The sequence below is a fragment of the Virgibacillus sp. L01 genome, assembly GCF_052246775.1.
Classification (GTDB): Bacteria; Bacillota; Bacilli; order Bacillales; family Amphibacillaceae; genus Lentibacillus.
Genome location: NZ_JBQQCP010000012.1, coordinates 1 through 55,571, shown reverse-complemented (window position 1 = coordinate 55,571; position 55,571 = coordinate 1). Strand labels below are relative to the sequence as shown.

The 55,571-nt window shown below is 34.2% G+C and carries 74 protein-coding genes and 5 pseudogenes (1 of these 79 running past the window's edge); 10 read left to right on the top strand and 69 right to left on the bottom strand.

Features of this window, described 5'->3' with window-relative positions; translation table 11 throughout:
* Positions 1-268, bottom strand: the 5' portion of a protein-coding gene (locus ACTWQM_RS17940; protein ID WP_443259531.1) for an ArsR/SmtB family transcription factor. 8 nt of this gene lie to the left of the window's left edge; the window shows 268 of its 276 coding nt (coding positions 1-268); the start codon lies at positions 266-268; its stop codon lies beyond the left edge, outside the window.
* A 137-nt stretch (positions 269-405) separates the two neighbouring features.
* Between ACTWQM_RS17940 and ACTWQM_RS17935 the strand changes: the two genes are divergently transcribed.
* Both ACTWQM_RS17935 and ACTWQM_RS17930 read left to right on the top strand, forming a co-directional pair.
* Positions 406-846, top strand: a complete 441-nt coding sequence (locus ACTWQM_RS17935) for a cell wall hydrolase (protein WP_443259530.1) — start codon at positions 406-408, stop codon at positions 844-846.
* A gap of 242 nt (positions 847-1,088) precedes the next feature.
* Positions 1,089-1,247 carry a hypothetical protein gene (locus ACTWQM_RS17930; RefSeq protein ID WP_443259529.1) on the top strand — a complete coding sequence of 53 codons (159 nt, stop codon included), beginning with the start codon at positions 1,089-1,091 and terminating at the stop codon, positions 1,245-1,247.
* A 53-nt stretch (positions 1,248-1,300) separates the two neighbouring features.
* Here ACTWQM_RS17930 and ACTWQM_RS17925 read toward each other — a convergent pair whose 3' ends face one another.
* The 19 genes from ACTWQM_RS17925 to ACTWQM_RS17835 form a co-directional block, all read right to left on the bottom strand.
* Positions 1,301-1,717, bottom strand: coding sequence for a hypothetical protein (locus tag ACTWQM_RS17925; RefSeq protein WP_443259528.1), 417 nt, complete (start codon positions 1,715-1,717; stop codon positions 1,301-1,303).
* 207 nt (positions 1,718-1,924) lie between these two features.
* Entirely contained in the window at positions 1,925-2,128 is a 204-nt protein-coding gene (locus tag ACTWQM_RS17920; RefSeq protein WP_443259527.1) for a hypothetical protein, read from the bottom strand.
* A gap of 486 nt (positions 2,129-2,614) precedes the next feature.
* Entirely contained in the window at positions 2,615-3,010 is a 396-nt protein-coding gene (locus tag ACTWQM_RS17915) for a hypothetical protein (RefSeq protein WP_443259526.1), read from the bottom strand.
* 585 nt (positions 3,011-3,595) lie between these two features.
* Entirely contained in the window at positions 3,596-4,144 is a 549-nt protein-coding gene (locus tag ACTWQM_RS17910) for a hypothetical protein (protein WP_443259525.1), read from the bottom strand.
* A gap of 120 nt (positions 4,145-4,264) precedes the next feature.
* Complete coding sequence (locus ACTWQM_RS17905) at positions 4,265-4,498, bottom strand: DUF3953 domain-containing protein (protein WP_443259524.1); 234 nt, start codon at positions 4,496-4,498, stop codon at positions 4,265-4,267.
* 103 nt (positions 4,499-4,601) lie between these two features.
* A complete protein-coding gene (locus tag ACTWQM_RS17900; protein ID WP_443259523.1) occupies positions 4,602-4,763 on the bottom strand; it encodes a hypothetical protein in 162 nt (53 codons plus the stop codon).
* Positions 4,764-4,938: 175 nt separating this feature from the next.
* Entirely contained in the window at positions 4,939-5,715 is a 777-nt protein-coding gene (locus ACTWQM_RS17895) for an SDR family oxidoreductase (RefSeq protein ID WP_443259522.1), read from the bottom strand.
* A gap of 175 nt (positions 5,716-5,890) precedes the next feature.
* Positions 5,891-6,106, bottom strand: coding sequence for a hypothetical protein (locus ACTWQM_RS17890; protein ID WP_443259521.1), 216 nt, complete (start codon positions 6,104-6,106; stop codon positions 5,891-5,893).
* 210 nt (positions 6,107-6,316) lie between these two features.
* On the bottom strand, positions 6,317-6,742 hold the full coding sequence (locus tag ACTWQM_RS17885) for an RDD family protein (RefSeq protein WP_443259520.1): 426 nt from the start codon (positions 6,740-6,742) through the stop codon (positions 6,317-6,319).
* Between the two features lie 124 nt (positions 6,743-6,866).
* Positions 6,867-7,382 carry a hypothetical protein gene (locus ACTWQM_RS17880; protein ID WP_443259519.1) on the bottom strand — a complete coding sequence of 172 codons (516 nt, stop codon included), beginning with the start codon at positions 7,380-7,382 and terminating at the stop codon, positions 6,867-6,869.
* A 209-nt stretch (positions 7,383-7,591) separates the two neighbouring features.
* Complete coding sequence (locus tag ACTWQM_RS17875; protein ID WP_443259518.1) at positions 7,592-8,011, bottom strand: hypothetical protein; 420 nt, start codon at positions 8,009-8,011, stop codon at positions 7,592-7,594.
* Positions 8,012-8,038: 27 nt separating this feature from the next.
* On the bottom strand, positions 8,039-8,596 hold the full coding sequence (locus ACTWQM_RS17870; protein WP_443259517.1) for a hypothetical protein: 558 nt from the start codon (positions 8,594-8,596) through the stop codon (positions 8,039-8,041).
* 10 nt (positions 8,597-8,606) lie between these two features.
* The gene (locus tag ACTWQM_RS17865; protein ID WP_443259516.1) at positions 8,607-8,855 is read right to left on the bottom strand and encodes a hypothetical protein; all 249 of its coding nucleotides are present in this window, start codon (positions 8,853-8,855) and stop codon (positions 8,607-8,609) included.
* Between the two features lie 291 nt (positions 8,856-9,146).
* On the bottom strand, positions 9,147-9,623 hold the full coding sequence (locus tag ACTWQM_RS17860) for a GNAT family N-acetyltransferase (RefSeq protein ID WP_443259515.1): 477 nt from the start codon (positions 9,621-9,623) through the stop codon (positions 9,147-9,149).
* A gap of 342 nt (positions 9,624-9,965) precedes the next feature.
* Positions 9,966-11,132, bottom strand: a complete 1,167-nt coding sequence (locus ACTWQM_RS17855) for an MFS transporter (RefSeq protein ID WP_443259514.1) — start codon at positions 11,130-11,132, stop codon at positions 9,966-9,968.
* A gap of 293 nt (positions 11,133-11,425) precedes the next feature.
* On the bottom strand, positions 11,426-12,532 hold the full coding sequence (locus tag ACTWQM_RS17850) for a DUF4179 domain-containing protein (protein WP_443259513.1): 1,107 nt from the start codon (positions 12,530-12,532) through the stop codon (positions 11,426-11,428).
* Positions 12,525-13,031 carry an RNA polymerase sigma factor gene (locus ACTWQM_RS17845; protein WP_443259512.1) on the bottom strand — a complete coding sequence of 169 codons (507 nt, stop codon included), beginning with the start codon at positions 13,029-13,031 and terminating at the stop codon, positions 12,525-12,527. Before ACTWQM_RS17845 ends, ACTWQM_RS17850 begins: the two co-directional genes overlap by 8 nt.
* 212 nt (positions 13,032-13,243) lie before the next feature.
* Complete coding sequence (locus ACTWQM_RS17840; protein ID WP_443259511.1) at positions 13,244-13,735, bottom strand: GyrI-like domain-containing protein; 492 nt, start codon at positions 13,733-13,735, stop codon at positions 13,244-13,246.
* Positions 13,732-14,085 (bottom strand): MerR family transcriptional regulator, encoded by a 354-nt coding sequence (locus ACTWQM_RS17835; RefSeq protein WP_443259510.1) that lies wholly within the window; start codon positions 14,083-14,085, stop codon positions 13,732-13,734. Before ACTWQM_RS17835 ends, ACTWQM_RS17840 begins: the two co-directional genes overlap by 4 nt.
* Before the next feature lie 298 nt (positions 14,086-14,383).
* On the opposite strand from ACTWQM_RS17835, the gene ACTWQM_RS17830 reads away from it, so the two are divergent.
* Positions 14,384-15,004 carry a DUF3298 domain-containing protein gene (locus tag ACTWQM_RS17830; RefSeq protein WP_443259509.1) on the top strand — a complete coding sequence of 207 codons (621 nt, stop codon included), beginning with the start codon at positions 14,384-14,386 and terminating at the stop codon, positions 15,002-15,004.
* A gap of 455 nt (positions 15,005-15,459) precedes the next feature.
* Positions 15,460-15,915, top strand: coding sequence for a hypothetical protein (locus tag ACTWQM_RS17825; RefSeq protein WP_443259508.1), 456 nt, complete (start codon positions 15,460-15,462; stop codon positions 15,913-15,915).
* Positions 15,916-16,126: 211 nt separating this feature from the next.
* Here the strand turns inward: ACTWQM_RS17825 and ACTWQM_RS17820 are convergent, their stop codons facing one another.
* The gene (locus ACTWQM_RS17820; protein WP_443259507.1) at positions 16,127-16,696 is read right to left on the bottom strand and encodes a biotin transporter BioY; all 570 of its coding nucleotides are present in this window, start codon (positions 16,694-16,696) and stop codon (positions 16,127-16,129) included.
* Positions 16,697-17,024: 328 nt separating this feature from the next.
* Here ACTWQM_RS17820 and ACTWQM_RS17815 point away from each other — a divergent pair, with 328 nt between their 5' ends.
* Positions 17,025-17,498 (top strand): DinB family protein, encoded by a 474-nt coding sequence (locus ACTWQM_RS17815; protein ID WP_443259506.1) that lies wholly within the window; start codon positions 17,025-17,027, stop codon positions 17,496-17,498.
* Between the two features lie 204 nt (positions 17,499-17,702).
* Positions 17,703-18,254, top strand: coding sequence for an AAA family ATPase (locus ACTWQM_RS17810; protein ID WP_443259505.1), 552 nt, complete (start codon positions 17,703-17,705; stop codon positions 18,252-18,254).
* Between the two features lie 95 nt (positions 18,255-18,349).
* On the opposite strand, the gene ACTWQM_RS17805 is transcribed toward ACTWQM_RS17810, so the two are convergent.
* A complete protein-coding gene (locus tag ACTWQM_RS17805; RefSeq protein ID WP_443259504.1) occupies positions 18,350-18,910 on the bottom strand; it encodes an NADPH-dependent FMN reductase in 561 nt (186 codons plus the stop codon).
* A gap of 207 nt (positions 18,911-19,117) precedes the next feature.
* Between ACTWQM_RS17805 and ACTWQM_RS17800 the strand changes: the two are divergent.
* Both ACTWQM_RS17800 and ACTWQM_RS17795 read left to right on the top strand, forming a co-directional pair.
* Positions 19,118-19,402, top strand: a pseudogene (locus tag ACTWQM_RS17800) (winged helix-turn-helix transcriptional regulator); the annotation flags it as partial.
* Positions 19,386-20,313: pseudogene (locus ACTWQM_RS17795) on the top strand (DsbA family protein). The pseudogenes ACTWQM_RS17800 and ACTWQM_RS17795, both read left to right, overlap by 17 nt.
* Positions 20,314-20,387: 74 nt before the next feature.
* Here ACTWQM_RS17795 and ACTWQM_RS17790 read toward each other — a convergent pair.
* The 7 genes from ACTWQM_RS17790 to ACTWQM_RS17760 form a co-directional block, all read right to left on the bottom strand.
* Positions 20,388-20,585, bottom strand: a complete 198-nt coding sequence (locus tag ACTWQM_RS17790) for a cold-shock protein (RefSeq protein WP_197318145.1) — start codon at positions 20,583-20,585, stop codon at positions 20,388-20,390.
* A gap of 187 nt (positions 20,586-20,772) precedes the next feature.
* Positions 20,773-21,168 carry a hypothetical protein gene (locus tag ACTWQM_RS17785; protein ID WP_443259503.1) on the bottom strand — a complete coding sequence of 132 codons (396 nt, stop codon included), beginning with the start codon at positions 21,166-21,168 and terminating at the stop codon, positions 20,773-20,775.
* Positions 21,169-21,194: 26 nt separating this feature from the next.
* On the bottom strand, positions 21,195-21,710 hold the full coding sequence (locus ACTWQM_RS17780; RefSeq protein ID WP_443259502.1) for a GrpB family protein: 516 nt from the start codon (positions 21,708-21,710) through the stop codon (positions 21,195-21,197).
* 357 nt (positions 21,711-22,067) lie between these two features.
* Positions 22,068-22,796 carry a metallophosphoesterase family protein gene (locus ACTWQM_RS17775; protein ID WP_443259501.1) on the bottom strand — a complete coding sequence of 243 codons (729 nt, stop codon included), beginning with the start codon at positions 22,794-22,796 and terminating at the stop codon, positions 22,068-22,070.
* Positions 22,797-23,361: 565 nt separating this feature from the next.
* Positions 23,362-23,883: a GNAT family N-acetyltransferase gene (locus ACTWQM_RS17770; RefSeq protein ID WP_443259500.1), complete on the bottom strand. Its 522-nt coding sequence runs from the start codon at positions 23,881-23,883 to the stop codon at positions 23,362-23,364.
* A 191-nt stretch (positions 23,884-24,074) separates the two neighbouring features.
* On the bottom strand, positions 24,075-25,301 hold the full coding sequence (locus ACTWQM_RS17765; RefSeq protein WP_443259499.1) for an MFS transporter: 1,227 nt from the start codon (positions 25,299-25,301) through the stop codon (positions 24,075-24,077).
* 21 nt (positions 25,302-25,322) lie between these two features.
* Positions 25,323-25,853: a flavodoxin family protein gene (locus ACTWQM_RS17760; RefSeq protein ID WP_443259498.1), complete on the bottom strand. Its 531-nt coding sequence runs from the start codon at positions 25,851-25,853 to the stop codon at positions 25,323-25,325.
* 135 nt (positions 25,854-25,988) lie between these two features.
* On the opposite strand from ACTWQM_RS17760, the gene ACTWQM_RS17755 reads away from it, so the two are divergent.
* Positions 25,989-26,891 (top strand): LysR family transcriptional regulator, encoded by a 903-nt coding sequence (locus ACTWQM_RS17755; protein WP_443259497.1) that lies wholly within the window; start codon positions 25,989-25,991, stop codon positions 26,889-26,891.
* A 41-nt stretch (positions 26,892-26,932) separates the two neighbouring features.
* Here the strand turns inward: ACTWQM_RS17755 and ACTWQM_RS17750 are convergent, their stop codons facing one another.
* From ACTWQM_RS17750 to ACTWQM_RS17570, 37 genes and pseudogenes are all read right to left on the bottom strand, one after another.
* Positions 26,933-28,738 (bottom strand): M3 family oligoendopeptidase, encoded by a 1,806-nt coding sequence (locus ACTWQM_RS17750; RefSeq protein ID WP_443259496.1) that lies wholly within the window; start codon positions 28,736-28,738, stop codon positions 26,933-26,935.
* An 18-nt stretch (positions 28,739-28,756) separates the two neighbouring features.
* Complete coding sequence (locus ACTWQM_RS17745; protein ID WP_443259495.1) at positions 28,757-29,578, bottom strand: DUF2785 domain-containing protein; 822 nt, start codon at positions 29,576-29,578, stop codon at positions 28,757-28,759.
* Between the two features lie 43 nt (positions 29,579-29,621).
* Complete coding sequence (locus ACTWQM_RS17740) at positions 29,622-30,140, bottom strand: DUF4269 domain-containing protein (protein ID WP_443259494.1); 519 nt, start codon at positions 30,138-30,140, stop codon at positions 29,622-29,624.
* Positions 30,141-30,775: 635 nt separating this feature from the next.
* Positions 30,776-31,285, bottom strand: coding sequence for a topology modulation protein (locus tag ACTWQM_RS17735; protein WP_443259493.1), 510 nt, complete (start codon positions 31,283-31,285; stop codon positions 30,776-30,778).
* 43 nt (positions 31,286-31,328) lie between these two features.
* Positions 31,329-31,799: a GNAT family N-acetyltransferase gene (locus ACTWQM_RS17730; protein WP_443259492.1), complete on the bottom strand. Its 471-nt coding sequence runs from the start codon at positions 31,797-31,799 to the stop codon at positions 31,329-31,331.
* Positions 31,800-31,829: 30 nt separating this feature from the next.
* A complete protein-coding gene (locus ACTWQM_RS17725; protein ID WP_443259491.1) occupies positions 31,830-32,237 on the bottom strand; it encodes an NUDIX hydrolase in 408 nt (135 codons plus the stop codon).
* A 12-nt stretch (positions 32,238-32,249) separates the two neighbouring features.
* On the bottom strand, positions 32,250-33,509 hold the full coding sequence (locus ACTWQM_RS17720; protein WP_443259490.1) for an MFS transporter: 1,260 nt from the start codon (positions 33,507-33,509) through the stop codon (positions 32,250-32,252).
* A gap of 21 nt (positions 33,510-33,530) precedes the next feature.
* Entirely contained in the window at positions 33,531-34,577 is a 1,047-nt protein-coding gene (locus ACTWQM_RS17715) for an ArsR/SmtB family transcription factor (protein WP_443259489.1), read from the bottom strand.
* A 576-nt stretch (positions 34,578-35,153) separates the two neighbouring features.
* A pseudogene (locus ACTWQM_RS17710) lies at positions 35,154-35,318 on the bottom strand (GyrI-like domain-containing protein); the annotation flags it as partial.
* A 57-nt stretch (positions 35,319-35,375) separates the two neighbouring features.
* On the bottom strand, positions 35,376-35,723 hold the full coding sequence (locus ACTWQM_RS17705; RefSeq protein ID WP_443259488.1) for a DUF4260 domain-containing protein: 348 nt from the start codon (positions 35,721-35,723) through the stop codon (positions 35,376-35,378).
* 107 nt (positions 35,724-35,830) lie between these two features.
* Positions 35,831-36,169: an NIPSNAP family protein gene (locus ACTWQM_RS17700; RefSeq protein ID WP_443259487.1), complete on the bottom strand. Its 339-nt coding sequence runs from the start codon at positions 36,167-36,169 to the stop codon at positions 35,831-35,833.
* Positions 36,170-36,336: 167 nt separating this feature from the next.
* Complete coding sequence (locus tag ACTWQM_RS17695) at positions 36,337-36,678, bottom strand: hypothetical protein (RefSeq protein WP_443259486.1); 342 nt, start codon at positions 36,676-36,678, stop codon at positions 36,337-36,339.
* A 179-nt stretch (positions 36,679-36,857) separates the two neighbouring features.
* A complete protein-coding gene (locus ACTWQM_RS17690) occupies positions 36,858-37,145 on the bottom strand; it encodes a hypothetical protein (protein ID WP_443259485.1) in 288 nt (95 codons plus the stop codon).
* 681 nt (positions 37,146-37,826) lie between these two features.
* Positions 37,827-38,216, bottom strand: coding sequence for a thiol-disulfide oxidoreductase DCC family protein (locus ACTWQM_RS17685; protein WP_443259484.1), 390 nt, complete (start codon positions 38,214-38,216; stop codon positions 37,827-37,829).
* 94 nt (positions 38,217-38,310) lie between these two features.
* Positions 38,311-38,955: a nucleotidyltransferase domain-containing protein gene (locus ACTWQM_RS17680; protein ID WP_443259483.1), complete on the bottom strand. Its 645-nt coding sequence runs from the start codon at positions 38,953-38,955 to the stop codon at positions 38,311-38,313.
* 118 nt (positions 38,956-39,073) lie between these two features.
* Positions 39,074-39,238 (bottom strand): hypothetical protein, encoded by a 165-nt coding sequence (locus ACTWQM_RS17675; protein ID WP_443259482.1) that lies wholly within the window; start codon positions 39,236-39,238, stop codon positions 39,074-39,076.
* A 159-nt stretch (positions 39,239-39,397) separates the two neighbouring features.
* Positions 39,398-39,829 carry an NUDIX domain-containing protein gene (locus ACTWQM_RS17670; RefSeq protein WP_443259481.1) on the bottom strand — a complete coding sequence of 144 codons (432 nt, stop codon included), beginning with the start codon at positions 39,827-39,829 and terminating at the stop codon, positions 39,398-39,400.
* A 119-nt stretch (positions 39,830-39,948) separates the two neighbouring features.
* Positions 39,949-40,398, bottom strand: coding sequence for a hypothetical protein (locus ACTWQM_RS17665; RefSeq protein ID WP_443259480.1), 450 nt, complete (start codon positions 40,396-40,398; stop codon positions 39,949-39,951).
* A 257-nt stretch (positions 40,399-40,655) separates the two neighbouring features.
* Positions 40,656-41,141: an NUDIX hydrolase gene (locus ACTWQM_RS17660; RefSeq protein WP_443259479.1), complete on the bottom strand. Its 486-nt coding sequence runs from the start codon at positions 41,139-41,141 to the stop codon at positions 40,656-40,658.
* Between the two features lie 155 nt (positions 41,142-41,296).
* Complete coding sequence (locus tag ACTWQM_RS17655) at positions 41,297-41,797, bottom strand: hypothetical protein (RefSeq protein ID WP_443259478.1); 501 nt, start codon at positions 41,795-41,797, stop codon at positions 41,297-41,299.
* 82 nt (positions 41,798-41,879) lie between these two features.
* Complete coding sequence (locus ACTWQM_RS17650; protein ID WP_443259477.1) at positions 41,880-42,146, bottom strand: hypothetical protein; 267 nt, start codon at positions 42,144-42,146, stop codon at positions 41,880-41,882.
* Positions 42,147-42,248: 102 nt separating this feature from the next.
* Positions 42,249-42,533 (bottom strand): hypothetical protein, encoded by a 285-nt coding sequence (locus ACTWQM_RS17645; protein WP_443259476.1) that lies wholly within the window; start codon positions 42,531-42,533, stop codon positions 42,249-42,251.
* A 276-nt stretch (positions 42,534-42,809) separates the two neighbouring features.
* Positions 42,810-43,229 carry a DUF402 domain-containing protein gene (locus ACTWQM_RS17640; RefSeq protein WP_443259475.1) on the bottom strand — a complete coding sequence of 140 codons (420 nt, stop codon included), beginning with the start codon at positions 43,227-43,229 and terminating at the stop codon, positions 42,810-42,812.
* A gap of 227 nt (positions 43,230-43,456) precedes the next feature.
* Positions 43,457-43,642 carry a hypothetical protein gene (locus ACTWQM_RS17635; RefSeq protein ID WP_443259474.1) on the bottom strand — a complete coding sequence of 62 codons (186 nt, stop codon included), beginning with the start codon at positions 43,640-43,642 and terminating at the stop codon, positions 43,457-43,459.
* A 113-nt stretch (positions 43,643-43,755) separates the two neighbouring features.
* On the bottom strand, positions 43,756-44,088 hold the full coding sequence (locus ACTWQM_RS17630; protein WP_443259473.1) for a hypothetical protein: 333 nt from the start codon (positions 44,086-44,088) through the stop codon (positions 43,756-43,758).
* Between the two features lie 2 nt (positions 44,089-44,090).
* Positions 44,091-44,276, bottom strand: a pseudogene (locus tag ACTWQM_RS17625) (cyanophycinase); the annotation flags it as partial.
* Between the two features lie 171 nt (positions 44,277-44,447).
* The gene (locus ACTWQM_RS17620) at positions 44,448-45,071 is read right to left on the bottom strand and encodes a DJ-1/PfpI family protein (RefSeq protein ID WP_443259472.1); all 624 of its coding nucleotides are present in this window, start codon (positions 45,069-45,071) and stop codon (positions 44,448-44,450) included.
* Between the two features lie 208 nt (positions 45,072-45,279).
* Complete coding sequence (locus ACTWQM_RS17615) at positions 45,280-45,828, bottom strand: GNAT family N-acetyltransferase (RefSeq protein ID WP_443259575.1); 549 nt, start codon at positions 45,826-45,828, stop codon at positions 45,280-45,282.
* A 177-nt stretch (positions 45,829-46,005) separates the two neighbouring features.
* The gene (locus tag ACTWQM_RS17610; protein WP_443259471.1) at positions 46,006-46,131 is read right to left on the bottom strand and encodes a hypothetical protein; all 126 of its coding nucleotides are present in this window, start codon (positions 46,129-46,131) and stop codon (positions 46,006-46,008) included.
* Positions 46,128-46,277, bottom strand: a complete 150-nt coding sequence (locus ACTWQM_RS17605; RefSeq protein ID WP_443259470.1) for a hypothetical protein — start codon at positions 46,275-46,277, stop codon at positions 46,128-46,130. Before ACTWQM_RS17605 ends, ACTWQM_RS17610 begins: the two co-directional genes overlap by 4 nt.
* Complete coding sequence (locus ACTWQM_RS17600) at positions 46,264-46,473, bottom strand: hypothetical protein (protein WP_443259469.1); 210 nt, start codon at positions 46,471-46,473, stop codon at positions 46,264-46,266. The genes ACTWQM_RS17605 and ACTWQM_RS17600 overlap by 14 nt, the downstream gene beginning before the upstream one ends.
* A gap of 306 nt (positions 46,474-46,779) precedes the next feature.
* Positions 46,780-47,508 carry a hypothetical protein gene (locus ACTWQM_RS17595; protein WP_443259468.1) on the bottom strand — a complete coding sequence of 243 codons (729 nt, stop codon included), beginning with the start codon at positions 47,506-47,508 and terminating at the stop codon, positions 46,780-46,782.
* Between the two features lie 115 nt (positions 47,509-47,623).
* On the bottom strand, positions 47,624-48,178 hold the full coding sequence (locus ACTWQM_RS17590) for a lysostaphin resistance A-like protein (protein ID WP_443259467.1): 555 nt from the start codon (positions 48,176-48,178) through the stop codon (positions 47,624-47,626).
* Between the two features lie 248 nt (positions 48,179-48,426).
* The gene (locus tag ACTWQM_RS17585) at positions 48,427-48,888 is read right to left on the bottom strand and encodes a GNAT family N-acetyltransferase (RefSeq protein ID WP_443259466.1); all 462 of its coding nucleotides are present in this window, start codon (positions 48,886-48,888) and stop codon (positions 48,427-48,429) included.
* Positions 48,889-49,083: 195 nt separating this feature from the next.
* Positions 49,084-49,534 (bottom strand): annotated as a pseudogene (lepB, locus tag ACTWQM_RS17580) (signal peptidase I).
* 214 nt (positions 49,535-49,748) lie between these two features.
* Entirely contained in the window at positions 49,749-50,747 is a 999-nt protein-coding gene (locus ACTWQM_RS17575) for an alpha/beta fold hydrolase (protein ID WP_443259465.1), read from the bottom strand.
* Between the two features lie 467 nt (positions 50,748-51,214).
* A complete protein-coding gene (locus tag ACTWQM_RS17570; protein ID WP_443259464.1) occupies positions 51,215-51,856 on the bottom strand; it encodes an alpha/beta hydrolase in 642 nt (213 codons plus the stop codon).
* Between the two features lie 299 nt (positions 51,857-52,155).
* On the opposite strand from ACTWQM_RS17570, the gene ACTWQM_RS17565 reads away from it, so the two are divergent.
* Positions 52,156-53,391, top strand: coding sequence for an IS110 family transposase (locus ACTWQM_RS17565; protein WP_443259463.1), 1,236 nt, complete (start codon positions 52,156-52,158; stop codon positions 53,389-53,391).
* A 161-nt stretch (positions 53,392-53,552) separates the two neighbouring features.
* Here the strand turns inward: ACTWQM_RS17565 and ACTWQM_RS17560 are convergent, their stop codons facing one another.
* From ACTWQM_RS17560 to ACTWQM_RS17550, 3 genes are all read right to left on the bottom strand, one after another.
* Positions 53,553-54,038, bottom strand: a complete 486-nt coding sequence (locus ACTWQM_RS17560) for a GNAT family N-acetyltransferase (RefSeq protein WP_443259462.1) — start codon at positions 54,036-54,038, stop codon at positions 53,553-53,555.
* 58 nt (positions 54,039-54,096) lie between these two features.
* Positions 54,097-54,381, bottom strand: coding sequence for a hypothetical protein (locus ACTWQM_RS17555; protein WP_443259461.1), 285 nt, complete (start codon positions 54,379-54,381; stop codon positions 54,097-54,099).
* Between the two features lie 290 nt (positions 54,382-54,671).
* Positions 54,672-55,181, bottom strand: a complete 510-nt coding sequence (locus ACTWQM_RS17550) for a GNAT family N-acetyltransferase (protein WP_443259460.1) — start codon at positions 55,179-55,181, stop codon at positions 54,672-54,674.
* Positions 55,182-55,571: the final 390 nt, after the last annotated feature.

Below are 55,571 nucleotides of genomic sequence, written 5' to 3'. Positions count from 1 at the left end.
CCCATCCTTTTAGCAAATTTTTAAGTGGTTCGTTGTTAAACATGAGTACTCGAAATTTCCCCTTTCGTTTTGATTTTACGAGCCCGGCATCATCCAATACATTAAGATGTTTAGCTATTCCCTGTCTCGAAATGGAAAGATTGTGCTTCATAACAAGGCGTGCTGTAAGTTCATATAATGTCAGCTCGTTACGTTCAGATAGTTCATCTAATATCAGCCGCCGAGTTGAGTCGCTGAGTGCTTTGAATATAGCGTCTTTATTCCACATACACCAATTATACGCAACCATATAGTTGCATGTCAATGAAGTCTTATGAAAGTGGTACACGCCCAATCAGATAAAGATTGCGAAAAGCTTACATTTTTAAAAGTTTTTTTCATACAATTTTATAAGAGGTGATGAAAATGCCAAGAGTAGCATATACCAATCATGACGTTAACTTAATAGCAAGAATGATGAGGGCAGAAGCCGTGGGCGAGGGACGACTGGGAATGCTGATGGTTGGTAATGTAATTGTAAATCGAGCAAGAGCTGATTGTTTAGATTTTCAAGATTTACGGTCAATACGGGAAGTGGTTTTTCAAGTACAAGGAGGAAATTATTCTTTTGAAGCAGTACAAAAGGGTAGTTTATTTTATAGTCCAGCAAGAGGTGTGGAAAAAAAGTTAGCCAGAGAAGTTTTAAAATATTGGAGAAAACATCCTGCAAAGTTTGCTCTTTGGTATTTTAATCCATCTGGTGAATGTCCTCCTACATGGTACGGCCAACCACTTACAGGACAATATAAACAACATTGCTATTATGAACCAATAGCTAATACATGTGAAAGCGCCTATAGGTATTAACAAATACCCCACTTATTGTGGGGTATTTTAATTGTTAAGTCTATCACCATATTCCTTATCAAAGGAAAGAACCTGGGACCGAAAAATGTGGTTTATACCACAAATATAATATTCGTTCAACAGACTTGCGTTAGAATAAGAAGCCACTTTTAAGGCATTCTATAAACAAATGGTTAGATAGCAGAAACACCTATAAGAGGATGTGCCACTTTTATTTTCTATCTAAATACAGGAGGGTCTATATGCAAAAAGATAAACAGGCTAATGAAAATATGAGGTCAAGTATGAAGCCAGGATTTGCCGGAACCGATCCTAAAAAGGTGAAAAAAGAAATCCAAAAAGATATAAGCGAAGGACAAGGTGCAATGACTTCTCGAGAGGCAGGAGCAATGCGAGATTAAAAAAACCACTTCTTGTGGTTTTTTAATTTTACACTTTTATATGAAGCATTTGCTCAGTTCTTTTTTAACAAAACGAATACAGCACCATAAAACAGCGACATCAACAATGAGTAGGACCCATAACTTAGGTCAAATAGGATATTGCCTCCAAATAAAGGTGTGATAAAGATTAGATAAAAAGGATACTGTATTGATGCTATTACATCTAAAATACCATTCCCAATCATATCGTGCTCAAATGTTGTGATTACAAATACAATTACACCTGATATGACCCCGAACATTGAAAAAGTCTTCAATATTCTACTTCCTTTTTTAGAATACGTTAGTAACAATACCATAAACAATATCGTTACAAGTGAGTTTAAAATGTCGATATTTGAATCAGGATGTTTAATTGATGGCATCAAATTTACTGAAAACGCCAATAAGTATGAACCTATTAATAATAGTAAGAATATGTACTTCATAATAACTCTCCCCCCTTTTATAGATAGTTCAATATCGATTTATTAATGTTAGCATAATATTTCATAAGTAATAGGAGTTTCTTAACAAATAATATTAGATAACTTGCTTATCGCCAAACTTTAATGGCGAACGCCTTTGTTTCACTTATGCATTTTAACTCTCTACGCGACAGCGCGTCGCTGATTGAATAAGAGTGCAAATCCAACCTAACTATGTTCATTCAAAATCTTTTCTAAGCGGGGAACAACATCTCCTTCAATTGCATCATCCAAATCTTCCATTTTATATTCAAGGTTCGAAATGATGTGTTCATATTTAGTCAATTTAGCATTCTGCTGAAATAATACAATCCCCATAATCACATTTACCAATAAAACAAGAATTAAAATAATATTATAAGGTTTTTTCATGAATTTCTGCCCCCCCTTAGAACAAAAAGCGATAGTAGTTGCTGCATCGATACCTCTATATCGTTAAATCTGATGTCAACGAATGTTGGGTGTTAGTCTGAGATTATAGCTAATAAATCATTAATCACAATAAAAGTCCCAAACAATGCTAAGCCAATATAGGTATAACCCAGTTTTTTATCTTCATTTTTTATAGTGTTTATTCCTATAACTAAACATATTAAAGATATATTGGAATACTTTATGTATGTAGGTACCTCGCTAATCAAAAAATGGTAGAGATAAATACCGATAGTCAAGAGTACAAGATAATGAAGAATCCAAAACTTAAAGTGAAATAATATTTTATTACAAAACCCAAAGATACCCTGCGACATAATTCCTCCTTAAAATAAAATATATTGCTTTGTTTAAAGCAAGTCTGCTGCGTTACTGGAATAAGAAATAATAAATTCATTCACTTAATGAAGAATCGCAGCCATTAGTTCATTCAATTTTTCCTTCTCCTGTCAATTGTGATCCATCAACCAAACCTAATTGACTAAAAGTATATTTATATTCTGATTGATTCCTCTTTTTTACACCTTGAATATTTACAAAGTATTCAATACCTTCCTCTAACAGATTATATATTCTTGAGTCTTCAATCATCACCTTATATCTTTCTTTATTTTGATTGTTATCGTTAGCATTAGAGCCTGTAACCCACATTCTCATATATTTTCCAGATTCATTATGATGTTCTTTCTTATCAATCTCAAAAATCATTGAACTACTTTTATAAGATTTTCCTCCCTCAAAATAAAAATAAAATAAAAAACCTACTATTAAGAATAAAAGAGTCAGCAAAACCACCCATTTTTTACGAGAATTATTGAACAAAAATCCACCTCCTGATAAAAGTTATTCTTTCACAGAAATGCCAGTTAGTTCAATGACTATATATTTAAAATTAACATGATATTCCAATTCGTAATCCGTGGTTTTTGAACAAAAAACAAAAGTAAGACCGACTCTAAAGTCAATCTACTTAGTTAAGTATTGTTGTGACTTTTAATAAGAGATTGTTATTGTACATTTAAATCTAAGTCTTTTTTCTTCTTAAGTTTACCAACTATGAATCGAACTATTAAATAAATGATAATTACGTTTAATACAAAAGTACCAGGATTTATTGCCATACCGGCATTTCCGTTAAAAAAGTTATCGAAAAACCATACACTGTTAGGTTCTGGCTGATACCGTTATATATTTTAAGGGAAAGCCATAAGTATAACTTCCCATTCTTCCATTAAAAAAATCACTTGGTATAAAAAGTGGTATTAAGATACAGAATAGCAAAATCCAACTCGTATGTTTCCTGTCTAACCTTTTCAAAAAATCCCTCCCTTATTAAACTTTACTGCTACTATGGTTAATCAAGGGTGCTGGAACTAGGGGGCATTCGCCTTATTAAAGTAAAAGCACTTATTCATACCATCCTTCGACATCGGGAAGTACTTGATATTCATCCTTACTTTTAACAATTTTAAGTACATAATTTCGCAACTGAATTAGTTTTTTTGCATCGTTGGTTGGTTCGCAGTATTTCAATGATAAGAAACGTGTTATTGTTTCGTCGTTGATGACAATCTTCCATTCATCTTCTCCGTGCGGTTCTTGGGTACAAATCGATCCGTTTACAGGCTCGGGCGTAAATTTGGTCAATTCATCTATGTTAATCTCCTTTACTTTCTTGTAAATCTTTCTCATTTCTGCATCGGTAAAGGTTATTTCTGCGGTTGCCGTTCCATCTGCTATTAAATCTTTCGTAACAATTCCTTCAAAAGTGTTAATTTCATTCTTTTTTGCCATACCAAACTGAACTGAAAAATTAAAATTCTCCGGCATTTTTCTTGGCATGTTCTCAGTGGCAGAACTGGTTGTATTTGTATCCGATTCGCCTGAATTTGTGTCAGTTTGGCTACAAGCACCAAGAATTAAAGTAATTAAAATAATAAACAATAATTTTTTCACAAAAATATCCCCCCTATCACATGGGACGATAAAACTGCCTAATAGTTTCCCCTTAATGAACTATTTTTCCAGTTAGCTCAGGTTGAAACTTACCAATCCCTTATTAAACGCTTGCATAGCTCAATAAAAAAGCCATGAATTGATTGATACAAATAGCAAAAATAAGAAAACAACTACTAATAGCCAACCAAGCACTTTTCGTTCTTTTTTAAATTCTTGTATTCCCATGACTAACATCAATAACCCTAGGAAAAATATCATATAATGCTGAAACTCAAAGTTATTCGTAATCAATCCATATGCAGCAAAAGAAATGGCAACTACCGAAAAAATAATATGTAAAATTATTAACATAATTACCCCCCTATATCTACTTGAATAACACCCTCCAGACTACTTATTAGACTTTTGGTCGTTTGTTCAACTCTTGCACCATTTTGTTCAATTATTGTTGTTGTTATGAATCTTCTTTAGAGATAATCTCCTTTATTTCATCTATTTTTTTATCCATTTCATTTAGCTTTTTCTTATTGTTATTAAAATGGTGGGCTACCCTTGATATTAAGTAAACAATTAAAACGAAGAATGCAAGATTCCAAATAGCACTAAAGGCATCCATATAATAATCCCCCCTCTTAAAATTATATCTCTATTTAACTAAACTGCCATTTATTGAACTAGAGAAAACGATGGCATAGCATCCGTTTCTAAGTACAGAGTTTCACAATATAACTAAAAACTCTAAGTTTGAATAAACAGGAATGCACTGTTATAGAGCCCATTTGCTTTATTTTTTATCTTATGAATCCGCCTTCTGAATGGATTATTTGTCCTGTAACCCAATCCGCGTCATCGCTGACTAGAAATTTAATGGTTCTTGCAACATCCCTTGGTTCACCTAATCTACCAAAGGGAAACATCGGTTTTAGGTCACTCCTTATTTCCTCTGTAACCCACCCAGTATCTGTTGGTCCAGGGTTAATTGCATTGACTGTTATACCAAAAGTGGCAAGTTCTGCCGATAATGTAACGGTCAAAGCATCAACTGCTCCTTTCGTTGTTGCATATGCTAATTCACCAGGCATAGGTCCTTTAAACTGACCTGAAGTAATATTAACAATTCTTCCTCCAGATTCCTTCTTAAAGTTCTGAGCAAATTTACTACTTAATAGTGTAGTTGCACGAACATTCACCATATAGTGCTTATCTAATTCATCAGCAGTAAGATTGGAAAAATCGTTATTTGTTGAGTATGCTGCGTTGTTAATTAATATATCAGGATAACCAAGTTGTTCATTCACTCTATTTATAAGAAGTTCAGGTGCATCATTTTTAGTTAAATCCAATTCCATCCGAGAAACCTTAACACCTTTTTTTACTAATTCTGCTTCTAATTTCATTGGTTCATCTAAATTTATTGCCCAAGGCATCCCTTTATCATAATCCGTCCAATAAGTGAAAAAGATATGGTAACCAGTTTCAGCTAACTCCTTGCAAATAGCTGCTCCAATACCATTAATGCGGCTAGCACCCGTAACAATTGCAATTTTTTCCTTAAATTGATTAATCATAATCCCCCTCCAAACACAATCAAATAAACCCTCAAGTGAGAGTAATAATAGGCTATTAATTTTCACAACTTAAAATGCGTTTAACTCATCTTCCTTGTTGAGCTAACTTGCTGCGATAGTGCAATAAGCCGATCTCTTATTAAACAATCGCATCAGTTAATGCAAAATAGAAAGTTTAGTTTTTAGCTTGAACATATATAAATGTTTTTCTTACCAAAAACACAGCTAATATCGGAATAAATATATAAATTCCTATTTTAACAACGTCTGCATATACCATTGTTAACCCTATTATAATCACAATTAGTGATACTAAAAACAAAGCATTAACAGTCTGTCTAGACAAATTCTTGAACCATTTATTTTTCTTTTCTAAATACCATACTACCAATCCTAAAATTAATCCTCCCAAAAACAGAAATAAGTAAGTTAAAGACACCAAATCCCTCCATAAGTAATAATTTATTTTATTGACAAACTAACATATAATACTTTTTCTAAAAGGTTTGTTATTCAATTAACCCGCTTCTATAGTTTAGCAAGGATGCTGGTATCTTATTGTGTTAAATCACCCGTTTGTTTAATTTCCATCTTTCACAATCTAGTAATTCGTTGGTGGGTTTGTTGTCACATATGTTCGTGCGATAAAATCGTGAATCGCACGTTTATCTTCTCTTACCCCTACCATAAAGGCACTTACAATCAAACCAAGACCCAATGTAAGAGTATAGGCAATTGCCGCTACTATAACTATTAATATCATTGTGCCGATTCCAACTTTTTTCCCATCCATTCTAACGATACGATTTCCTGCCATTCTTCTTCCTAATGTGTACCCAGACCATAAAATAGGTAATAACATCGTATAAAACATTCCTAACGTATCAGTAAGGTAGTAGTTTTCACCATCATAGAACACTCCATATAGAAGGTGTGAAATAATTCCTGTCACCAAAAATATAATTATAAAATCTAAAACAAATGCTAAAAACCTGTTCCCAAAACCCGCTGGATTAGCAGCTTCCATAAAACAATCTCTCCTTTAATAATTTTCGTAAAACAAACCTGCTGTTATAGTTGAACAAGGATTCGACTCCTTATTCAACTCTTGCCCCCGTTGATTTAAGGACATTCTTCACAACCCTATGTTATCAAGAGGTCTTAATTGTTTTTTCGTCAGGTATCATACTAAAGGAATTAAGAATTAGAATATAAAACGGGTACACTATCAACCCTCCAATTATTAAAAGACCAGAGGCAGGGTTTGGGTCGTCACCACCGTAAGTTATCAGGAATAAAGTTACGAAAACATAAATGAAAAGCACAAAATAAGGTATCCATAAAATGATAGTCCAAAGGTTTGCTTTTCGCCCATTCAGCCATTTTTTTGTTAAGAGATAAAGTATTATTGTGCCAGCTGTTACTTCAATTAGAAGAATAACACCAGTTAAAATATTTATCGTGCCAATTTCCCAACTTGTTAGCCTGCCTATTCTATAAACATTCACTATAAGTTGAACTGGAATAAATATGATCAAAGCATATATCATGCTAATAACATTTAACTTCAATAAATATTTCATTTTAATTCCCCAATTATATTTATCTCTTCTTGAACAATCCTGCTTCATTAGCACAACAAGCTCTAACATAATAAATTTTAACATAATATTCCAGCTATTAGTTAGTATGATCGCAATTTTCTGAAATAGTAAACATTAGAAAAGTTGACATTCGCCAAGCCTTTGGGCGAATTGCCTTATTTGCACTTATACAGTAAGAAAGTGGTTATACTTTCTAATCTGCAAATAAAAAGATCGAATAAATGTCGATCTACTAATACAACTCTTGCACTCGTTACTTTTTAGATATACAATCAATTCCTTTTCTTAATACTATCTAACAACAAATATCCAAAGAATACTCCGCTTATAGTAATCAAAGGTATTCCGCCGTCACCAGTACGATAAATATCAGCTAAGAATAAGAGATGTTTACCGATAGAAGAAAAATAAAGATGCGGTGCAAGTGTAATATATAAAAGAGGAATTCCAACAGCAATCAACTTAATCCAATCTATACTCCACTTTCCTTTTTTGTTTATTTCTCTTATTAACTTAGTTAAATTTATAAGCATTCCGAAAATAATAGGATAAATAATTGAAAATATAATGTACGGTGTCATATTAAAAGTTCTGGTGTACTGTTCCTTTAAAAACATTTGATAATTCGATGCTATTATAAATAAGAACACCAAAACAACAGTATAAGTTAAGGAACTAATGAATCTTTTCACTTTAAACACACCCGATCATGGAATAAATTAATCAATTAACACTTCAATTTCGTCTTCATTATCTTCTACCAATTCCTCTAATAAATGGTCATATTCTTTGTTAAATTCCTCCATCCCTTTTTCGTCATCAAACTCTGATAACCCTAACTTTTTTTCGAAATAAGTAATCAAATAAGCATTCTGTTTTTCAATTTTTTTTGCATATTCCCTTTGGAATTCTTCTGGTTCCATATCTAATTTTCTGGCTTGTGATTCGGCAAAATTACGAATTTGTTTTCCGCCTTCATCATTTGTATTTGCAGGGGGCAGTTCCCCGAACCAGCCGCCGTCCCTTTCATCACTTAATTTGTCTGAAATATCAAGGCCCATTTCCTTTACCTTTTGTTTTACCAACTCGACTCTTATTGCCCAATCAAGGTAATCTAACGCGGTATCATCAGGGTATAAAAACCGTAAATCACCTATTGTAATTTCTTGTCCTTTCACAATGGCTGCGGCTTCGTTATCATCATATTTTGAAACACTGCTACACCCAGCCATAAAAATAAGGAGTATCAAAACGGAAAACTGTACGACTTTTGACATTAAAACACCTCTATTTCATACTTCCACAATATGGAACGATTGTTGATAATGCCCTTTCCATACCAGGTACTACATCCATTAAAGCTGCCCAATCTTCCACAGCTACCCACACCGATACAAGACTGTATTCTGCACAAAGGGTTAAAGCTGTAAATGATAATCCCATCGCCATAGCAAGCTTATAATCCTTTCCTGCTTTATACAGATAAAGATTTATAAAAGTTGCTACTATAGCAATAACGCCTAATATTACCCACATAACTCAACCTCCATATATTTTTGTTATGTCCTATAATAATACTAATGTGCTTCATTCAATTTTTGCATTATTATTTTATTAGACGTTAATGCGTCTATATTCCAGTAAATGCTTATCCCTTTTGTGATTTCTTATTGAACAAATCTGCTACGTTAGCACAACAAACTCTACCATAATAAATATTAACATAATATTCCAGCTATGAGTTGGTGTGGTCAAAATTTTCTGAAATAGTAAGTAAAATAAAAAGATCGATTTAACGTCGATCTTCTAATCCAACTCTTGCACCAGTTAGTTCAATATAATCTCCATTTTTCTACCCTTAGTGGTCATCCCAATTGACCTATAAAATTCAATGGCAGATGTATTTTCCTCGGATACTCCCAATTCAATACTATCAACACTGAGGTTCTCCCCAAAGTCAAAAACGTATTGAATTAGTTTTTTTCCGATACCTTTCTTTCTATGTGTTCCAGCAACACATAGACTGTTTATAACTAATACTTTCCTCGCTTTAACAAAAGAATTTTCAGTTGTTTCTTCTTCCTTTGTTACTATAACACCGACTATATCATTGCCTATGGTAGCCACAAAGATATGTTGTTTGTCATCAATTAACTGACTTTCAAAGAACTCTTGCTCAACTGGAATAGAATTCTCTTTGTACAAATCTGGTCTTACAAAAACGTGGAATTCATGAACCTGCCTAAATAAAGGCAGCAAAAATTCATAATCGTTTTGTTCGGCACTTCGAATAGATATATCCATATTTTTTTACCTCTCAATAATTGTTTAATTGACAATTCACCATTTCTCTCTCTTACCCAGACACGCTTTATTGACGTATTCTGCTCTGTTTAAGTTTAATTCTTACAACTTTGTGTTTATTCTAACATAACTATTCATAACATTTCGTAAAGTCATGAAAGAAATTGTTTATCTCTGCCAATTTATTAGTAAGTATATTTGTATGCTGCAACTTCAATGGCTACTTAACTGAACATACAACAAAAAAAACGACCATATAATCAGTAAACAGATTGTATGGTCGTTTTACATTACATTTTAATATTTAGCAATAAATTAATATTCGATTACTGCTGAGTCAGGTCAGCTCTTACTTCTCACAGCTTCTGTCCCCTGTTTACGATACATGGAAACCAATGCCGCTCCAATTGAAAGTAAAGCAAAAAATCCGCCGACTGTTGCATTTTGTTCGATAGAGGCACGCTCAATAACCAGACCGCCAACCAGTGATCCAAATGCGATACCTAGATGAAGCGCCGAATTATTCAGACTCTGCTGAATGTCAGATGATTCAGGTGATAAATTGATAAGATAGGACTGTGTCGCTGGAGCCAACGTCCAGCTGAGCATCCCCCAGATCACCAGTATCATTATAAATGCTGGAAGTGCAAATGTTGTATAAGGTATAGAGAATATCACCAGCGTAAACAGAACAATCGTTAACATAATGGTCCGCTCTGGCCCTAGTTTGTCTGATAAAGTTCCACCAACACCACCGCCACTTACCGCTGCAATTCCGAAAATCATGTAAATAACACTGACCCAGGTCCCGTCTACCTCCATGGTCGTTTTTACAAAAGGAGTCAAATAAGCATAAAGAACTGTATGACCCGCGATGAACAGAAATGTTATGGCCTGCCCAAAAAAAATTCTCCGTCCTTTCAAAGTTGCCAGTTGTTTTTTAATTGGGCTGGAAGGCTTCGGATCAATTCGCTCCATCAAAAGAAACACACCAGCTATGGAAAAGACAGTTAAAACAGAAATCAGCACAAACGGAGAACGCCATCCAAAAGCATTGCCCAACAGTAACCCGACAGGAATCCCCAGAACAATCGAGGCACTAACACCCATGGAAACTATTCCGATTGCCCTGCCGCGATATTTTGGATGAACGATTGATGGCGCGATGGTCAGACACAGAATAATCAGAAGTGATCCGCTCAAAGCTGAAATAATTCTCCCTATAAAAACAATCGTATATGTCGGGCTAAAAACTGTCACAATATTTCCCAATAGAAATATAACCAGTGAAATAAGTGTCAGCCGTTTCCGCTCGATATTCGATGTAAGTATTAATAGAAGTGGTGCCCCGACAGCAAAGATCAGTGAAAAAATAGTAATCAGGAAGCCGACCTGACCAAGACTTACACCCAGATCTGCTGCCATCAGGTCCAATAATCCACCAATAATTAATTCAACCATCCCAACAACAAATGCTACTATCATTAAAAAGTAAACACGTTTATTCATTTCATGACGCCTTTCATCTCTAAGTTAGTTCGATAGTTAATCGTAAACCTAATTGTTCAAAAAGACAAGAGTGCCGATAGATACTTTTAACAAATACAATATATGTATATATCGCTATCTTCTGCTATAACTGGCAAGACGGTACAGAAGCTAACCAATATATAATGTGCTGGTACCCCAGAGTTAACAATTGCCACCCTTTATAAATAAAAGAAGTAACCGCCTCCTGTTAAAAAGCGCTTACTCCGTGATCATGTATACTAAATTCAGCCTGCAAATAGTATTACAATCACTCACTCCACCAATGGAATCTTTATTTCTTCTCCAACTACAAGAACACATTCCTGTCGATCCTTTAATGGAGCGAAAGTCATGACATATTCGTCTTTACCTGCAGTTACTTCACCTTTACTGTATATTGGAATGACTTTTTCTCCAGATGATTTTAAGTACACACCAGATTTATTTTCATTAAAGGTATATCCGTATTCATTACTTACTTCTCTTGCATTGAGAAATTGTTTTTCTAACTTACTCATTATTCTAGTTTCCTCTCCAAATTCATTGGTATGGATTTTAGTGTCAGAACCGGCGACTACAACCCTTGTTTCCAGTTCCGAGAACTCCACTCGTCTGATTTTGTATGTTTCACCATTAAATGTAAATTTTTTATTTAAATCAACTGTTTTCCTATCTGAGACTGCGGACTGATTAACATTTAATTCAAGTGGCCATTCTGTCTCTATTTTATCCATTTCATTATCTTCATATATCGTTAAGTTTTGAATTTCCAAACGGATATTTTGTCCTTCATACTCTTTTATTGATTCGAATGATAAGGCTTCTGCCACCTGGTTTGTTTCACTATTATAATAACTGCTTCCCCATCCCACATTCTCCAATTCTTTCTTCTTTCCATTTTCCTTAATGAGATATATGGAGCTTACACCTTCAAAAATGTCGATATAATGATTTTCCAAATTGGTTGAATCACTTTCATAGGTTAGCAGGAGTTTTGTTTCTTTATCATCTGTCAACACCGTTTCATAATTTACCGTTATGTCATGTTCTTCATCATAAAATGTTTGTTCAAGTGCCTGACCCTTTCCTGATATTATAGCCTTTCTTACGCCTGCATCATCTATGTGCTCACTTGAAAATATCTTGTCATAAACCTCTTGAATAGCTGCCAATGCTGGTGTAAACGTAAAGGTTGAAATAATAATCAGGAAAGCAGCGGCAACTAATGATAATCGTTTGTAAAGCTTCCTTTTATTAGTTGGTTTACAATGTATCCCCCCGAGTTCTGCTTTGGCTTTTTCTACTCCCATTCTCGCTCTATCATGCACTTCCTCCGGGACTTCAATTTTGTCTAACTCGCGTTTAACTTTATTATTCATACATATCAGCCCTTCTGATTTGCTTTCGAAGCTTTGCTAAAGACCGGTACAATACTGATTTTACTGTTCCTAACGGAGTCCCCTCAATTTCAGAAATTTCCTGAAGTGTATACCCATAATAATATTTCCAAAGAATGATGCTTTTCTCACTTTCATTTAATGTTCCTAGCAAATCTTGCAAAGACAATGAAAGGGGAAGATCTTTATCGCTTGAATCGATAGTTTCAGTGAATTCTGCGTTCAAGTGAATGACTTTCTTTTTTCTCCTCAGCATATCGGTTGCACAGCTGGTGGCTATTTTAATCAACCACGTTTTAAAGACATCCGGATTCTTTAATGTGCTAATTTTTTTGAAAGACCGATAGGCAGTTTCCTGAACAACATCAAGTGCATCGTGCTTATTTTTTACATATAAATATGCCATTCGATAAATATCCTTTTCATACTCCTGAAACAATGTAAGAAAAGCACTTTCATCGCCTTTTTGTGCCCTTTTCACTAATTTATTAATGCGAATCACCTTCATTTCCCCGAAAGTATTTCTACTTATTAGACGGACTTCCTGTTTATTTAGCTTCAATTAATTTTACTGTATTAAAGAATTGCATTAAAAAAGAAGTAACCACACTTTGTAAAATGCGATTACTTCTCTTACCAATCAGACCAAAGACAATCATAAATACTAAAGTTGCCATTCATTCCTTTATTAAACTAATATTTTCTAACTGGAAATTGTAACTCAGTCACAAATTCATCAGGATTATCTGTCAGCCAGTCACCCTTGTGGTATATCTCCCGTACCGGTCCATTGGTCGAATAGCCATTATCAGATAACCATTTATGCATTGTATTAGACGTTTCCCCGATAGCCGAAAGTGATCCAGTATGAACGATACTTGCCATATTCTCAACTAAAGGCAGTTCATATACCTTAACATCATTACATTCTGGAATAACGTTTGTTATCGGCTCAACAACCTCCATATCTATCTGACGAGAATCAGTGTTTATAAATAAACCACTATGATACATCGTCAAACAAGGTACAGACCGTTTGCTGTTCATATTATTAATATGTTTATTGACCGTTGACAATAAATTTTCACAAAAATAATCAAATGATAGGCTGCTTGCTTTCTGAATCGGCTTTCTTACAGATGCCACTAAAATGGGTTCAACTTGCTTAATTGATATTTCATTCATATAAGGTACTCCCCGTTCTTTATTAGAAAAATATTTGTACGGAGACGTTCCAGTCTGTTTGTTTCCAGTTCCAATGATTTTTCCAAGGAATCTGCCTTATCTTCCAGCATTGTAATTATCTCTTTGTTTAAAGAGTCTTCAATTAAGGTAGAAGAAATTTCTGAAAGTGATAGGCCGGCATCCTTTAAAGCTAAAACTTTATTGATTGTTACAAGCTGATCAGCTTCATAATAGCGGTAGTTTGTATTACCATCTATGAACCTGGGTTCTAGTATTCCTATATTTTCATAATGATAAAGCGTATTTATGGAAAGCCCGCTCAACTTCGAAAAATCACCAATTTTAAACATATAATCACCTCGAAAAAAACAGACTATACAGCTGTGCACCTCTGCCGTCTAATTTAATAATAAAGTCTTGGGTAACCCAAGAGTCAATAGGGTTTACTATATTTTTTTAATTTATCTAAGACTGCTTTTAGCTACCCAGCCTTCTCTTCCATCTTTTTTAATTAAGCTATATCCCGTGCAGCTGATTCTGTAATCAATCTTATCATAACATTCCACCAATTTATCGTACTTCTCCAGCAAACACAATTCATCTATCCAGAGAATACAATAGGCACAAAACCAGTAAAGGGTGAAAAAAGTGCCACAATCGTTACCAGTTTATATTAAACCGATGCAAGTCAGCTATGGTGTGGATATAAAAGTAATCTATCCCCATGTTTTTGGTATGCGAGACCTGGGAATGGAACGATTAATCAATCAGAACATCGTCCATGAAACACAGCAGCTTATCAACATGCAGGTAGCTGAAATGCCGACTACGCTCGTTGAAATGGACGGCTCATTCGAGATTAAAAACAACCAGCGAGATGTCCTGAGTTTATCCTTATACAACTACGCATACCATTATCAGGCGGCACATGGCATGACCTACATCAGATCACTAACATTCGATTTGAAAAACAAAAACCGCTGCAGCCTCAGTTCTCTATTTAAACCGGGAAGTAATTATGTGGATCGACTATCTGAGCTGATAAATGAACAGATCCAAGAGCGCAATATTAACACATTTGAAGATACGGTTAAAATTCAACCGGACCAAGACTTTTACATTGCTGATAAAGTACTTGTCATCTATTTTCAGCTCTATGAGATCACACCATATGTTTTCGGGTTTCCAATGTTTCCAATATCAGTCTACGCCATCCAGGATATTATCAATGAAGATGGTCCGCTTGGCCGAATGGCGGAGAATAATTAGCTTCTTGCCTCACTGACCTTAATGTGATGCTTCCTCGTACAGTATTAAAGTAAGAACATTTGAAGGAAGGCCATATTCCAATTCTTAATCGAAAACTTGACTGAAAATAAGAACCCACACCCGTAACCTAATTCACGAAGGTTTAGGGTTCTTTTTATACCTATTATTAGGATCAAAAATAATTGTACCTTACCCCATGTCGCAGATTGAAGAATGACATCCTTGTGCTTTTTCTATTATGATATGAAGCTGGATTATCAACTGATGAGCCTGTAAAGGTGACGGTGCTAGAACAACAGTTAGCTTTTATAAAAAGGTTATAACAAAAAGGTCACTCCTCATATCAATATAAACCTTCTGTCCTAGCTTGATAATTAGTTCTAATGACCTCGTTTGATCTAGAGTATTATGGGAATACCCTCTCTAAATCCAATTCTAAGAAGGAGGCGTTTTACATGAGGCGCTATTATGCCTTAAGTTTTATTCTAGTTCTTGGCCTAATTTTAGGGGCTTGCGGTACACCTGATAGTCAAGACTCTAACGGTAATGAGGAGAAATCTGGAGAAACTTCTGGAAAAAACAATGATGGTGACGAAGGGAAAGATAGCGAATTGGCAAATGGAACTGATACTGTTATTAACTCAGTAGAGCAGTTGGATGCTAGTTTAGAAGACTCAGCAGATGTAAGTACAATAAACGAAAAAGGGAAGACACTTGAGGAAGATTGGGACAAAATTGAAAAGAAAGTGGAGAAACAATTCCCTGATCAATATACAAAAATAGAAGAAAGTCTTTATCCCCTTATTGATGAAGCTAAAAAGGATAAGCCTGACCTGGAAAAGATGAAAGAATGGACACAGTCTACCTTGGAAAGTTTGAATGAACTAAAACAAAATATAGAAACACAGTAATCAGAATAAAGTGGAGTCTGAATAACTCTACTTTAAGTGATTTCAGTTCTAGGATCTGAGTACTACTCGGGTCCTGCTAATACTCATGGCGTAACCAGTTAATTTTAATAGTTGATTTAGAAAACAAATCCTTAAGAATACTAGCTAACTACTCCACCTTATTCTTAAGGACTTGTAACTTGTTATACTTTCACCGTTTTATATTCACAAACTATGCAGCATTTTTTGAAGATGTAATATTAACATTCGCCTGAACTAATCGGTTTCTAACTGTTATTCCAATCCAGCTGGCAAGAAATGCTTTAATTAATCCTACGATTATGAACGGATATACACCTGCTGCTAGTGCCTCACTCCATGTTAATTCAACCACATATTTTAGCTGGATGGTCCCAAATAATAACGTAATCACCATACCTACAGTATTTGCAATCATTGCCATAGAGACGGTAAACCTAGACTTCTCAAGGATATATCCTGTGACAAAGGCAGCTGCAATAAACCCGAATATGTATCCTCCTGTTGGCCCTACCAGTACTTGAGGGCCACCACTAAATCCTGCAAAAACCGGAAGACCTATAGCCCCAATTGCTGCATAGCAAACCATAGCGACAGCTCCTTTTCGACTTCCGAGAATTGTCGCCGTAATTCCGACTGCCAGTGTTTGGCCACTTATCGGCACAAGAGGAAGCGGGATCTCAATTTGGGCCATAATAGCTGTTATCGCAGCAAAGATTGCACAATGTAATATAAATCTGAGCTTCTCACTTTGTTGTTCCATTTCTCTCAACTCCTTAACTTTAAAATAATTGTATTGATAGGACACAAAAACCATATCCATTATAGTGATTATAAACATAGATCACATTATTGTAAACCATGATTAATAAAGGTTTACAAATAGGGTGAAAAAGATTATATTTAGCCTTCTCAACTGTATTTTGGTATTATACATCTACCTCTTTGTTTTTGCTGGTACACATATCGCAAAGCTATTCGATTAAGAAAATATTTAAAATAACGGTCCTATACTTATGTAGAGTCCAGTTTTTAAGAAGGAATTTTAATGATTAATATAGAATATAGTAATTCAGAAGGAGATGAAAATCATGCGACATGTTCAAAATCTTCTATTAGATCAGTTTTTAGCAAATGCTAATGACCCTAGCTGGTATCGTCCATTTACAGAAACAGTTGAAAATTTAGCAGACGAAGAAGCATTTTGGAAGCCTACTGAAGATAGTCATAGTATCGCTGAAATTGTGCAGCATCTAATTTACTGGAATGAAACATGGCAAATAAGATACCAAAAATCTGATTTTAGTGCTGTTCCGTCTATTGAAGATAACGATAAAAGTTTTATAATCCCAGGAAACAAAACCTTTAATGAATTAAAAGAACGCTTACTAGAGGTACTGCTTAAATGGCAAGGTTTACTAACCGTGAAACAACTCGAAAATGATGTAATTGGATTCCCTGTACCAGCTAAATGGCATGAGTTACTTGGAAATGCAATTACGCATAACGCCTATCATATTGGTCAAATCGTTTATATACGGAAATTGCAAAAAAGCTGGTATTAGAGTAATAAGGAATCTTTAAAGAACTTAGAGGATGGACTTCATAAATGAACAAAATTAACATATTTAAGATTTGAATTATGATGCAATAGCCTACAAGAAAATCAACATAATATCTTATAGAGAATAGGTTTTTTAACAACAACTAATTAACTTATATGGATCAAGTTATAAATTACGACTTCCTGTAGTAAAGGAGTTGAAGACATGAGGTTGGCTATTATTACAGTTGGAAAAACACATAGCGGAAAAACTATATTTGCTCGAACTTTAGAAAGGGGTCTGCCCAACTCTCTTATGATAGACCAGGATAATCATGCAGAATTTATCAACACTTTTTATAATACCCTGCAGCCAAAACAGGGCCCTAATACTCTCAAGTATGCTGTTTCTCAAACAATTGTTGATTATGCTGTTAATCAGACTAATTTACACCTTATTATCAGCAACTCAAATCGTAAACAAAAGGATCGCTCTGACCTACTCAAACAGTTTCACGATAAAGGATTTATCAGCATTCTTGTTCATTTTAATTTCCCAGACCATATCCTTCAAACACGAGTTACTGAAAGTCAGCGCACTACAAATATACTCAGGAGTGCTTCTAATTTTGAGGAAGTGCTTAATCGGCAACAGACTGATACTTTGAAAGAAGAGGTGTTAGATCCAAAAGAGGGAGAAGCAGACCATTTATTCGTCGTAGAAGACAATGAAGAAGTTGAATCTGTTATTCAAAGAATTATACGAATTACTCAATGAATGAGGACTTTAGCGAAATAATACAGAAATAGCCTAGCATATCATTATGAATGCTAGGCTATTATATTTCAAAATACCTAAATGAATTTAACCTTTTACTGTCTTACCGTTTGTAATGCTCCGCTCCATGATAGAAGTTGGTCAAGCATTTCATTCGCATTGTTTTCATGGTAGTCGGCTGGTTTGAACTTACTAAAGTCTTCAAAGTCAGTCATCAGTGAGAATGTAACTGCTGTACGTACGTCTGCAACTTTTAATTCCCCTAAGATCAGGCGAAGATTTTCATGTGCCCGCGTACCGCCTAAGCTGCCATAACCAACAAAGCCTGCTGCCTTGTTGTTGACTTCTGGATTTAAGTAATCCAATGCATTTTTAAATGCTCCACCTATTGCATGGTTATATTCTGGTGCAATGAAAATATAGCCATCAAAAGAAGCTATCTTTTCGGACCAAGCTTTAATTGCAGCTTCAGCTTCTTGTTGCTCAGATTCTGGTACTGCTGCACCTAAAAACGGTAACTTATATTCTGCTAGATCCACAATCTCATATTCTGCGTTATCGTTACGCTTTGTCGCGAGATCATTGATCCAGTTTGCAACTGCTTCCCCATTACGACCTTGACGAACACTTCCTAGCACAATTCCTATCTTTACCATTTATATCTCTCCTACTATATTTATTATCCTTAATTCAAGACAATAGCTAGTTTAATCTATTAATATAACTAAGTCTATCTTTTTGCTCAGAATAAGATGAACGATCATCAGTGAACGGTTTGGTTAAATAGTCTAGTATACTTTTTATACTTAATATATATTTTATATAAGGTATACTATTTGTAAAGAGGTGTTAAACACGAAGGTTTGTCCTTATGTGATAGCGGCATAGCACATTTTTCTGAGATTAAACGTGATTTAACAGGCATTACGTCCAGGGCACTATCCCTGAAACTTTCCGAACTTGCTGAAGAAGAGTTAGTCGAAAAGGTAGTGGAAAGTGGCTCACCAGTCACCATTTCTTATCAATTAACAGAAAAAGGAAGATCTTTATCCGATAGTCTTAAACCAATTCAGGAGTGGGCAAAAAACTATATGGATGTAAATATTCCAAACGAAAGTGAGGAGAAGGAAATTGACAAAAAACAATAATCTGATTTGCGTTTCAGAAACAGGTGTATGTGGCGTAGCTGGAGGAGAAGTTGAAATGGAGATAGTTGATCTAAATAAACCCAAAAAAAACGATTGATCTTTATTATGTGACGGATCCTATTTGCTCTCATTGCTGGGCACTTGAACCAGTTCTCCGTCGTTTTGAAGAGCAATATGGGCATTATTTTAACTTCCATACAGTAATGGGAGGATTGTTGGAAAAATGGGGTGATGAACCAGTCGATCCTGCAAATGGAATTTCAGGACCAGCAGATGTTGCTGGACACTGGAGAGAAGTTGGTGAACAAACCCGTATGCCAATTGATGGCTCGCTTATGTATGACAACCCTGTTCAATCATCTTATCCACCATCTAGGGTATTTAAAATTATTCAAAACGAGAACAAATTCTTGGCTAATGTATTTTTACGCCGCGCAAGAGAAGCAGTTTTCGCGTTCAATCAAAATATTTCAGAGGAAACCGTTCTGATTGAAATAGTAAATAAACTTGGACTTGATGGAGAGAAAATTGTAAAAGAAGCAGAACTACCAAGTGGACAGCAGTCATTAAATGAAGACTTTGGACTTGCAGCAAGTCTAGGCGCTACAGGATTCCCTTCCATTGTTATGGTGAATCAGGACAATAAAGGCGTGAAAATTGTTGGCGGCCGCCCAATGGAATACTATATATCAGGGCTGAAGCAAGTTCTTAACATAGAAGAGCTCGAACCAAAGCAACAACCAGCACTTTCTGGATTGCTAGAAAAAGAAAAATTACTGTTTTCAAAAGAGATTGAAGTAATGTACGATGTTGAAGTCGCTGATATTAAAACATTTGTTGAGAAAGAGCTTCCTTCAACTACTTATCAATCAAAGGAAACTCTGGGTGAAACATATTTTGTGAATAAATAACTACGTTAAAGGAAATCACCAGGGATAAAAAAAGAGATTTCCAATTAAGGAAATCTCTTTTTTATTAGTAACGCTTATTTTTGAACGTTAGCTGCTTGTGGTCCGCGGTTACCTTCAACAATTTCGAATGAAACTGTTTGGTTTTCTTCTAATGTTTTGAAACCTTCGTCTTGAATAGCAGAGAAATGAACGAATACATCGTCTTGCCCTTCTACTTCAATAAAACCGAAACCTTTTTCTGCGTTAAACCATTTAACATTACCTTGTAACATAAATTGTTACCTCCTGCGTGGATTCAATCCACAATGTATTACTATTAATGCTCTGCATATTCATTCCAGACGAAAGTGACTTACTAGTTACTTTTCTCTTTCATTGACAACCGAACAAGAATAATTAACTTTTATCATAACAGTGAATGTACTTCCTGTCAAGTACTGTTACAAATTTAATTAAGTATTATTTTTTTAGGCTATCCAAAAGAACGAATCCAAAAACAATACCAGCTACTGTTGTAACTGTCGGACTTCCAGTTATAATTATATCTGGTATAGGAATAGAGCCTTGCCCCAATGGTGAGTATGGTAAAAGAGACATTGTTAATACATAGAAACATGGCAATCCAATTGCTATGAATTTAACCCAATCAAACGTCCACTGCTTCTTGTTATAAATTTCAATTATCAATTTTGGTAACCGCAGTAAGAGTCCAATTACGATAGGGAATAAGGTAGCAAATCGTACGACAGGAAATAATTCAAACTTCATTTTCGCTTCTTCATTTAGTTGAACCTGATACTTCATTCCCCAGTAGATTATAAGTCCAATACTAATTGTCCATGCAAGATAGTACAAAAAGCGCTTAATTAATATCTCCCCCTTTATTTTTGCTTTTTTTCAAACCATAGTAGTGCTTCCTTTTCCATTTCCTTTACAAATTCTTTTTTTGCAGGGCTATAGTCACTTGTACTATCAAAACATTGAGCCAGCTCTTCTTTAAAATTGCTGTATCGTTCTACTTCTGCCGGGTGGGTTCGCAGATAGTCTCTAAATATTAAATGCCGTTTAATTTGAGGGTTATCTACTTGATAAAAATGAATATGATGCGTCCTGTTTTCCCCGCCTTTTCGAAATAATCTTCTTCCTTCAATGCCCCATTCGCCAGCAACATCATATCCGAGTGTATGCATTTTGTCGTTGAACGAATCAATTTTCTTAATGTCTTTTACGATACACATCATATCGATTACGGGTTTAGCCTTTAGGCCAGGAACTGCGGTGCTCCCAAAATGTTCAAATCTAATTACTTGATCACCAAATATGGTTCTTAAAAATTGAGCTTCCATTTCAAACATTTTTGCCCAGTTTTCATTAAAATCTGTTAATCTAACCTTCATAAAGACACTTCCCTCTTATATCTTTTCATTTTCGATATAATTTAAAACGCACCACCTAACATTAATACTTTCATTACCTCCGCTACCATATATATTATTACAACAGCAAAACACATTATTGCAGACTTATAATCACCGGACTTAATGGAAAGAGCTCCCCTTACCAGAAAGAAAAGAAACGCTATAAAAAAGATCATTTCACCGTAGATTTCATAGTTTTGGCGGTCCAGAACCATTAAAGTAAAACATATTATTGCTAAAGTTATAAGGCTAAGCTAACAATCGAAACAGGTTTACTATCTGACTTAATTTAATACCCCTCCTCTTCATACTCACATAAGCTATAACTTCTATAATTCAATTATAAATATTGAGTATGATCTCTTTTCGCGGAATAGATGTTTTTCTTAACTCTTTAACATATTTATCAAGTTCATAAGGAACGCACTGTTTCATTAGGTTATATCCATTTTGGTTTATATCTATAATTCCATAGCGAGCAAAAGGTTTATTAAAGCAACCAACGGAACCAGGGTTAAAAAACGTTGTAGAATTACAAGTAAACCAATGATTATTATGCTCGTGTCCAAAACAAACCAATGAAAAATCATCTAACCCATCAAGGGAAGTGAAATTTTTTTGATTAGGAATACCAATAAGATCAAAAGGATCTCTACATATATGTGCATTATGAAATTTTTCCCTCATCGGATAATGAATTAGATGCAGACTTTGTTCATAGATAGTAGGATTTATTATACGAGGAAGTTTTTCCAATACAGATTTATGATGTTTATTAAGTCTTTCAGCAATCCACTCGTGGTGTGGAATAACATCAATCCTGCTTTCAGGGTATGGTTCATTGTTAAGGAGTGTTAAGACTGCTTCATCGTGATTTCCTGAAATCATTTTAAGATTATCTGTTTCCATTAAAGTATCCAGAACCTCATTTGAAAACGGTCCTATTCCAATCATATCACCAAGACAATAGATGAAATCCACTGACTTTTCTTTGATCTCTTTCATAACAGCATTCAATGCATAAGTATTTCCGTGAATATCGGTAATTATCGCAATTCTATACATCCCGAATCCCCTTACAGTAATATATATAAGTTCCTCACAAACAAGATGCTTTCATTACCATCATAGTTTATACAGGCTAACCTATAGTAGTAAAAAAACGAACTGTGTTATTTGATTTGGCAACTTTATAGTCTCCCCCATGTACATTTGCCTCCTATTTAGTAAATTTTAACATAATAACCCAGATATCCGCAGCCGTAATCCCAATTTTCTGAAATAGTGTAATCAAAATAAAAAGATCAATTACAATGACCTTTACTTATTTGTTACACTCGATTTGAAGATTAATTGTTCTTTCCAAAACCTATAATTGAGACTATTAAACCTGTAAATACTATTATGTATTCAAATCCCCCTAAACTAAAACCCCTGTCGACTGCAATAATTCCTCCAGCCAGAATAAGACTTATTCCTTAAAGTAGAAACTTCAAACCTGATGCATCACTTTTTGTTGAAAGCCAATAAATGAAGTATCCTAACAGTAAAAGCAGTAATAATTGAATTGCTGCCAAATTCATCCCTCCTTTTAACCGCACTCGTTATGAATTAGGACTAAATGCCTTTCTCAATTCAAAACCTTCTCCATACGAATATCAGACCACATTCTATTTTGCCAAAAAGTAAAATTATGGATCAAGCCAATTTCCTGGTAGCCCAATTTTTTATACAGCTTATGTGCCTGCAAGTTAAATTCAAACACACCTAGTTCAATTCGCAGAAGACCATGCTGCTTAATCTGCTCCTCTAAAAATTGAATCGCCCGATAACCAATCCCTTTCCCCCTTGCTTCGGGTTCACCAATCGTAATGCCTATCCAGGCTGTTTCAGGTTCTTTTTTATAAAGGTGGAGTGGATCAACCATGTAATTCATTTCCCCGATTAACTTGTTATCAAGATAGAGTAAGTAGATGTGATGATGCTCAAGTCGTTTTTTAAGGTCACCTATAGTTATTTCTTGTCGCTCTATGTTCTCATTATTTCGGTTGGGTCGAGTCAACGCGACTAGGTTGGGGTCATTTTCCCACTGGTTAAACATTTTCACTATGGTTGGTGTAGGTTCCTTTAATCTGATGAAATTAGTATTCATGGTAATCTCCTTTTAACTATTAATGTAGAGCATTCACCTAGTATGTAATTAATAATTTCTAACTCCAAACACTCTCATTATATCACTTATCTATATATATATTTGTTCTCTACATCTAATTATTGAATAAATAAAAAAGACAACACCATGACAAAATAAATGATGCTGTCTCTATTATCGAGCCTTGCTATTTACCAAGTTCTTACATACTTCGTGTTTTGATTCTGCTTAACCCCTCTGACTACTATACGATAAATAATAAACCCTATAATCATTAATCCGCTCAAGGCTATAAAGCCTACGCCAGAAGAAAATTTATCGATTAACAATCCAAGTACAGGTGAAGCAATTGCCTGTATGATAAGCGAGATAGCCATCCAAACGGACATGGCTCTGCCCATATAAGATTTTGATACTGTCTCCATAAGTGTTGTATTCATTACTATTCTTAACGACGAGTTACTAAGACCAAATAAAACACTTCCCAGAAAAAGTACCAAGACGTAGCTATTAAATGCAAAACAAAGCAATATGCCAATAGATAGACAGAAGAAAAGTATTACGGTCGCGTTGTTCGAAATTCTTTTAGCAACAGGTGCTGCAATTATACCAGATAACAGCCCACCAATTCCGTAAAACATATCGGATAAACCAAAAACAATGGAATCACCACCAACCGTATCGCTCACATATCCAGGAAGTACAACATTATACATCATGGTGGAGACCAAAGGAATAATGGCCACAACTCCCAGAAAGAATATCTTTGGTCTATCTGCCAAATAACGAACTCCATTTTTAAAGCTTTCGTGATAAGTTTCTTCTTTATTGTCAATCGTAATTGAATTGTATTTAACTTTGGAAAGAAAAATACTGCTGAGAATAAATGCAGTTGCATTAAAAATTAGGATGAATTCAAACCCAAAATATTTATAAATCACCCCTGAAGCAGCACCTGCCATAAACATGCCTACCTGTAAACTTATCTCAACCAGTGAGTTACCATTAATATAATCCTGATCGGAGAGAATTTCCTGAACGAGACTTCTTGATGTTGATATATATGTCGTCCATCCCATTCCATTAACAATCGCAAATAGATAAACATACTCGATTTTAAATCCTGATATTGATAATAAGCCAGTTATGCCTATTAATACAATTGCCTGAACCAGATAAGTCCAAAGAATGATTACCTTTCGATTCAACTTATCAGTCAATATTCCAATCAATGGTGCAACAAGAAATCCCGCTATTACATTAAAAGAAAGCATGAGCCCAATAAGCTTTGTAGAATTTGTTTGATCCAACAGAAACCAATTTGCACCTATCGTACTCATACCAACTCCAAAACCTGAAATGATTTCAGACAGGAAAAAATTACGAAAGTTTCTTAACTTTAATACACTAAAAACCACGTTTCCACCTCCCCGTTCTTATTACCGCAGTAATTGATTAGCTGAGAATAAAGCTGCTTTATCTTGAAGAATATCGCCGGGTCTATTCGCTTCTCCAATAATATAGTCCTCAAATGAAGTGCCTATAAAATCAAAGATATATTGAAATTGCTGAATTAGCGGTAACCCTTTAAGATAGGGGTTATCTCCTCCTACTGCAATGACATAGGCTTTTTTAGCAGCCATATTGTTTTTAAAGTCAGGATAGCTTGCATCCCTCATTGTTTGAGACCAGCGATCTATAAAGTTCTTCAGTGTTCCTGACATGCCGAACCAATAGATCGGTGTAACAAACAAAAGAATGTCATGCGATATAATTTGATTAATGATTGAGTTATATTCATCTTCAACTTCCTGAAATCCACCTTGGATATGGCGCAGGTCTTCAATAGGATGAATATCATAATTTCTTAGATAAATCTTTTCTACAGATAATCCCTGGATAGCTTGATCAGTTAGAATTTCCGTATTACCATTTTCACGGGTACCTCCATAAATAACTGCAATAGACATATAGCACGTGCTCCTTTTCATTAAATATTTTAACTTGCTGTTCGAATACTTTTATCTTATGATAAAAGTGCAAATCAATAAAGATGATTATTTTAATTGATACAATCGAAAATAGCGATTGATGGAGGTGAAAGAATGGAAACTAAACAATTAATTACATTTAAAACAGCTGCAGAAACCTTAAATTTCACACATACAGCAAAGATATTAAATTTTGCACAATCAAGTGTGACAGCCCAAATTAAGGCACTTGAAAAAGAACTGGATACACCTTTGTTTGAACGACTTGGCAAGCGATTATATCTCACAGAATCCGGTCGGCAATTCAAAATTTACGCTGATAAAATGCTTGTTCTAACCAAGGAAGCTCGAATGGTCACAAGTGGCTTAGAAGAGCCATTAGGAACACTTGTTATTGGGGCACAAGAGAGCCAATGCACGTATCGTTTACCACCAATACTTAAAGATTTCAAAGATCAGTTTCCAAACGTTAAACTCATCTTTAAACCAGCCCACTCGGATGAAATGGCTAAAGAAAAACTGCTTGAGGGAAATCTGGATGTAGCTTTTATTATGGATACACTCAAGCCAGGAGATGCTTTAACAATTGAATCTCTCACACAAGATAGGATGAAGCTGGTAGCTGCTCCTGGGCACGCATTACTAAATAAATCAGAGGTTTTCCCAAAAGATCTTGAACAGGAAACCCTTTTGCTTACCGAAACAGGGTGCTCCTACCGTACATACTTGGAAAATACCTTGCGAGAGGCCGAAATATACCCTACCAACAAATTTGAATTTGTTAGTATCGAAGCAATCAAACAATGTGTAATAGCTGGACTCGGAATAGCTATTTTACCTGAAATGGCTGTAGAAAAGGATATTAAAGAAGGATTTATGAAAGAGATTAAATGGAAACAGCCTGCCTCACCTTTTTTCACTCAAATCGCCTGGCATAAAGATAAGTTAATGACAATACCCTTACAATCTTTTATCGAACTAACCCGAAGGACCCTTAAGGATACACAAACTAAATAAAAAGAGTAAGCTCCCAAAGTATTGGTAGCTTACTCCTTTTTTTACCTATCTAATTCCGCTGCTAATTGTATAAATTCTTCTGCATCTTTTTTACATAACTGCATTCCTTTTTCAAAGAATGCTTCTTGTGTTATATTTTCTCCTAAATGCTTCTTTGCTAAGTCTTCGATAGACATGCTTCCTGAATCTCTAAGCAGTGCCAAATATTCCGTTTCAAATTCTTTTCCTTCTTCCTTGCCTTTTGCATATACACTCAATGCAAATAGATAACCAAATGTATAAGGAAAATTGTAAAAGGGTTTATCTGTGATATAAAAATGTGGTGTAGAAGCCCAAGTGTATGCAGGTATATCTTCTAACGCTCCATCATAAGCTTCATCTATCGCCTGGTCCATAAGTTGATTTAAACGGGAGGATGAAACCATCCCCATTTTCCTTTCCTCATAGAACCTTGTTTCAAATAAGAATCTGGAATGTATATTCATAAAATTCATTACACTACGCTTTAATTTCTCATCTAGTAAAAACAATCTCTCCTTAGGTGAATCCGTTTCTTCCATGGCTGCATCCAATACAATCATTTCTGCAAATGTGGAAGCCGTTTCAGCTATACTCATTGGATATTGTCTATTAATGTGTTCCACAGCATTCATAGCATGATTATGAAAGGCGTGACCTAATTCATGAGCCAGAGTTAATACATCCGTTATATGACCACCATACGTCATAAATACTCTCGATTCTTCAGAAAGTGGAAATCCAGCACAAAAGGCGATTGCTGATTTACTCGATCGATTTTCTGATTCAATCCACTTTTTATTGAAAGCTTGACGGGTGAAATTCTCTAATTCAGACCCAAACTGTCTGAAATGTTTCAATAAAAAATCTACACCCTCTTGATAATCTATTGTTTCCATAGATTGGTTGACAGGAGCCCAAAAATCATGCGACGGCAGTTTTTCTTTCCCCAACATTTTAGCCTTGTCGTTTAAATAGTTGGCAAATGGTTGCTTATGCCGGTTCACCACTCTCCACATTGCACCTAACGTTTCTTCTTCCATTCTGTTATCTTTTAAAGGTTCATATAAAACATTTTGAATACCTTTTCTCTCGTAAATTTGCAACCGGAATCCTGCGATCCGATTTAATATTGTTGCGAAGGTATCAGATTTTTGTGACCAGGCTTTCTCAAGAAGAGCAGCGGATTGTCTTCTTATTTTACCGTTCTCATGGGAACGTAAATTTCTTGCTTGTCCGACAGAAAGTTCTTTAACTTTTCCTTCAATAGGATTATCAATTCTCATTTTGGCAACTGATGAATGATACATGTCCCCCCATCCATGATAACCATCTACCATTAAAGAGGAGATGGTATTTTCCTCTTGTTCTGGAAGCAGTGTAATTGCTTCTTTCCGCCATTCTCCAAGCATAAATTGATAGTTTTCTAATTCTTTACTTTCTATTATACTTTTCCAATTTGAATCTTTTGTTAGAGCAAGAGCCAATTGAAATCTTCGCACCAAGGAATTAAAAAGGGCATGATAAGATGAGAGTCTATCTTTCCAGGTTGCTGCATTTTTATCCTTTATATCCTCTGCAAGTAAGCAAGTTATATAAGACGAAATTTGCGATAGATGTATCTTGATATTCTCTATAACTTGAATGAGTTCTACAACCATTTTTGAATCATCACTATCTTCTAGAGCCTTTAAAATGTTTACCTTTTCTTTAAAATTGTTTACTTCTTTTTCTATGTATTCTATTTGGTCCTGTAATTGAATGGAATTACTTCCTGTGTTAAGAAGAGAATCTAAATTCCAATTCACCGGATATAAAATATCACCCATACCAACGCCTCCTATTGTTTACACAAACAATGAATTAAATTGATGTTCCAGCTCCTTTACTAGATGTTCATAATTAGTCGATGGGTCTTTCACAATTAATCGATTACTAAAACACCTGGAAAAATTTTTAAGATTAATCTTTTCATGTAAATTATTTTCTGAAACAGGTATTTCTTTCATCCAGGTTCTAAGTGTCGATAACGGAACCTTTTCGTATTCAATCATCGCCAACACGGGGGTTGCAATTCTCTCATCTTCTTCAGCAGCAAAAACATATGGTGCGTTTACTACTAGTTCCGTCATCCCTTCCCACAACAGCATACACGAATCAATATCAGCATAACGATTTTTCACAAGTTCATCGATTGCATCAGAAACATGTGCCGGGGCATGTGCCCAGCCCTTTCCTTCAACAAAGTCCCGATAATCCTTCTCAAGTCTGCAATAACTAACAACAAGTTCTACAACACTATTATACTCAGACTTGGAAAGAAATTTATCTTGATTATCGCGATATAACAACAAAGTGATTAATAGAGAAGAGAAAGACCTAAGAAAAACGCTATCTGTTCCAACCTCGCCTAGCTTATAAAACAACATTTCACCTGACGTCGCATAGGCTAACAATTCCTTTAATTCATTGTTTGTAAGGTAGTTATTATGTATCAATAATTTAATGAGTGCCTGATAACCTAGTTCATCCCGTAATTCTGCATCAGTAGATCCTAATACATTAACCACTTCTAAAACTGTTTTATATTCATCTGTCCCCTCCGATACTACTTGGGTTTCATTTAATAAATTATGTAGTTTCTCTTTTATTTCTTTTTCATTTTTCATCCTGGTTTTTAAGCTCCTTATTAATTTACAGTGGTACTGTCCTTCATAACACTGTTATAATTCCTTTTTCAACTCCAAATTGGATGAGACCTTCATAGGGATCTCCGGTAATACCTAAAATTTCACAAAATGCCGGTTCTGTTTTGTATCCTTGTTGTTTAAGTTTAACAACTTTCTCTCTTAATTTACTATCTTGTTGTAACAGTTCAAGTTCAATAACCATATGAAGATACGCGTGTTGTTTGTGTACAGGCTGATTTTGACCAAATAACTCGAATTCAAAATTATTGAAGAAGAAATTTGCTTTAATGATCTCTTTATTTCTTATAGTTGTTTTTTTTATCTTAAAGCTTTCTTTACAGGAATATAGACTTTGAAGACGTTCTATAAAATAATTCAATTCTTGTACTTCCATGATAATGTCCAGGTCTGAACCCTCGACATCAATTCCAATCGGCAACGTTCCACATAATACTGGATTATACATACTCAATTCATTAAAAATGCCCAGTTCATTAACTGCTTTGTACGCTGTTTGTTGGATTTCATTGCCAGTTTCCATCCTTTTGAATAAATTATAGCCAATCAACACATTACCTTCCTCACTTACAAAGATTTCTTACCTTCCAAAACAATATTAAGTAACCTGGCATTTGATTAACTGTAAAAAGATTAATATCCCACCACTAAAGGTTGATACATCTCAATTTCGATCGATATCCTGATGCTGAGGTTGATATATCCTATTTCAAGTCGATATCCTGCTGACGGGGTTGATATATCCTATTTCAAGTCGATATCTTGTTGCGGAGGTTGATATATCTTATTTCAAGTCGATATCCTGCCGCCGGGGTCGATATATCCTATTTCGAGTCGATATCCTGCTGCCGGGGTTGATATATCCTATTTCAAGTCGATATCCTGCTGCCGGGGTTGATATATCCTATTTTAAGTCGATATCTTGATGCCGAGGTCGATATACCCTATTCCAAGTCGATATCCTGACGCGGTGGTTGATATATCTTATTTCAAGTCGATATCCTGCCGCCGGGGTCGATATATCCTAATTCAAGTCGATATCCCACCGCGAAGGTCGATATACCCTAATCCAAGTCGATATCCCACCTCGGAAGTTGATATATCGCAATTCAAGTCGATATCCCACTTCTACTTGTAACCGACCCCGCCTTCTCCGATTCATTCCAAATATGATTGAATTTCTTTCTTACTCTTAAGCCTAATAATGGTTTTTTCAGGGCCGGTTTTTCTGAATTCTTCAAATCTACCTTCCATCTTTTTCTTGCGAGAAGAATAAGTAGTGACAATGAATTTCAGAAATTCATAGTCTAACTTTTCCTTGCACCCTTCTCCCATGTCTGGCCGGGTTTTCCCTATGTTTAAGATCCATCGTTTAATAACGCGATACAGACAAACTATCAAAGGGAGTTCGAGATAAATAATTGTATCAGCTTTTTGGGCTCTAATATCATATGTACTATTATAATTGCCCTCGATAATCCAGTTTTCCTTAGCAACAATTTCCCTCTGACTCGCTCTAAATTCTTCTTTTGGAGCTTCTATCCAATTTGGTTTCCAGTGCAGTACATCAAGATGATAGACATTTATATCCAGTTGCTCTCCCAGTTTCGCCGCAAAGGTAGACTTCCCAACACCAGCTGACACTCCCATCACCATGATGCGATTCATATTCGATCAGCCTCCTAAACAATCTTGTTACTTACCACTTATATCACGAAAGTTTTTTCGACATGTTATAACTTATAGCTTCAAAACCCATTCTCTTGTATAGCGCGACTGCTCTTTCATTATGTGCAAACACGTGTAAGCTTATTTGATTGATGTTTTCTGACTTCGCATACTCTTCCAATGCTGCCATAGTTGCTTTTCCAAACCCCTTACCACGTTGAAAATCATCTAACTTAATGTCATAAATAAACCCGTGTTTTTCATGCTGTTTTGATTTTATGTTCAGCCATAATGTCCCGATCGTATCATTGCCATACATAATAGAAAATAGCACATGAGCGTTCGTTTCTAACCCATCCGGTAACAGCCGCTCAAACTGTTTCTTGGCTTTATCAAAAGCCTCTTCTTCACCCCAGTTTCCTGCTTTCACATGTTCATTAGCATAATCTTGTATTGCGCTGTTATAATACTGATTAAAAGCCTCATCATTCATACGAGCTAATTTTACAGACATATATGTACCTCCTTTATTTTCAATAATACCTTAAAATTCAACCAAAAAAGGCTGCATATTTTGGTTTAAACAATACTGGATTCTTTGCCGAAAATTTTTCCAAGTTACCATTTCCATTGCTTGTTTAATTGGAAAATACCCAACTTCTAAACTCTCAGAACTTGTTGCTGGTTCTCCTCCAATTGGGTTACCCAAGAACAAGTTATTACATATCGAACCATTCACATTTTGAAATATACCACAAAACTTGGTTATCTCAATATCAATGCCCGATTCTTCTTTTGTTTCTCTAATTGCAGCATCCTTTAGTGATTCTCCCTCTTCAACCTGTCCACCAGGCATTTCCCATCCTCTTCTTGGTCCTTTGATTAATAAAATCTCTTGCTGTTCATTTAAAACAATGGTTGCCGCAGAAACTATATGCTTCGGTGTTGTCATAGCCTTGTCCCCCTAATTTTCAATATTATTTAGTATAACATTAGTATTTTTAAGCGAAGGATGTAAATAAATAAACGATGCAATTGTCGCTATAATGCCCCCAATTAGTATCGTAACTTCTGTTCCAAATTGTTCAGCAATTATTCCGGCTGCCAAAGCTCCAACAGGCATTAATATCCACGTCATAAAGCGACTAGTTGCTTGCACTCGGCCTAACAAATGATCAGGGCTTAAGGTTTGACGAATGGTTACAATGCATGGACTCATAATAGCAGCAGATATTGTGCCTACTGCATTCATCAGTGCTAACCACATGAACGTATCCGAAAAGCTGAACACTATAATCGAAATACCACCGATCGTTCCTGATAAAAATAAGATCCTTCTATAGGAAAAATAGCGCTTAAGTAAATTTGTAACTAAAGCACCACTTATTGCAGCTACCCCTCCAATAGATAACAGATAACCTATATGTACTGTATCTAATTCAACTGAAGACTTTAAGTGAATTACCAGCATGGTTAAAAAAAGAGTCGTTCCAAAAACAGAAAAAAGCATGGCTATATTGGTGTACAAGATAGGCTTCTGTTTTAAAACAAAGGTAAATCCTTCCTTTATATCTGCAAAGATTCTTGACCGGCTACTATTCTCATTTCGACTGGGACTATCAATCTTTAAACTTAATACAATTAAGTAACCAATTAAGAAGCTTAAACTGTTTATTAATAGACCAACTCCAGGATTAAAAATACTGATGACTATTCCGCCTAACCCTGGCGCAATAAAAACTGCCGTTTGAAATATGCCTGTATTGATGGAATTTACTAATTGTAAGTCCTTCTTCTGCACCAGTTTTGGGACTGATGCAAACTGGCACGTATTATAAACCTGCGTTAAAACACCTACTATTAATGCTCCCGCGTAAACTTCCCAAATAAAAAGCGAGTTCATCATATGTAATAGCCCTAACAAACCTATCGTTACAAATCTGCCTAGGTCACAAATCATCAAGATTCTTTTACGATTAAACCGGTCCGCCAAAACTCCAGTAAATGGCTGTATTATAATTGGTAATCTTTCTAAAGCTGCAACGATTCCCATACTTAATGGAGAACCTGTTAGAGCTAAAACAATTAACGGAAGGGCAATTAAATATATTTGATCCCCAAAGAAAGAAATTAAATTTCCCCCGATAAACCTGAAAACCTGATAATTACGCTTAAATTCCGGTGTTTTCTCTTCTGAATAGGCTTGTCCGACCGAAGACACCATCTCATTCCTCCCTGGCTTAGATTAATTATCTTCCAAAAATAGCTGCAGTTCTTTAGGTAAAGCAGTTAATACTTTTTCATTAACCTCATATTTATGTGAATTTGATGCTACTAATCTTACTGATTTCAGTATTTTCAAGTGGTGATGGACGGTTGTCTTGCCCATCTTCAACTCATCTGTCAACTCTTGCAGGGATAAACTTTTTTCCTTAACTATCTTTAAAATCTTTAGACGGTTTTCATCCCCAAGTGCTTTATACCTTTGCACTAGCATTTTATTCGGAACGTATTTATTGTCACTAGAAATGCTTTCATTGGCGACCGCATAGTAGAATACTTTAACACCTTCTAAGTCTGCCTCCACGTTCCAGGGACGGTAAATATATTGAGGTATGAGAAGTACTTGAAATACACTTGGTTCCGGATAATAACGCCGACCATCTGTTGCCCATTCCACAAACTCCTCTGGTCCCAATTTTTCAATCATCTTTTCTTTTGCATCCATATCTCTGATGAGTATAGACTCCAATTCATCTTCATCAGGTTCAATCACTGCCTTATACCAACCAGACATCACTTCAATCAAATGGCTTTTCAGTGTTTCCGTATCGACTTCACTAATGAACTTCAAATAGGAAGGCAAAAAAGAATTCTCTTTTGTATTATGTTGGAGTTTCTTTAGAGCATCATCCGATCCTTGGATTAACTGATTGATTAGTTCTTTTTGTTCTTTTCCCAAATATGGAATTGCTATAGTTCTTAATTCCTCCGAAGATAGTTTTTTTACAAAGGAAGTGAAATCCGCTAGATTCTTAAAATCTTCCTGATACAAAAGTTGAAGAAGTGACTTCCAAGTATTATGTGTTTGTACATACTCCAGGTGTCCAGTCATTTCCTTAGTCATGGATTCCTTAATTCTCTCCCTGTTCTCCTTCGGTAGATCAAGGGTCTCAACAAGAGAATGATTTGTAATAGCGGCAATACCTAGTGCGCATTCCCATAAAAGTGAATATTTTATTTGAACACTATATGTTTCCCTTTCTTTCGTTCTCATCGAAAATAAATCCATTTTTATCTCCTCCTGGCTATATTCTATATATATATGATAAATAATTCAATATAAATAGAATATATCTCAAGATAAAATAATAGACACCCTTATCAGAGTGTCTGTGCCCAATATTTTAATGAGGTTATAATAGGATGAGTTCAATCAATGAAGTGTATTGTGTATTTCTGATAGAGGATATTTTAATGCAGGAACTATTTTATTTGGTACGGCGACTTATGACTTCTGTTTCCACTTCATATATGTTATTCATCTAAATCCCTCCTAATTCTTTGTAGTTTACATTCTCAGTTTAATCTTTACTTCGTACGGCGACTTGCGATTTCTAATTCCATTTCGTATATGTTAGTCATCTGAACATCTCCTTTTTCTTTGATACTCTTAGTATAAGTAAAAATTAAGCCTTCCAAAACGGCTATGAGCATGAACTTCACTCAACCTTTAGACTGATATTTTTATAAGACCTACTGGCTGCCTCAAATGCACTTCTGAACTGCAAAAAAAAGAGAACCTCTTCCGTGATAATCAATATCACAATGGAAGAGGTTCTCTTTTTGTTGTCATGATAAACTGTTCTTACATTTTCTCAACAGGAATCCATATTTCATTTTTGAAAGTTAATGAATTAAAATCATTGTTTTCATTCCACAAGATTTCAGGTCCATTTACTTGTTGTTAGTTTGAGGATGGAAACCATTCAGAATAGATTCGGCCCCAAGTATTCTGCAATGTTTCGGGAAAACGTCTTACTATACCTACCCCTCCGCTTCACTTCGTACCAGAACCAGGATCACAGTATTAGACCCGATTCAAATGATTATCCTTAAATTCTGTTGGATACTTTAATCCGTATCCAACCATTCTATCCATTCCGATATGGGCTGACCATATTAAACCAACTGCCAGAACGGTATGATTAGATACTATGATACCAAAAGTAATAATAGCTATCGGTGTAGTATATGTATGAAAATAATTATAAAGATTAGAACCAACCTTATTATTTAATAGATAACCAAGCATTGAAATATCCGGTACTAATAATAGGATTAAAAACACTATCCAGCTAAATTGGCTATACCCATAAAAGAAAAGACTTAGTGCTAAAATGGCAGCACCTTCTACGTGTAAAAGTAATTTCATCAATTAACCACCTCCTATTCCTGCAGCTTTGTTTGATTAAACCAGTTGACCGTTTAACGTTTTCCGTAATAAAAAGATTCATATTAGGAAGTCACCTCGCAAGGCCGTTTTTATTTAACAGTTGATTCCAGTTCTTCATTTCTAACTTCTATTATATATTTCTCATACACATGTTCTTTCCCACCATGTTCCTGATACCAGTCCTGAACTCGTTTGACGTGAGCCGTGTCGCTTCTAACTTTCGATTCAACTTCTAAGTATTCCTCATAACTGTCATATTCCCATATAGCAAAGATTTCTACGGTATTATCAGCATTTTCCTTCATCCAACGCCCTGTTAACCGAGCGCCATATTTTAACTGATTCGGTAAGTTTGTGTTATTAAAATGAGCATTAAAAATATCCACGAATTCCTTTTTTACAATATAAAACTTCCTTCTATAAAACATAAAGACTACTCCCCCCTCTCTTTATTTTTAATATTAATAAATTTGGTATTCGCCAAGCCTATAACTAGATAATTATCACCATTAAATTCACGATAAAAAATGGCTTTGGTGAAGTATCCGAGCCATTTTTTCTAATACCTATTGTTAAATTAAAGCTACCCTATAATTTAATACTCCAATTGTCGCAAATACAAGAGAATCTTTTGTTCACTCAATTTTTTTATGCTGTATATACGAATCTTGCTGTCAATTTTCTTTTGTTGTTTACTTCCCCTACTGAATCTATTGATTAATTGAAAAATAATCTCTCCACAAATACCTGCTGTACCACGGAATCCCAGATGAAATCCCATTTGTTCATTTTCCGTAAGCGGCAGTTGTGCGTTTTCTTCAAATTCTTTTTTATAGTCTTCCTGAATTATAATATGAGATTCTTTATTCTTTAACGTGAATAGCAATTCTTCAGCGTTATTCGCCTTAATGTAACCAGCATTCTCTTTAACTTCCAACACATTACCCCCTAAAAAGCCTAATACCTAATTCAATTTTGACATAAACTATTGAACAAAATAATCCGATTGCAATAAATAACTACCCTTCTTACAATTTCCATATTTGTAAAACAAGGAGTTAAATTCCAGATTCAAGAAAACACCCATTAACGAAAGAAGGGTAATATCGAATTTTACTATTTAATGTATTCTATATCTTCATCAAAATCATCAAGAACTTCCTCATTATTATCAGAATAGTAAACCCAAAACTTTATTTCCTTTGAAAAATCCTCCGTAAATTCAATTGTAGTTTGAGTTAGTTTTGCAGGTCCTCCAAACACTCGAACCTCTTTAACATCAGTGTCTTCTGGTTGAATAATCGTAACAATAGGGGCCTTCTCTTTATGACCAAGAGAACTGGTTTGTATGGATAGCCAACTAGTAACCCATTCCAGCCCATTTGAGTTATTTTTTATAAGCATAGAAGCTAATCCGTTCCTAGTGCTAAAAGAATATACATAAATGTAATTTCCTTTGATGTCATAATCAATTATATCTTTTGGATTATAACTATTTTCTTTTACTAAGTTTTTTTTAATTTGTTCTTCTAAGGATTGATTTTCTTGCGTTGTGTTTTCATTTCCTTCGTTATCGTTATTTTCAACGGTTGTTTACTAAGGTTGGTCTTGGCTCAGCAGAAAAATTGAAGAAGGATATTAGATAATTTCAAAATTGAAACTTTAAAATATGTGTAACCGTATGTATATTGTATAAAAAATTTTATTAAAAATTCTGGAGGATTAATTTGAAAAAACTATTATTATCTTTAAGTGTAGTATTTGTTCTCTTTGGTTGTACATTAACATTTTTTAATATCATAATTTTCTGAAAAGACCGTTTATAATGTCGATCTTCTTGTTAGCCTCCTTCTGTAGTTACTATGTATTCATTATTAACCTGTTATAAATCCTTAATTTCTATAATTCCAAAATAAGTAGTCGTCGCATTATATATAAAAAGAAAATAGAAGTTGATAATAGCAAGGAACCTGAAATTGCAATTTTCTTTTTATTTATTCCTTTGCTTTTTTCAATCATTCCCTATCCCCTACAAACTCCTTGTTCAACTCTAAACCATTAACTTTAAGTACAACTATTCACATATTATAAAAACCGTTCTCTCTCTTCGGTGGAAGGTAACATACAACTTTCTTTTTTACCAAACCATTTATATCTATTTTTAGCGATAATTCCATATATGAAGTCTCTGATGGGCTTTGGGATAACTAATAGAACAAATGGAATCTTCCAAACCCCTTTCAAGTTTTTGCATACAAGAAGGACTGCGGATGATTTAAAATAGCAATTTTTATTTTCTATAAGAACAAAACTATTTAAGTCATCTGGAGCATCATACTTATTTAATAATTCTTTTCCGATATCACTTTGTAACGATGCGAATTTAAAGTTTTTTTTCGGATCTCTTTCGATAATGAATTGAACGCTTTGATCGCAAAAGTTACAATCTCCATCAAACAGAATAATTCTTTCCATTCCAACCCCACCTTTCTTTTAGTGTAACACCTTATTTTTTCTATAAAGCATTTCGGATAACTCAATTAAACTGCTGCTACTTTAATAAGAATGCTTATTGTTTCCTCAACAATTGCACCCGATAATGCAATAAGATTAAGTGTTTTTTTCTAATAACATCAATTTTTCCCATTAAATTGGTTTGAACGGATACAATTACTTTATAAAGCATTAACCAATCTTTACGCTCAAATAAAGCCTCACGATTATTCCATCTGTTTCCTAAAAAAATATTCTCCTTTACCATAGCCACACTTAATTCATAAGGGTATTTACTTACTTTCTCTTTCATACTATTAATAACTAAATCACCACTTAGTGTACCTCCATTATAAACCGTAGCTGCAATACATTGCTTATCTAAATCCGTATCATAAGATATAATCACATCACTTATAACTTTGTTAATTGTTTCTGTTAGAAAATTACTTATTTCTAATTTTACACCCTGAGTTATGTATGTTTCTGACCATTCCTCATCTTCATATGGGTGAAAGTCAATAATATTACCATTTAATTCTATAATTGGAGCCTTCCTTTCCTCGTCAGTAGGAGCTCCTTTCCAAAAAACAAATAGTTCAATATCCGAATGTTCATCATGCCAATTTCGTGATACGGAACCTCCTAATAAAACGGCTTCAACTTTTGGATTTTGTTGATAGATATTTGCTATTTCTGATGCTAATATTCTTAAATCCACATAACCTCTCCCTTTCGGAAACTTTTCTTACTTCTTCCACTAACCTGCTGCTATGGTTGAATATGGATGCGATTCCTTATTCAACTCTTGCACCATTTAGTTGAGTGATTTCTATATTTTAATCTTCTTTAGATTGATTGGACTTTATTTCATTTAGTACATTGATTATTTTTAATAGACACCCAACTATAACGATAAAAGTAAAAGAAAGTGCAAATAACATATCACCAATAAACAATGCACCAAAGACAATTCCTAAAATAATGGCATAAATGACATACATACAAAATTACTTCCTAATTTTTAAGTTAATTAGATGTTATTCTTCTTCCACTAACCTGCTGTGTTAGTTTAATAAGAATGCTTACGGTTTCTTCAACAATCGTACCCATTTGTTTAAGTACAGTTTTTCACAATCTCTATATGAAAAATTTAAAAATTATTATTCCATCCATTGTCTTGGTCCGATAACGTGGAATAAATCCTTTTTATATCTATTAATTGCATCTTCAATTCTCATAATTGTAAAATCACTTATTGGTTTTGGTAGTTCCTCAAATGAATAATATCTACATTCTGAAATTTCTGGTGAATTTGGTTTTGGCATTTCATCATTAATATTTTGAGATATAAACGCAAAGTGATGCATATCATACATTGGGTCATAGTATACACCAGTCAAATCCCCTACTTCGACACAGAGCCCTGTTTCTTCTAGTACTTCTCTTTTTGCAGTCTCCTGTACAGATTCTTGTATTTCAGCTTTTCCACCTGGAAGTTCCCAATTTTTCTTTCCATAAGTATGTTTTACTAACAAAACTTTTCTCTCTGAATCGATTATGATTGATGCTGACCCCATTAATTTATTAGACAATAATAACCCCCCCTTGTATATTAAACCTACTCGAAAATACGAGAAACGTTGCCCCTATTGAACAATAGCAGTCACAGTAGTTTAAGTGTATTACTTCACAATAATTAAACGTTAACTTATTATGGCTGTATTGAAATAAAAATCATTAATATTAAAAAGAAACAGAAAGTCTCTAAATTAAACAAATATGGATTAGGCTTGAATTTTTCAAAGAATTTAAGTCGTTTTACAAGGCTACTATCAATAAATATCGGTAGAAAAATAGTAATTAGTAAACTAAATAGGAACATTATACCTGCCATTAATAAATTATTGGTCTCCCAAAAGGCAATAGACAAAAATAGTGCCCATATACATTTTAGGATGTTGGCGAACAACTCATATGGACCAGACAATGTTGCCATCATATGGTTGCTACGTTCTTCTATAGTTGTACTCTTGTAGTCTTCCTTTGCAATGTGTACTATATGACCAGTTTGGAAAGTCATTGTTATTACCATCATACTTAAATAAATTATTCCAAAAATCATTCCAACCTTTAATAGTTCTATATTTAACAATTGATTCATCACTAACGGAAGAGGCAACCACATTGCATACATCACTGCCATTAATAAATGTAAGAATCCGATTTCATTATTATGAGCTAACCAGTTGAATGTTATAGCAATAACCAAAAATATCAATAATCCAATCCAACCTAAAATTATAATAGATATTAACAAGTATTAACCCCCCTCGAAACATTCACTAACCTGCTGCTACATTGAACAAGAATGCAAATCTTATAAAAGGAAAGCACCAGTTAATTGAAGATAAATTACAATTACCTTGAAGCATAATCAAGTATCTCTTGGTACAGTTCGTTCCAATCATGATAATATTCCGTTACTTCACTTGGATTTATAAGAATTCTTTCGCCTGACTCAAACTTTGCTTTAAAGTCATGTAATTGGTCAATGTCCATACGATAAAATACTTGATAGCCTACTTTTGGGTAAGGACTATCTTCATTCCATTTTGGGTTTTTATTGTGGTCAACGATAATATGCCCTAAAAGAGAGCAACTTCCTGTAACATATCCTTCTTCATATGCTTCACGCTTTAAACATTCTTCAGGAGTTTCTTCAAATTCAATATGACCTCCTGGGAAATCCCAACATCTATGGTTTAAGTTGACTAATAACAGATTACCACCTTTAAAACAAAATCCATGGACACTTGTAATTAGTTCTCTTGGTGGGATTTGTTTATCAGGTTTCCAAGTTAATTTTACTTTTGCATCTCCCCAACTCACAAATTTTGTAGTCATGCATTTTCTCCCCTTATAACCCTAATCTTCTTCAACTCTTCTGCTGCGTTAGCTCTATTAGAATAGATAGAAACTCACTAATACCTTATTAAACTCTTGCACCATTTACTTGAATAAGCAATTTGGAAATTACTGTTAAACTGAAAATCCAGCATTTACTTTTCAAAAAAAGTCTTTACTCTTTGGGAGTCATTTAAATTCTTTTCTATAAGATTTTTTAGTTCTTTTTTCTTTGAAATTTGAAGATATTTATCACTCATATACCATTTTGTTAATTCCTCTTTGTGTATACTATACCGTCGTTCTTGGAATTTAAAAATTATTTTATCGACACCTTCGATTAAATTGAAAATGTAAGTAGCATTGGTCAAAACAATCTTACGAGCTGCTTCCTTTGTTTTACTAGCATATTCAGCTATTATAAGATTCTCATCAGTGTATCTAGCAAATCCTTTTGCATCTTCTTGGTAGGGCAACATATTCAGAATTGCTGAAGCATAATCTCTATCGCCTAAACTAGAACCTTTGTATAAAAATATTGTTTTATCTTCTTGTGAGTCGTTTTCAGAACTACAACTAGTCACAAAGATTAGTAGAGCAATTAAGAGAACTATCTTTCTCTTCAATAAAATCCCCCCCACATTATATCTAGCCATCCCATTTCTGCTTGGACTATCCTGAAAGTTAGTTTAATAAAAATGCTTACTGTTTCTTCAACAATCGCACCCATTACTTTAATTAGATTTCTAAAGATTTTTTATTGATTGTTTTTAGTGCCTTTCTTTTATCATCTTTTTTAACATAAATCTTATAAACTTCTCCAAAGGTACTGTAAGAACCAGGAACTGTTGCATTGGTATTTGATGTTATAGAAACTCTATACTTCATAAGTTCCGATTCTAAAAGGGAAACAACCTTATAATAATCTTGTTGATTTATCGTTGTATAAACCCGTGTTTTTTTACTTGAAAATAAGTATACGATTATATTTAAAAAAAATTGCAAAATTTAATCCCTCCCACCAATAACTGTTCAAGTGTAATGAAATATTTTTAAACCCCATACTTGTTGGATTATGTATAAGTGCGAATACCCCTTTAGAGACATTTATTTCTTTAAACTGTCCAATAAAACATAACCAAAAACAATGCCAGCTATTGTTATCAATTTAGTTCCCATTAGCATCAAATCTATTGAGAATACAAAATTTATTCCAGTAGTCGACAAAATTGGTAACGATGCTATATATAAGGCAGGAATACCTATTGCGACTACCTTAACCCAATCAAACGTCCATTGTTTTTTTTCTTTAATCTCTATAATCAATTTGGGCAACCGTAAGAACAGTCCGATAACAATTGGGTATATAGTTGCAAATAGTAAAACAGGCATTAATTCAAATGTTATATCCGCCTTTTCTTCTAATCGAATTTGATACTTCGCTCCCAGGTAAAAAATAAATCCAATAATAACTGTACAAACTAAATAATATAAAAACCTTTTAATTTAAAGCTCCCCCTTTAACCTATTTGACTACTTGTAAATACGAAAAGACTCCTCTTTTTGTTTCAATATTTAATAAATTAACATTCTTCAACTCTTCTGCGTCTATAGCTGAACAAGGAGCGAAATTTCTTATTCAAGGAAAGCACCCGTTAGCGCAATAATTTATTGAAGTTTTTCAAATAACATCTTTTTATGTTTGTTTGCTAGTTTCAATAAATCAAATTCACCATTTTTAATTAGTTCAGTTACCTTACTTGCTTCATTCCAAGCTAAGTTGTATTGATATCTTGTAATCACACCACTTATAAAAGCATTCTGAAGTTCATCAGCATCAAGATGTATGATTTCCCCTGATGGTAGGACTACAATATCTAAAAATAGGTCATCCATCCAAGGTACGCCATTTCCCATTCCGTTTTGAAGGCAAATATCTATATACCATTGAACAATTTCACCGTTTGCATTGAACATAGTTGTGACTGTGTGGTGGGCTTCTAAAGGGTATTGATGAAGCCACATATAGCCGTTAGCAACAATACAAACTTCCTTCTGCCTATATCTTTTTGATAGTGGCTCAGTCACTTCAATTAAATGGATTAAAGTTGCAAATCCATAAAAGTCATTGGAATTAAAAAATGACTGTGAATAGTTCTTTTTTATAACACGATTCCATCCTTTATGGTCGCCATATTTTCTCTTTAGCAGTCTAATTCCCTCATTTCAGTTATTAAATTAACCTGCTCACTATAGTTGAACAAGAGTGCAATTCCTTATTAAAGGAAAGCACCAGTTAGCACAATGGAAATCTTTTAATTAAAAGAAAAGAAAAATACAAATATAAGAGTAATAACCAGAGCTTGGGCTAAACAAATAACTAAATCATTTTTCCAATAAGTTTTACCAAAGGGACTCCATTTACCACCAAATAAGCTAAATGACCTGGCAATTAAAAAGCTACACAACCAAATACTAAAGAAAGTTATTATAAACCCCATTGTTGTCCCCCTCTAATAGCAAATGAATAAGTCGAATAAAATTTAATTTTCTTCAACTCTTCAACCATTTAGTTTAATAAGAATGCTTACTGCTTCTTCAACAATTGCACCCGTTAGTTCAACAAGGGTACTTCCCAATCCTTTAATAATCCCCAAGTAATTGTTGGTTCTCCTTTTAAAGATTTCATCGAACCTACAAACATCTCTCCAGTAGAATCACCTATACCGTTGTAATGTTTAACTATTTCTTTTGTAGTCGCTGAAACATCTTGGTTTGCAATATCTTTAAATTTGACCCATTCTAAAGACCCTTCATCACTTTCAATTAAAGTAGAATTTTTAGATACAGTTCCAAAGAAGACATATTGTATTCGGATTTCTTGATGTTCTTTTGTCCTAAGTACAACATATCGAAGCGATAAATTATTTATGTAGTTGCCTTTCAAGCCTGTTTAAACATAATGCCAGCCTGGTCAAGCCACGAGCGTTCAGTAGTACCATCATCGTCATAAATAGATGGATTCGAGCTAATCATAGCAAGCGATTTTCTATCAGTTATATCCCCCTGTAACACTCGGTTCAGATTCTCTGGAAAAAAATTGTTAAACCAACCTAAATAATAGTGAGTTTTCATATGTACCCCCGTAGTAAAGTGTAAATAAAATTTATTCCTTGCGTCACTCATTCTGTTTTCTTATCACCAACAAAGTATTCTCGATATGGACCGATTGTTGAACACAAGTTAAACAACGCTCTTCAACTATCCTGCTACTATTGTTGTACTAAATCCCCAGTTAGTGAAAATTTATAATGTAAATTCAATAGTTTTAGCAGTTCTTTCTGCAGTAGATTCTCCCACAATTTGCTCAATAATATATAGTGCCATATTTATTCCTGAAGAAACTCCACCAGAAGATATGATGTTGCCATCTTGTACAACTTTTCTATCGGATAAAGCTTGAATCTCAGGATACTTCTCTTGTAGCAATTTCAACGCTAAATGGTGGGTGGTTGCTTTCTTTCCATCTAACAAGCCAGTTCCCCCTAATATGTATGCTCCAGTACAAACAGAACATATATATTCAATACTTTTATGCTTAATAATCCAATCTATTATCTTTTGGTTTTTAGCCATAGATTGTACCGCTCTTAAAGGTCCACCTGGGACTATTAAAATATCTAACTCAGGGCTATCATCGATGCTAAAATCAGGTTCTACTTTTATCCCTGAATGAGTTTTTATTTCCATTCCTGTTTCTGAAAGAGTAAATACTTCAAATGGTCTCGTTGGTAATAAATGCTTTTTATAAAGGGTTAATGCTTGCACGGCTTTGTTATTTGCAGTTAATGATAAAACCTCAGCGGGACCAGCAAAATCTAAAACATCTACATAGTCAAACAGTAAAATTCCGACCTTTCGCTTCTTCATTTATTGTATCTCCTTACCCAAGTTTACTTATTTAGAATTATCTCTTCTTACACTAATCTGCCAGGTAATTTAAGTATATTTGTTCACATATTCACTTTAACATAAAATTCTAATAATTCTTGTTATGAAAATAGGATCGACAAAATCGACGATCCCTTATTAAACAATTGCACCCGTTAGTTTAATAACTTTGTAGAAGTAGCTTTTTTTACACTTTGATAAACCTTCCCATCAATACGGTGTTATAGTAATTCCCGTCAGATAAAACTTTGTCATTTTTAAATATCCCTTCCACCACAAAACCATATTTTTTATACAGCGTTATAGCTTTATCATTGGTTTCAAGTACATTCAAAGTTATTTTCATAATTTCATTTGAATCTGCCCAATGAATGGATTCTTTTAACAGATTTTTTCCTATACCGTGTCCCCAGTATTCTTTTAATACACAGACCCCAAATTCTACCTTATGAGAAGTTCTTTTCAATTTATTACCTTCACTCCTTGAAAATCCTACAATTTTTTCATTAACTTCAACAACTAAAAATAGGTTATTTACACTTTCGGTATCATCCCTAATTATTTGTTTAAAACCAGATTCATCTATGTATGCTTCGCCTCTTTCTCTATCCATATTTTCGGTTTCGCCATCTATCTGCAATCTTACTTCAGACAAATTTTTCGCGTCATTTTCTTTTGCAGACCTTATAATATAATGTAAATTACGAATATAAAATTCCTCTTGATTGACTATTATCACAAATCCCTCCTTTATTAAACAAAACTGCTGCGTTAGTTCAATATCTACATATTTAATATTAACACAATATTCCAATTCGTAATTGATGATTTCTGAACAAAAAAACAAAAGAAAAGACCGACTTTACGTCAGTCTGCTTATTCAACTATTGCACCCTTTAGCTTAACAAACACTTTATTTATTATATTCAATTGTCGTATTTTCTAATGGAATAACTTCTTCTTCGTTTCCCCATTTAATAACTATTCTAATTTCTGCATCTTCTGGAGTGTAAAATTCACTAGCATTCGTTTCCGTCAAACTACCTCCAGGAGCATTGCCAATCCAACTTTGGAAATCAGATATGTACCACCATAATCCTCTACATCATCCTCACTTTCAATATGCCATTTAATACCTAAATCTTTGGTCCTTTCTAATTCTTCAGCGTCGTCACCAATATACAATATATTCAGTTCTCATGCTTAAGCTGTAATTGTATTCACCAAAGTCATTTTCGTCTTTGGATTGTTTAATCTCCAACTTTGGATACCAATGTTCACTCTTCCCTTCAAATACAAGATGGTTAGCTATCTCTTCATTAGTGCACCCAACCAACAAAAGAATCGATAGCCCTAACAATGATGTAATAATCTTTATCAAAACCAAATCTCTCCTAACACAAATTAAAATTTCCCATTTACTTTAAACTGTCCGTTAATTAAAAAGGCATATCTGCTTGTTGTAGATACGCACCCGTTAGCTCAACAGAAATCTCAAAACACGTGACTGATAAATCATTTGTCTTTCTTTGCAAACCAAAAAAATATAAAACCGAACAAAACAAAACCTATAATAATGGAAAAAGCAGATTTACTAATAAATGAATAAAAGTTTAATCCGTTGCTCAACCTAAGTAACGTTCTTCTTATTCAAAATAAGCACCCATTAGTGTAATAAGAATACCGACTAAGGTGCTTCAATCTCCCCAACTCTCGAAGGTTCACCCGAGATTGCATCAATGTAATATACTGTTTTATTTCCTGCTGTGTAGACAGCTTCTACAATCCATGCCGCAGTTGTTTTTTCAGGTTCTATCTCTGCATTCTCATTAAATTCAATTGTCCATTCCACATCTTCACTATTATTCATATTCATCTCTTTTGTAATTTCTAAAGCCTTATCCTCTGAAATATAGTCTTGTTCCTTGCTGCTATTGCTAAAATGACCACTTAAAGCATTTTCCCATTCTTCTTTGCCAGCATAATGATAATTAAAATTTCCTAATCTCCAACTACCTTCCCCATGGGCAAACCACAAACCAACATTCTCTTTGATTTTTTCTTCACCATTCTCTACTATAACTAAATCAACCGTTCCTACTGGATAGGTATCATCTAACTCAACATTTAAATTTTTATAATCTACAACATAAGTTCCACTTTCTTCTAAAGCTTTTACACGTTGAACCCATAAATTTTTCGCATCTTCATAAGATATTGTTGGTTCTAAATCAGAAGCTCTATCATAAAAGTAAACACTTTCAAACGCTTTTTCATAGTCCTGCTCTATTAAATTATCTAAAACACCTTGAGCAGCATTTCTAGATTGGTTTTCATCTATAATACCTGGTATATACGCATAACCTAATACACCAATTATTCCTACGAAAAATAAAATCGTAATAATTTTCTTCACAAGAACACCACCTTCAAAAAATTTTAAGATTCCACCATAAAATTCTGATACCCACCTTACATTCTGCTGTTTTAATTCAACAAGGATGCAATTTCTTATTCAAGTAAAGCACCCGTTAGTAGAAGAGTGACACTAACAAATTATACAAAGAATGAATAATAATTACTGACCAAAGAGAATTACTTTTCTTATATACAAATCCAAATATAATCCCTAATACAAAAGCTGTTATTAAGGAACTTAGAATAAAAGGAAATTCAAACAGACCTTTATAGATCCAAATAGGAAAATGAATCGATACAAAGAGTAAAGCTGTAATTGTATTTGCTATCCAAAATCTAAAAGAATCCATAAGTTTTCTTAATAAAAAACCCCTAAAGACAATTTCCTCAGTTATACCAACTAATAGAATAGTATTGAGCCATTCGTTGAAGCCTATTTGAAAATCGATATTATTTTTTAAAACGATGAGATTTATAATTACAAAATAGGATGTGAGGACTAGGGATACCCAACCTGTCCATTTTAAGCCTTTTCTAAAGTTGTGACGTAATCCTAAGTAGGAAAACGGATTACTTTTTTCCAAATTTTTAACTAGTAATATAACGGGAATGACCCAAATGATTATTTTAATAATGGCTAATGTTATAGCTCTTGGAACAGAATTCATCAAATCTAAATATTGAACTAACCATAATTCTCTGACACACCATTGGGCATAAAATGTTATGAAATACACCCAAATATAATTTTTATATACTTTTAATTCTATCCGAAACTCCCCCTTTTCTTCTTCAACAAACCTGCTGCGTTACTTCAATAAGCAATAGGAGCTGCCAAGTCGACAACTCCTTGTTCAGCTAAAGCGTCCTTTAGTGGAAGAAGACTCTAACACATTCACCAAACTTTACGGGAAATCTATTTAATTTTCTTTAGGAGCTTCACATATTCACCGTATTCATCTACGCCAAGATATAATATGGTTGTAAAACCCTTCTTTTCATATAGATGGCTTGCGTTTTTGTTATCAGTATCTACACCAAGTGTTATTTCCTCATATCCAAGTTGTTTAGCATAATCAATCAAATAATCAACAATAATGCCACCTATTCCACGATTTCGATATTCTTCTTTAACAATCATACGGGAAAGATAAATTCGTTTATCTGGAATAGTATAGTCTGGGTCGTTGTTTTGAAAAACCAACGAACCTTCTCCTATAAACTCGTTATTTTCTAAATAAATAAAAGTAATTCTGTTTCCGCTTGCTAATTCGTCATAAAACATCTTAGCCATTTTCGGTTTCTTTTCCATATCCCAAATATTACTGCACCTATTATAACCTTCGGGTTTTAATTTCTTTATTTGATATGAAGCCATAACCTCTCCCTCTCACTCAATTTTGAAAAAATCATAAAAAAATGATGCAGTCGTTCAATAAAACTGCCGTTACTTCAATAAGAAAGGTGCGTTCCCTTCTTGTAGTAACGCGCCCAATACTTGAAGATTTGATTTCGAGTTACTCACTCCAAACTTAAATTCAAAAGTTAAATTCTCTTACCTGCGTATTTTTACTTACTTTATTTCTACAACTTTTCCTTTTATACTTAATCTATCAACTGGGCCTATCACTCTACTGTCCTTGCTAATAGATGCATTATCCCCAATCAAAAAATATTCATTATCTTTTAACTTAATACCTTCTTCAAGATCTTCGTTTCCCATTGCATCAATATCAGAAAAAACAAATTTGCTATCTACTACTTTTTCATTTATATATCTTACCTTCTTTTATATGTAAAGTTTCATTTGGTAAACCAACAACTCTTCTTATGTGATGCTTTGCTTCTGATAAATTAAATACAACCAAATCCCCTCTTTTGATTCCATTTTTTTGATAATAATTCAAATCAACCACTACTGTTTGTTTATGTTTAATAGTTGGTAGCATGGAATTCCCAAGGAATTCAAACTTTTCTTTGCTTCCTCCACACCCTACTAAAAACATAAAGACTAAAAATAACATAGATATTTTTTTCACTACTCTCTTCCTCCTATCCCTCTTATAAATTTATTTTAACAGTAATACACGGTTAGAGGTTTACCAACTACTCAATGTTATGGTTCAAAAAAAAGACGCGTTATTAAGGAAACGCGCCCGATTGCTGAATATCGAGATAAATTGCAAATATGATCTTCAACTAACGCACCCGTTAGTTGAACAGTTAATTTTACTTAAATTATTGTTCAACTAAACTTTTCCCCATACTCAAAACAGCATTCAATAATTTTTGGGGCTGATCATACATGACTGCATGGCTGCTATTCTGTATAGTGATTAATTCACTGTCTGTTGAAAGATCTGTTAGTTTTTGCTGACTTTCCATCCATTTTTGATTAATTATTTCTGATTGCGCCTCCGAAAAACCAAAAGCTTTAGCACCAGCGTCAATATTTTTGGGGGTGATAATCATTAATGGTTTATCTTCAAGTGGCTTTAAATTATTTAGTTTTTTAACACTCATAGAAATTTGTTCAATTTCCTCGTCCAACACTTTAAAAAATGGTGCATCATACTGAACCTGTACATGTTTTTCTTTTGAAATAAAATCTGGCATTCCTTTCAATGTATTTTCTGCAACTAACCTAATAACTCCTACATGAGATAACAATCTATTAGACGATTGATCTTCTGCGTCAAAGAACTTTTTATTAAATTTAGGAGCTGCTTCTCTAAAGAATTCATTTCGAGAATCAACTAGAATTAATCCAGCTACTTTTTCTGGATATTTATCAGAAAAATGACGGGCATACACACCCCCGACGGAATGTCCGATCAGAATGATAGGTGTTTCAATTTCAGCATAACCTAAAATTTGGTCAAGGTCTGAAATAGTAGATTCAAGACTAAATCCATTACTTGGGGGATCACTCCACCCATAACCAGCTCGATCATAAGTAATGACCTGCGTGTGCTCTGACAGTTTATCCTGGAATTGAGACCAATCATACGACCAATTTCCAGTTCCTGTTTCAATTACAACAGGTGGTAAATCAGACTTTTCTCCTTTAACATTGATGTGAATTTCCCTATCTCCAACCGTTACCATTAATCCATCTGGTGGATAATTTTTTTCTACGTTATGATAGCTTATTAATTCATAAACAACTCCACTTATAAGCAATACAATTACAGTAATTATTAAGATTAAACTCAAAACTTTCAATTTTCTCTTCACACAATTATCTCCTCATCTGAACTGAATATTTATTTGGATTTCAATTCTGACATAATTATATTAACATAATATTCCTAAAACTCAATTGTTTAATAAAAGAATAAAGACGATCAATTCTGATCGTCTTGTTAAACTCAAGCACCAGTTAGGGCAATAAAAAAGTATGTTTTTAAATTCCTCCTCACGACTATTACATACGATTAAGACAAGTGTCACCTTTTAAAATAAAGAGAGGTCACCGTTTGATCTTTTTAATAGCCCATATTACTAAAAAGATCAAGAGTACAACAATAACTATTGATATAACTAATCCGGATGTGATAAAAGTATTCAAAGTTCTTCCCCCTTTATTATAACTCTCTCCGCAAAACACATCGCTAATTGAATAAGGGTGCAAACCCTATTTCAAGTAAAGCACCAGTTTAATTTAAGTACAGCTTTTCATAAGTAATTAAGTAAAAGGTAATTTAAAATTTTTCTATATCGGCTACTATACCTTTTAAAACATCTATTGAATTAGTTATGTCTTCGTCGTAGTCGAGACTATGATTAACCTCAGGAATTAATTTAGAAATAATATTTTTGTTTGTTCTTATTTTATTAAACCTTTCCTCTGTATAGAAACGGTCTTTATCACCAATAAAGCACAAACCTTTATTTTTACTATCTACCATAGATGTGAAAACTTCATCTAAATCTAATATAGGTGTTAACCAAATAGTTTTAGCATCTCTGAAACAAATTCTTTTCAATTCAGAACTCATTGCAATTGTCCCTATTGATTTACCAACAATATAAAAATTCGTATACGAGTTAGTGTTTAGTACCTTATCTATGACTAATTTTGAATCACTTTTAACCGCTTCATATAATTCATTGCGAGTGAAATTGTTGTAAAACCCATCATTATAAGGATAATTAACTTCTAAGATATCTTTATATTTATTAAAAAATATACCAGTAGAATAGTGAAAAACTGGACTGTTAACCGTATAACCTGCACCTGGAAGTAATATCACTAAATCCTGTGAGTTTTCACTTTTGCCGTATAAAGTATAAGGTATTTTCTTTCCCTTGTACCCTTCGATACTTTCATTAATGTATTTCATTTTTATTCCTCCCCTAAAAACCATATGTCCTTATTAAACTTTTCTGCTGCGTTCGTAATATAAGGTTAACCAGATTTTTCTGGTTGACCATTTTTTATATGGTTTTATTATAACAGTAGCTGGGGTAGAACGTCTCTGCTCGTGGGACATTGATCCCGTCAACTAAACAGTTCACCCCCTACTTGTAAAAACATGATTGAGGCTGGTTGGGACCTTTGGATCCCGTTTAACAAGCGAAGCTATGATATTACAAGAAGGATTAGGGGCACCAGCAATTTATTAAGAGGAGGAGATTTTGAATGGATCCAGTCGTTGGTCTGGATATTTCTAAAGGGGAAAGTCAGGTCCAAGCATTTTGGGACAAGAAAAAGCCATATCGTAAGAGTTTTAAAGTAGAACACACCAATGAAGGGTTAGCGTTACTTCAGGAGTTTTTAAAGCACTTAAAGGAAACTACAGGACAGAATCCAGCAATTATTTTGGAATCCACAGGGCATTATCATGCTTCCGTTGTTCAATTTTTGGAGGATCATAATTATTTGTTAATTATAGTGAACCCATTGATCTCACATAGAGCAAAAAGTTCTAGTTTACGTAAGGTTAAGACAGATGCTGTAGATGCTTACCATCTTTGCGAGCTTTATTATAAGGAAGATTTAGAGCCTTATAAAAAACGTGGAGTTCAACTCTTAAACCTTCGTAATCTAACACGGCAACATGAGAATATTACTGGGAATTTCATTAATACAAAACTACAGTTTCAAGCTGTATTGGAACAAGTATTTCCTGAATATAGAGGTGTCTTTGGAGAGCTATATTCATATGTTTCATTACGTATTCTCAAAGAATATAAGGCATCCGAAGATATCTTGGAAACTAGTGAGGATAAACTAGCAAATCGTATAGCTGTTTTATGTACAACTCGTTCTGAAAAATGGGCTTATGAAAAGGCTCAAAAGTTAAAAGAAGCAGCATCACGAAACCCATTTAAAAAGACGTTGTATCAGAGTCATCTGTTAAGCATGGATATGTATATAGATATGCTTCTTCAATTTAAAGAGCATCTATCAAAGTTGGAATCAGAGATAGATACCCTGGCTAAAGAAATTGAAGAGTATAATATCATCAAATCTATCCCTGGTATTGGAGAGAAGATCGCTGCCACGATCATTTCTGAAATTGGGGAAATAGATCGATTTAATCATCCAAAAAAGCTTGTAGCTTTTGCAGGAGTTGATCCTAGCATTTTTGAATCAGGTAGGTTCACAGCCAGCATTAACCGCATTACTAAAAGGGGCTCTAGCCGTCTACGACATGCCCTGTTTCTAGCTGTGCGTTGTGCCATACGTGATAAACGGAAAAAGAAAACTAGTAATGAAATACTCCCTCGAAATAAGAGAATGAGAGAGTTTTACGATAAAAAACGTAGTGAAGGCAAACCTTTCAGAGTAGCAGTTATTGCTTGCGTAAATAAGCTCTTACATTGGATTTATGCCTTACTAAAAAACAAAACGACTTTCCAAGATATAGATTAAAAACTATATCTAACTAAATAACCCAAAACCTTCCAGAATAATGATAACGGAAGGTTATTTGGCATGTCCAATTTTAGTATATCATATAATTTTTTAGGATTTTATAGAAAAATGTTGACAAACTATTAGCTAGTTTAGTTGAACAAGGGTGCAATTCCTTATTAAACGACTTCACGTTTTTGGTCATAACAAAGTAGCAAGAGGTCTATATGAGAAACTCCTATTTTCCTTAAACCCAATTTTTTACCCATCATTTCAATTTGATTCATTGCTTCCTTACCATACCCAAGTCCCTGATATTTTTCTGAAATCCTAATATCACGGATAAATCCGTTCTCGTTATTCTTTTGTTCAAGCCATACTGCTCCAATTGTTTGACCTTCATTTAGAATAGAATATAAGAAATTATTTTCAGTGGTCTCACCTTTGGGCAAAAGTTTTTCATATTCCTCTCTCGCCTTACTAATAGACTCTTCTTCATTCCAATTATTAGATAAAACTTTTTCTTTAGCATAACTTCCTACCGCTGATTTAAGATATATTTGAAATTCCCCAGAATTCATTAACGTTAGAGTAACCAATGCTTCCCCCCCTAAAAATATACTGACTCTTCTTGAACAAACCTGCTGCGTTGCTTCAATAAGCAATAGGAGCTGCCAAGTCGACAACTCCTTGTTCAGCTAAAACACCCGTTAGTTTAACTACTCAAACTATTTCTGTTTCTTCTTTCTTGAAAATACCAACCAATAACATAACGAGTCCGATTATGAAAATAAAGGGGAAAATATACCACATTATCAATGCTGCCCAACCACTTTCTACAATGACTGCATAGGTTAACCCTATCGCAAAAGATAAAGCTGGTGAAATTGGTACCATAAGAGCGATGCCCGATACCTTATATTTTTTATTTTTTGGTTTACCTACGCTTAGCTGATAAGCTACAAGCACACCTATAAATGCAATTCCATACCCTATAACAATCGCCATTTTACCAATCCTTTATCTCTATTTTGATATCCTATTATTCCACTAAACTGCGTCGTTAGTGGAAAAGCGATTGCTCTTCTTGAACAATCGCACCCGTTAGTGGAATAAGCCTATTATTCACAACGACTAAATACTCTTTCAAATTCACCATCTATTATTAGTTGTTTAATCACTCTTTCAATATCTTCCCGCCTAATCCTCTTCACTAAAATCATATCGCTTGACCAAAAATATCCCCCATTTAAACACTCACCTGTTTGTTCATTTTTCTCAGGAGAGCGTAAGGATGCTTATACTATACGAGAATAGTAAGCTACATCGGTAACTCTGCCGAGTAAATTCGATTCAGGCAACACCGCTACCAAAGTAAATCCGAGTTTTTCAATTAACCTTTTTGACTTCATATTTTTATTATCTATAGTAGCAAATAGGCGTTTAAGGTTTAATGTGCTTTTACAATGCTCAATGACCGCGGAAACCGCTTCATACGCAAAACAGCATCCCCAATGCTCCCTCATGAAGCGATAACCAATTTCGCCAAGATAACCTTCTGCTATTTCTGGAATCATTACATCACCGATGAATTCATCAGTATCTTTTAATGCGACAGTCCATTTTGTTTCATTACGGTTCCTAACCATTTCTAACATTGAGTGTTCATCACGAGGGGGATTACTTCCAAGAAATTCTCTTACTTCATCATTGTTAAACATTTTAAGCATATTGGGAATATCTTTTTCCGATCTCGGACGTAAAATCAATCGTTCTGTTTGAATTTTCGGTGCTTCTTTTTTTGCCATGATTTATTCCAGCCTTTCGTACATTATATAAATAATCTATCAATGTGAACGGTATTGAACTTCATCGTTTGTTATCTCCTTATGAAATTTATAATATAAAATTCGATACCGATTATTTGGATTCCTTCTTCAAGTAACCTGCTGCGTTAGTTCAATATCTATATATTTAATATTAACACAATATTCCAATTCGTAATTGATGATTTCTGAACAAAAAAACAAAAGAAAAGACCGACTTTACGTCAGTCTGCTTATTCAACTATTGCACCCGTTCGTAATATAAGGTTATCCAGATTTTTCTGGTTGACCTTTTTTTATATGGTCTTATTATTACGGTAGTCGGGGTAGAACGTCGCACCCGTGGGACTAGATCCCGTCAACAAAACTGTT

Coding starts and splice junctions, on each gene's coding strand:
- ACTWQM_RS17935 (WP_443259530.1), top strand. CDS start 406: ATGCCAAGAGTAGCATATACCAATCATGACGTTAACTTAATAGCAAGA.
- ACTWQM_RS17930 (WP_443259529.1), top strand. CDS start 1,089: ATGCAAAAAGATAAACAGGCTAATGAAAATATGAGGTCAAGTATGAAG.
- ACTWQM_RS17925 (WP_443259528.1), bottom strand. CDS start 1,717: ATGAAGTACATATTCTTACTATTATTAATAGGTTCATACTTATTGGCG.
- ACTWQM_RS17920 (WP_443259527.1), bottom strand. CDS start 2,128: ATGAAAAAACCTTATAATATTATTTTAATTCTTGTTTTATTGGTAAAT.
- ACTWQM_RS17905 (WP_443259524.1), bottom strand. CDS start 4,498: ATGTTAATAATTTTACATATTATTTTTTCGGTAGTTGCCATTTCTTTT.
- ACTWQM_RS17900 (WP_443259523.1), bottom strand. CDS start 4,763: ATGGATGCCTTTAGTGCTATTTGGAATCTTGCATTCTTCGTTTTAATT.
- ACTWQM_RS17895 (WP_443259522.1), bottom strand. CDS start 5,715: ATGATTAATCAATTTAAGGAAAAAATTGCAATTGTTACGGGTGCTAGC.
- ACTWQM_RS17885 (WP_443259520.1), bottom strand. CDS start 6,742: ATGGAAGCTGCTAATCCAGCGGGTTTTGGGAACAGGTTTTTAGCATTT.
- ACTWQM_RS17880 (WP_443259519.1), bottom strand. CDS start 7,382: ATGTTAAAATTTATTATGTTAGAGCTTGTTGTGCTAATGAAGCAGGAT.
- ACTWQM_RS17870 (WP_443259517.1), bottom strand. CDS start 8,596: ATGTCAAAAGTCGTACAGTTTTCCGTTTTGATACTCCTTATTTTTATG.
- ACTWQM_RS17865 (WP_443259516.1), bottom strand. CDS start 8,855: ATGTGGGTAATATTAGGCGTTATTGCTATAGTAGCAACTTTTATAAAT.
- ACTWQM_RS17860 (WP_443259515.1), bottom strand. CDS start 9,623: ATGGATATATCTATTCGAAGTGCCGAACAAAACGATTATGAATTTTTG.
- ACTWQM_RS17855 (WP_443259514.1), bottom strand. CDS start 11,132: ATGAATAAACGTGTTTACTTTTTAATGATAGTAGCATTTGTTGTTGGG.
- ACTWQM_RS17850 (WP_443259513.1), bottom strand. CDS start 12,532: ATGAATAATAAAGTTAAACGCGAGTTAGACAAAATTGAAGTCCCGGAG.
- ACTWQM_RS17840 (WP_443259511.1), bottom strand. CDS start 13,735: ATGAATGAAATATCAATTAAGCAAGTTGAACCCATTTTAGTGGCATCT.
- ACTWQM_RS17835 (WP_443259510.1), bottom strand. CDS start 14,085: ATGTTTAAAATTGGTGATTTTTCGAAGTTGAGCGGGCTTTCCATAAAT.
- ACTWQM_RS17825 (WP_443259508.1), top strand. CDS start 15,460: ATGAGGCGCTATTATGCCTTAAGTTTTATTCTAGTTCTTGGCCTAATT.
- ACTWQM_RS17820 (WP_443259507.1), bottom strand. CDS start 16,696: ATGGAACAACAAAGTGAGAAGCTCAGATTTATATTACATTGTGCAATC.
- ACTWQM_RS17815 (WP_443259506.1), top strand. CDS start 17,025: ATGCGACATGTTCAAAATCTTCTATTAGATCAGTTTTTAGCAAATGCT.
- ACTWQM_RS17810 (WP_443259505.1), top strand. CDS start 17,703: ATGAGGTTGGCTATTATTACAGTTGGAAAAACACATAGCGGAAAAACT.
- ACTWQM_RS17805 (WP_443259504.1), bottom strand. CDS start 18,910: ATGGTAAAGATAGGAATTGTGCTAGGAAGTGTTCGTCAAGGTCGTAAT.
- ACTWQM_RS17790 (WP_197318145.1), bottom strand. CDS start 20,585: ATGTTACAAGGTAATGTTAAATGGTTTAACGCAGAAAAAGGTTTCGGT.
- ACTWQM_RS17780 (WP_443259502.1), bottom strand. CDS start 21,710: ATGAAGGTTAGATTAACAGATTTTAATGAAAACTGGGCAAAAATGTTT.
- ACTWQM_RS17775 (WP_443259501.1), bottom strand. CDS start 22,796: ATGTATAGAATTGCGATAATTACCGATATTCACGGAAATACTTATGCA.
- ACTWQM_RS17770 (WP_443259500.1), bottom strand. CDS start 23,883: ATGAATACTAATTTCATCAGATTAAAGGAACCTACACCAACCATAGTG.
- ACTWQM_RS17760 (WP_443259498.1), bottom strand. CDS start 25,853: ATGTCTATTGCAGTTATTTATGGAGGTACCCGTGAAAATGGTAATACG.
- ACTWQM_RS17755 (WP_443259497.1), top strand. CDS start 25,989: ATGGAAACTAAACAATTAATTACATTTAAAACAGCTGCAGAAACCTTA.
- ACTWQM_RS17750 (WP_443259496.1), bottom strand. CDS start 28,738: ATGGGTGATATTTTATATCCGGTGAATTGGAATTTAGATTCTCTTCTT.
- ACTWQM_RS17745 (WP_443259495.1), bottom strand. CDS start 29,578: ATGAAAAATGAAAAAGAAATAAAAGAGAAACTACATAATTTATTAAAT.
- ACTWQM_RS17740 (WP_443259494.1), bottom strand. CDS start 30,140: ATGGAAACTGGCAATGAAATCCAACAAACAGCGTACAAAGCAGTTAAT.
- ACTWQM_RS17735 (WP_443259493.1), bottom strand. CDS start 31,285: ATGAATCGCATCATGGTGATGGGAGTGTCAGCTGGTGTTGGGAAGTCT.
- ACTWQM_RS17730 (WP_443259492.1), bottom strand. CDS start 31,799: ATGTCTGTAAAATTAGCTCGTATGAATGATGAGGCTTTTAATCAGTAT.
- ACTWQM_RS17725 (WP_443259491.1), bottom strand. CDS start 32,237: ATGACAACACCGAAGCATATAGTTTCTGCGGCAACCATTGTTTTAAAT.
- ACTWQM_RS17720 (WP_443259490.1), bottom strand. CDS start 33,509: ATGGTGTCTTCGGTCGGACAAGCCTATTCAGAAGAGAAAACACCGGAA.
- ACTWQM_RS17715 (WP_443259489.1), bottom strand. CDS start 34,577: ATGGATTTATTTTCGATGAGAACGAAAGAAAGGGAAACATATAGTGTT.
- ACTWQM_RS17700 (WP_443259487.1), bottom strand. CDS start 36,169: ATGTTTTATAGAAGGAAGTTTTATATTGTAAAAAAGGAATTCGTGGAT.
- ACTWQM_RS17690 (WP_443259485.1), bottom strand. CDS start 37,145: ATGCTTATAAAAAATAACTCAAATGGGCTGGAATGGGTTACTAGTTGG.
- ACTWQM_RS17685 (WP_443259484.1), bottom strand. CDS start 38,216: ATGGAAAGAATTATTCTGTTTGATGGAGATTGTAACTTTTGCGATCAA.
- ACTWQM_RS17675 (WP_443259482.1), bottom strand. CDS start 39,238: ATGTATGTCATTTATGCCATTATTTTAGGAATTGTCTTTGGTGCATTG.
- ACTWQM_RS17665 (WP_443259480.1), bottom strand. CDS start 40,398: ATGAATCAATTGTTAAATATAGAACTATTAAAGGTTGGAATGATTTTT.
- ACTWQM_RS17660 (WP_443259479.1), bottom strand. CDS start 41,141: ATGACTACAAAATTTGTGAGTTGGGGAGATGCAAAAGTAAAATTAACT.
- ACTWQM_RS17655 (WP_443259478.1), bottom strand. CDS start 41,797: ATGGCTAGATATAATGTGGGGGGGATTTTATTGAAGAGAAAGATAGTT.
- ACTWQM_RS17645 (WP_443259476.1), bottom strand. CDS start 42,533: ATGCCTGTTTTACTATTTGCAACTATATACCCAATTGTTATCGGACTG.
- ACTWQM_RS17635 (WP_443259474.1), bottom strand. CDS start 43,642: ATGGGGTTTATAATAACTTTCTTTAGTATTTGGTTGTGTAGCTTTTTA.
- ACTWQM_RS17620 (WP_443259472.1), bottom strand. CDS start 45,071: ATGAAGAAGCGAAAGGTCGGAATTTTACTGTTTGACTATGTAGATGTT.
- ACTWQM_RS17590 (WP_443259467.1), bottom strand. CDS start 48,178: ATGAATTCTGTTCCAAGAGCTATAACATTAGCCATTATTAAAATAATC.
- ACTWQM_RS17585 (WP_443259466.1), bottom strand. CDS start 48,888: ATGGCTTCATATCAAATAAAGAAATTAAAACCCGAAGGTTATAATAGG.
- ACTWQM_RS17570 (WP_443259464.1), bottom strand. CDS start 51,856: ATGAAATACATTAATGAAAGTATCGAAGGGTACAAGGGAAAGAAAATA.
- ACTWQM_RS17565 (WP_443259463.1), top strand. CDS start 52,156: ATGGATCCAGTCGTTGGTCTGGATATTTCTAAAGGGGAAAGTCAGGTC.
- ACTWQM_RS17555 (WP_443259461.1), bottom strand. CDS start 54,381: ATGGCGATTGTTATAGGGTATGGAATTGCATTTATAGGTGTGCTTGTA.
- ACTWQM_RS17550 (WP_443259460.1), bottom strand. CDS start 55,181: ATGGCAAAAAAAGAAGCACCGAAAATTCAAACAGAACGATTGATTTTA.